This window comes from Streptomyces sp. NPDC004284 (assembly GCF_042874035.1).
Lineage (GTDB): Bacteria > Actinomycetota > Actinomycetes > Streptomycetales > Streptomycetaceae > Streptomyces.
Genome location: NZ_JBIAMJ010000017.1, coordinates 1 through 56,203 on the forward strand (window position 1 = coordinate 1; position 56,203 = coordinate 56,203).

Consider the following 56,203-nt stretch of genomic DNA (forward strand, 5'->3'; position numbering starts at 1 on the left):
GCCAGCAGGTACGACATGCCGACCGTCTCGACCGCGCACACGAACCCGAAGCCGTACATCAGCGCCGCCTGGTCCCGGGCGTACGGAAACACCCCCCCCCCCCCCCCCCCCCCCCCCCGCCCCCCCCCCCCCCCCCCCCCCGCGGGGGGCCGGGGGGCCCCCCCCGGGGCCCCCCCCCCCCCCCACGGGGGGCGGCCGCCCAAGACCTAGCCTCCGCAGCCGCATCGCCACAGGTCAGGGTGTTCGCGCGGTGAACGACCCCGCGCGCCCCCGCCCCCTGACGTGCCCCCGGCGCCCGTGCGGCGCGGCGCGCGGTACCTTCGGGCCCCGGGCTGAACGGTCCGGGAACGACAGCCCCGCAGAGGAGTCAGACGTGAGCGTCAGCGTCAGGACGACGACCGACGGAACCGATCCCTTCGGTACGGCGCGGCTGCGGCGGGGGGTGCTCGATGCGTGGGGCGCGAGTCCGGCGCGGTTCAGGGAGGACGCGAACGCCGAGGAGGACCTGGCGCTCGGGGGCTACCGGGACCGCCTGGTGGTGGAGCTGGCGCAGAACGCCGCCGACGCGGCGCACCGCGCGGGTGTCACCGGCCGTCTCCGTCTGACGCTGCACCCGGCGGATCACGAGGGCCCGGCGGTCCTCGCCGCGGCGAACACCGGGGCTCCGCTGGACGCCGCGGGCGCGGAGTCGCTGTCGACCCTTCGGGCGTCCGCGAAGCGCGAGCAGGCGCACGGTGCCGTCGGTCGTTTCGGTGTCGGGTTCGCCGCCGTCCTCGCGGTGAGCGACGAGCCGGCCGTCCTCGGGCGGCACGGAGGCGTCCGCTGGTCCCTGGCCGAGGCGCGCGAGCTGGCGGCGGAGGCCGCGCGGTACAGCCCGGGCCTCGGGGACGAACTGCGCCGCCGGGACGGCCACGTACCCCTGCTGCGGCTTCCGCTGCCCGCCGAGGGCACCGCGCCCGACGGGTACGACACGGTCGTCGTCCTCCCGCTGCGGGACACGGCGGCCGAGGACCTGGCGGAGCGGCTGCTCGCGTCCGTGGACGACGCTCTGCTGCTCACTCTTCCGGGTCTTTCCGAGGTCGTCGTGGAGACGGCCGGGGGCGTGCGGACCCTGCGCCGCTCCGAGGAGGACGGGTACGTCCGCATCGACGATTCCGCGACCGGCGGCAACCGCTGGCGGACCGTCAGTCACGGTGGCCCCCTCGACGCGGGGCTCCTGAAGGACCGTCCGGTCGAGGAGCGGCTCCGCCCGCACTGGTCGGTGACCTGGGCCGTACCGGTGGATGCGGAGGGGGCTCCGAAGTACCCGCGGACCACTCCCGTCGTGCACGCGCCGACCCCCACCGACGAGCCCCTCGGCATCCCCGCCCTCCTCATCGCGTCGCTTCCGCTGGACACGGCCCGCCGGCACCCGGCGCCGGGGCCGCTGACCGATTTCCTGGTGCAGCGGGCGGCCGACGCGTACGCCGAACTCCTCGCCGACTGGCAGCCGGTGACGACCGCGACCCTCGACCTGGTCCCCGGCCCGCTCGGCAAGGGGCACATCGACGGGGCGCTGCGCGCGGCGATCCTGGACCGGCTGCCGAGGGTGGCGTTCCTGGCGCCGGCCGCGCCGTCCGAGGAGCTGCCGGCGCTGCGCCCGATCGAGGCGGAGGTCGTGGAGGGCGCGGGGGCGGAGACCGTCGACGTCCTCGCCGAGGTCTTCCCGACGCTGCTTCCCGCCGGGTTCGAGCGGCGCCCCGAGCTCCGTACGCTCGGCGTCGGCCGGGTCCCGCTGACCGAGGCGATCGACCGGCTGGCCGGGGTGGACCGGGCGGCGACGTGGTGGTGGCGGCTGTACGACTCGCTCGCGGGCGTCGACCCGGACCGTCTGACGGGCCTTCCGGTGCCGCTCGCGGAGACCGAGGAGGGGGCCAGGGTGCGTACGACGATCGGCCCCCGCCAGGTCCTCCTGCCGCAGGACCGCACGCCGGCCGAGCTGACCCGGCTGGGCCTGAAGGTGGCGCACCCGGAGGCGGCCCACCCGCTCCTGGAGAAGCTGGGCGCCCTGCCGGCGACGCCCCGCGCGGTCCTGACGACCCCGCAGGTGCGGGCGGCGGTCGCGGCGTCCCTCGACGCGGGGGAGGTCTGGGACGAGGAGGCCGACGCCCTCGACGCGGACGAACTGGCCGAGACCGTCCTCGCGCTCGTCCGGGACGCGGAGCTCGACCCCGGCGAGGAGCCGTGGCTCGGCGCGCTCGCCCTCCCCGACGAGGACGGGGAGCTGTCCCCGGCGGGCGAGCTGGTCCTGCCGGGCTCGGCGTTCGCGTCCGTGATGCGCGAGGACGAGCTCGCCTTCGTCGACGCGGAACTGGCCGCCCGCTGGGGAGAGCAGCCGCTCGCCGCGTGCGGGGTCCTGGCGAACTTCACGCTGGTCCGGGCGACCGACCTGGTCCTCGACCCGGACGAGGTCGAGCCCCGCGAGGGCGACTATCCGGAGCCGGACGACGCCGGGCTCCTCGACGCGGTCGACGTGTGGTGCGAGGACGTCCTCGACCGGCTGCCCCCGACGCACGTGCCGCCGGTGGCGACGGAGATCGTGGCCGTACGGGACCTGGACCTGGTCGACGACGACGCCTGGCCTCAGGCCCTCGCGCTCCTGGCGCAGCCGCCGCTGCGGGACGCCCTGACGCAGTCCGTACGGGTCCTCCTCCCGGACGGCAGGACGGAGACCGTCCGCCCGTACACGGCCTGGTGGCTGCGCGACCACCCGGTCCTGGACGGCCGCCGCCCGGCGGGCCTGCGCGCGGAGGGCTCGGACCCGCTGCTCGCGGGCCTGTACGACTCCGCCGACGCGACCGGCTTCGAGGACGAGCAGGTCCTCCGCGCCCTGGGCGTCCGCACCTCGGTCGCGGCCCTCCTCGACGAACCGGGCGGTGCGGCGGAGCTCCTGGCCCGGCTGGCGGACCCGGCGCGGGAGGTGACGGCACCCCAGCTGCACGCCCTGTACACGGCCCTGGCGGACCTGGACCCCGAGCAGGTGACGCTCCCCGACGACCTGCGGGCGGTCGTGGACGGCGCCCTGGTCGTGGTCGAGGCCCCGGAGGCCCTGGTGGCGGACGCCCCCGACCTCCTCCCGCTGGCCGGCGGCCTGCCGCTCCTCCCGGTCTCCCCGTCCCGCGCGGACGACCTGGCCGAGCTCTTCCAGATCCGCCGGCTGAGCGAGGCGGTCGAGGCGGAGGTGACGACGGTCGGCGAGGAGCACGAGGTCCCGGCGTCGGTCCACGCCCTCCTCGGCCCGGCGACCCCCTCCTCGTACATCGAGCACGAGGAACTCCGCGCCGGCGGCACCGAGCTCGACTGGCGGCACACCCCGGACGGCGTCGTCCACGCCGCCACCCTGGAGGGCGTCGCCGCCGGCCTCGCCTGGGCGGCCGGCCAGTGGCCCCGCCGCTTCGAGGTCGCCGCCCTCCTGGAGGACCCGACGAGGACGGCGGAACTGGCGCGGGACCGCTGGTTCGACTAGACGCCCAGGTCGCGGGAACGGCCCGGAAGGCCTCGACGATGAAAGCTCGACGATGAAAGCCCGGCGATGAAAGTCCGTACGCTCGCGTCCGGCACCACCGAGATGCAGCTGGTCGGCGAGGCCTGGCGGCCGGAGTACGAGGAGTACTTCCGGCCGGGCGGCTGCGACGGGCTGTTCGTCAGCCGCCCCGGCCCCGGGGCGCCGGCGGACCTGTCCTTCGTGCCGATGGTCCCGGGCCTCCGCTCGCTGCGCCTCGGCCTCGGAGTCTCCGACCTCGGGCCGGTGGCCGGCTGCCGCGACCTCGCCGTCCTCCAGATCGGCAGCGGGCAGAAGGGGCGGGTGGATCTGTCCGGGCTGTCGGCGCTGAGGGTCCTGGAGATGCCCGTCGGCGTCGGTCCGGCGGGCGTCGCGGGTCTGCCCGGCCTCGAAGCGCTGACGTTGTCGGGCTGGCGGAGCGGCTCGCTGGGGCTGCTGGGCGCGCACCCGCGGCTGGGGTTCGTGCGGATCGAGTGCACGCGCGGCGGCAGGCTCTCGCTGGCGGGCGTGGAGGGGATGCCGGAGCTGACGGCCCTGTGGATCTACGACGGCCGGTTGTCGGACACGGAGAACCTGGCCGCGTGCGAGCGGGTGGAGGAGATCCGTCTCGTCGGCGCGAAGACCTCGTCGGTGGGGTTCGGCGCCCGGCTGCCGCGGCTGAGGCGGCTGGTGCTGGAGAACTGCGGGAGGCTCGACTCGCTCCGGCCCCTGTCCGCGCACCCGTCCCTGCGCGAGGTCACGCTCGCGGGCACGACGACCGTCGGGGACGGCGACCTGCGCCCGCTGGTCGACAACGTCCGACTGACCCACATCGCGCTGGAACGCGGCGCCCCGCACTACAGCCACGCCCTGCCGGAGGTGCGGCGAAGCCCGGGGTGAGCGGCGCCGCTACGCCGGGAACCGCCTGTCCACCCACCGCCACGCCAGCTCCAGCAGGCCCGCGCCCGCCGCCGCGATCGCGACGGCCGTCCACGGCATCGTCACGCCGACGAGTTTCAGGGCGAAGAAGTCCTGGAGCCAGGGGACGGCGAGGACGAGGAGGAAGGCGGCGGCCATGGAGGCGACGAGGGTGATGCGCCACCAGGTGTAGGGGCGGGCGATGATCGCGAGGACCCACATGGAGACGAGGAAGAGGGTGAGGGTGGCCGCGCTGGTCTCGGCGCCGAGGGCGTCCTCGCCCGTGTAGTGGTGGCGGGCCAGGAGGTACGTGGTGAAGGTGGCGGCCCCCGCGATGACGCCGCCGGGGATCGCGTACCGCATCACCCGGCGAACGAAGTTCGGTTTCGCGCGTTCCTTGTTGGGGGCGAGGGCGAGGAAGAAGGCCGGGACGCCGATGGTGAGGGTGGAGAGCAGCGTGAGGTGGCGGGGGAGGAAGGGGTACTCCACCTGGGAGACGACCACCAGGATCGCCAGGAGGACCGAGTAGACCGTCTTGGTGAGGAAGAGGGTGGCGACGCGGGTGATGTTGCCGATGACCCGGCGGCCTTCCGCCACCACCGAGGGGAGGGTGGCGAAGCTGTTGTTCAGGAGGACGATCTGCGCCACCGCCCTGGTCGCCTCCGAGCCCGAGCCCATCGAGACGCCGATGTCCGCGTCCTTCAGGGCGAGGACGTCGTTGACGCCGTCGCCCGTCATGGCGACGGTGTGGCCGTGGGACTGGAGGGCCGCCACCATGTCCCGTTTCTGCTGGGGGGTGACCCGGCCGAAGACCGCGTTCTCGTCGAGGACCTCGGCCATGGCCTCCCGGTCGGTGGGCAGGTGCCGGGCGTCCACGGTGTCCTCCGCGCCCGGCATGCCCAGTTTCCCGGCCACCGCTCCGACCGAGACCGCGTTGTCGCCGGAGATGACCTTGGTGGCGACGTTCTGGTCGGCGAAGTAGGCGAGGGTGTCGGCGGCGTCGGGGCGCAGGCGCTGTTCCAGGACGACGAGGGCCGTGGGGCGGGTGTCGGCCGTGACGTCGGGGGAGTCGAGGTCGTGGGTCGTGCGGGCGAGGAGGAGGACCCGCAGGCCCTGTTCGTTGAGGTGGTCGATCTCGGGGAGCGTCGGGTCGTCCGGCTCGAGCAGGACGTCCGGGGCGCCCAGGAGCCAGGTGGAGTTCTCGCCGTTCCCCTCGCTGAACGACGCGCCGCTGTACTTGCGGGCCGAGGAGAAGGGCAGCGATTCGGTGCAGCGCCACTCCACCGTGTCCGGGTAGGCGTCGATGATGGCCTGGAGGGAGGCGTTCGGGCGCGGGTCGGACTCGCCCAGGGCGCCGAGGACCTTCCGGACGTACGTCTCGTCGCTGCCGTTCAGGGGGTGGAGGTCCGTGACGTCCATGCCGCCCTCGGTGAGGGTGCCCGTCTTGTCGAGGCAGACCACGTCGACCCGGGCCAGGCCCTCGATCGCCGGCAGCTCCTGCACGAGGCACTGCTTGCGGCCGAGCCGGATCACGCCGACGGCGAAGGCGACCGAGGTGAGGAGGACGAGGCCCTCGGGGATCATCGGGACGATGCCGCCGACCGTGCGGGCGATCGCTTCCTTGAAGTCGTTGTTCTTGACGACGAGCTGGCTGATGACGAGGCCGATCGCGGTCGGGACCATCATCCACGTCACGTACTTGAGGATCGTGGAGATGCCCGTGCGCAGCTCCGAGTGGACCAGGGTGAAGCGGGACGCCTCCTCGGCGAGCTGGGCGGCGTACGCCTCGCGTCCGACCTTGGTGGCGGTGAAGGCGCCGCCGCCGGCGACGACGAACGAGCCGGACATCATGCGGTCGCCCGGTTTCTTCACCACCGGGTCCGCCTCACCGGTGAGGAGCGACTCGTCGATCTCCAGGCTGTCGGCCTCCGCGACCTCGCCGTCCACGACGACCTTGTCGCCCGGGCCGAGCTCGATCAGGTCGCCGAGGACGATCTCGCCGGTGGAGATCTCGGCGGCCGCTCCGTCGCGCCGGACGGTGGGTTTCGCCTCGCCGATGACCGCGAGTCCGTCGAGGGTCTTCTTGGCGCGGAGTTCCTGGATGATGCCGATGCCGGTGTTGGCGACGATCACGAAGCCGAAGAGGCTGTCCTGGATCGGCGCGACGATCAGCATGATCACCCACAGCACGCCGATGATCGCGTTGAAGCGGGTGAAGACGTTCGCGCGGACGATCTCCGCGGTCGAGCGGGAGCTCCGTACGGGGACGTCGTTGACCTCGCCGCGCGCGATGCGTTCGGCGACCTCGGCGGAGGTCAGTCCGGCGGGGCGGTGCACGACGGGCGGCCCGGTCGTCGCCGTCCCGGCTCCGGGCCTGCCGCCGTCCGTGTCGATCTTCGACCGCTGAGTCATGTTCTCGACGGTACGACCGGTTCCGGCCGTTCACCTGCCGAGGAGGGGGAGACCGGACCGGGGGAGGAGGGGGATCGTTCCCCGGTGCTACGCGCCGGGGTGGGCCTCGGGGGTCTCCGCCGCCTGCGCCGCCGCGTGGCGCTTGATCGCCGCGTCCCGCTTCCGCACGTACCAGATGCCGATGAGGCCGAGCCCCGCTCCGGCCAGGCAGGTCCAGATCCACGAGGTGATGCCGCGGTCGGCGAACCAGCCGTAGAACGGGACCTGGACGAGGAAGAGGACGAACCAGAGGATCGTTCCGCCGGTGATGGTGGCGACGACCGGCCCTTCGAGGGGCTCGGGTGCCTCGTGCTTCGGTGTCCACTTCGCCATGGGGCCCAGTCTAGGTGGCCCCTTTTCGTATCTACGCGCGGAGATGGACGCTCGCTCGTTCATGTGTTCATACTGAAACGGTTTGCCTCTGGCGGGTTCCACTCGTATGAACCGCCAAAAAAGGACTTCTCTGACCTTCCGAAGAGGAACCCCCATGAGTACGACGGCCACCGCCAAGGCCACGCCCCCGGAGACCCCCCAGGACCAGGACCAGGGCCCCGTCTCCGGACTCGACCGCTACTTCAAGATCTCCGAGCGCGGCTCCACCGTGGCCCGCGAGATCCGCGGCGGCTTCGCCACCTTCTTCGCGATGGCCTACATCATCGTGCTGAACCCGATCATCCTCGGCAGCGCCAAGGACATGTACGGGCACCAGCTCGACAGCGGCCAGCTCGTCACCGCCACCGTCCTCACGGCGGCGTTCACGACCCTCCTCATGGGTGTCATCGGCAACGTCCCGATCGCCCTCGCCGCCGGCCTCGGCGTCAACACGGTCGTCGCGCTCCAGCTCGCGCCGAAGATGTCCTGGCCGGACGCCATGGGCATGGTCGTCCTCGCCGGCATCGTCGTGATGCTGCTCGTCGCGACCGGTCTGCGCGAGCGCGTCATGAACGCCGTCCCGGTCGGCCTGCGCAAGGGCATCGCGATCGGCATCGGCCTCTTCATCATGCTGATCGGCCTCGTCGACTCGGGCTTCGTCTCCCGCATCCCCGACGCCGCGCACACCACCGTCCCGCTCCAGCTCGGCGGCGACGGCCACCTCACCGGCTGGCCGGTCCTCGTCTTCATCCTGGGCACGCTGCTCACCCTCGCGCTGATCATCCGCAAGGTGCCGGGCGCGATCCTGATCTCGATCGTCGTCATGACGCTCGTGGCCATGGTGATCAACGCCGTCGCGAAGGTTCCGTCGTGGGGCCTCACCACCCCCGAGTGGCCGGGCAACCCCGTCGCCTCGCCCGACTTCGGCCTCGTCGGCAAGGTCAGCCTCTTCGGCGGCTTCGACAAGGTCGGCGTCCTCACCGGCGTCCTCTTCGTCTTCACCGTCCTGCTGTCCTGCTTCTTCGACGCCATGGGCACGATCCTCGGCGTCGGCGACGAGGCCAAGCTGATCGACAAGGACGGCAACTTCCCCGGCATCAACAAGGTCCTCCTCGTCGACGGCCTGGCCGTCGCCTCCGGCGGTGCGACCTCCTCCTCGGCCACCACCTGCTTCGTGGAGTCCACGGCGGGCGTCGGCGAGGGAGCCCGTACGGGTCTCGCCTCGGTCGTGACCGGTGCGCTGTTCTCGGTGGCGCTGTTCCTCACGCCGCTCGCGACCATGGTGCCGTCGCAGGCGGCGACCCCCGCGCTGCTCGCGGTGGGCTTCCTGATCCTGGCCGGGTCGATCAAGGACATCGACTGGAGCGACTTCACCATCGCGGTGCCGGCGTTCCTGGCCATGGTGATGATGCCGTTCACGTACTCGATCACGAACGGCATCGGCATCGGCTTCATCGCCTTCAGCGCGCTGCGGCTCGCGGCCGGCCGGGGCCGTGAGGTCCCGGTGGCCATGTACGTCGTGTCGGCGGTCTTCGTCTTCTACTACGCGATGCCGGCGCTCGGCCTCACGTGATCGCGGGGCGCGTCGGCCGCCCCGTAGAACTTCTCCGTCTCGTCGACGGCGGTCTTGAACCGCTCGTCGAAGTCCTCTCGAATGAGCGTCCGGGCCACGTAGTCCTGGACGCTCATTCCTCTTTTCGCGGCGTGACTCCTGAGCCGGTCGAGCAGCTCACCGTCGATGCGCAGGCTGAGCACTGTCGATCCCATGCCGTCAGGGTCGGGGCAGCCGGGGCCCCTTTGCGTCACTTTCTGGATCCGACTCACTCGTTTGGGTGATACATGGATGCCGAAGCGTGATCTGCGGGGCCTCGCGCCGCCGTTTCGGTAGGGGTGTGCGGGGGGTGTGGGGGGTGCGCGTGGGGTGGGGTGGGTGTGATGCGTGCTACCCCCGTCCCCTCCCGTTGGTATTTAGGCAGAGTAATGAGTTAGGCTAACGAACATGCCAGACCTGTCCCACGGCACCGCCGACGACGCCGCCGCCGTGAACGCGCTCCGCTCCGCCGTCATGCGACTGGGCCGACGCCTCAAGCACCAGCGCGTCGACGAGTCGCTGAGCCCCACCGAGATGTCGGTGCTCGGCACCCTGTCGCTCTGCGGCTCCGCCACCCCCGGTGAGCTGGCCCGCAAGGAGCACGTCCAGCCGCCCTCGATGACCCGCATCGTCGCGCTGCTCGAAGCCAAGGGACTGGTCCGGCTGGAGCCGCACCCCGACGACCGACGGCAGAAGGTCGTCAGCCAGACCGAGCAGGCCGAAGCCATGCTCGAAGAGTCCCGCCGCAAGCGGAACGCCTGGCTGGCCGCCCTCGCCGAAGGCCTGGACGAGGACGAATGGGCGAAGCTGCGCGCGGCCGCCCCGGTCCTGGAGAAGCTCGCGCACCTGTAACCGAGGCGCCAAGGAGGCGACGCACTTTGAGTACGGGACACGGAGCAGACTCCGCACCCGTCCATCAACCCACCCCCCAGACCCGCGGGCGGGGAGGAAGCCTCTTCGGAGAGACCTTCTCCTCGCTCGGGATCCGGAACTACCGGCTGTTCTTCACCGGAGCGATCGTCTCCAACACCGGTACGTGGATGGCCCGGATCACCCAGGACTGGCTGGTCCTGAGCCTCACCGGCTCCGCCGCCGCCGTCGGCATCACGACGGCCCTGCAGTTCCTGCCGATGCTGCTCTTCGGGCTGTACGGCGGCGTCATCGCCGACCGCTACCCGAAGCGGCGCCTGCTGCTCGTCAGCCAGGCCGCCCTCGGGCTGTGCGGGCTCGCGCTCGCCGCCCTCACGCTTTCCGGATCCGTCCAGGTCTGGCACGTGTACGTGATCGCGTTCCTGCTGGGCATGGTGACCGTCGTCGACAACCCCGCCCGGCAGACCTTCGTCTCCGAGATGGTCGGCCCCAAGCAGCTCCGCAACGCCGTCTCCCTGAACTCCGCGAACTTCCAGACCGCGCGGCTCGTCGGGCCCGCCGTCGCCGGTGTCCTCATCGCCGGGGTCGGCAGCGGGTGGGCCTTCCTGCTCAACGGCCTCTCCTTCCTCGCACCCCTCGTGAGCCTGCTGCTCATGCGGACGAGCGAGCTCCACAAGGTGGAGCGCGTCTCCCGCGGCAAGGGGCAGCTGCGGGAGGGGCTGCGGTACGTGGCCGGGCGGCCCGACCTGATCTGGCCGATCGTGCTCGTCGGCTTCATCGGGACCTTCGGGTTCAACTTCCCGATCTGGCTCACCGCCTTCTCCGGCGAGGTCTTCCACGTCGGTGCCGGCTCGTACGGCCTCCTCAACACCCTCATGGCGGCCGGCTCCCTCGTGGGCGCCCTCGCCGCGGCCCGCCGCGGCTCCACCCGGCTGCGGATGCTGGTGATCGCCGCGGGCGTCTTCGGCGTCCTGGAGATCGCGGCGGCCCTGTCGCCGGCGTTCTGGCTGTTCGCGCTGCTGCTCGTGCCCATCGGCATGATCGGCCTCACGGTCAACATCACCGCGAACTCGGCCGTCCAGATGGCCACCGACCCCGCCATGCGGGGGCGGGTGATGAGCCTCTACATGATGGTCTTCGCCGGCGGTACGCCGATCGGGGCCCCGCTCCTCGGCTGGGTCACCGACACGTACGGCGCGCGCGTCGGCTTCGCCACGGGTGGCGTGATCTCGCTGGCGGCGGCGGTCGCCGTGGGTCTGGTCCTCGCCCGGGTCGGTGGGCTCAAGGTCGCGATGGGCTGGCATCGGGGGCATCCGCAGGTGCGGTTCGTGGCGCGCGAGCGGCTGGCGACGGCCGCGTAGCCCTTGGCGGGCGGCTGCGGGGGTCGGGGTTCGGTGGTCCGGGTTCGGTGGTCCGCCGGGGCCGGGGCCTCCGCGGGGGAGGGGGTGTCCGGACTGCGTCTCACCGCGCTGCGCGCGAGCTCAAGACGCTTGAACGTCCGGACACCCCCTCCCCCGCTCCGGCCCCGGCCCCTCCCGCCGTCGTTCTCAGACCCGCCGTTCCAGTACCTGGCCCGGCCAGTCGTTCACCTTGAACGTGGTGGTGCGGGTGAAGCCCTGGCCCTCGTAGTACGCGATGAGGCGGCCCTCGCTGCCCGCGAAGCAGTCCACGCGGAGGAGGGATATCTCCTGGCGCCGGGTCTCTTCGGCGGCGTGGGCCAGGAGGGCCGCGCCCACCCCGTGGCCGTGGAAGCGGGCGTCCGTCGCCAGGAGGCGGACGTACACCTCCGGCTCGTCGGCGGGGGCGATGTACTGGCCGGGGTGCGGCGTCAGCGTCATCGTGCCCGCCGGTACGCCGTCGATCTCGACGATCCACGGGTCGCCCTCGGACATCGTCCGCTCGACCTGTTCCACCGCCTTGGGTCGTTCGGAGAAGCTCTCCGTGCCCCACTGGGCGGTGATTCCCTTGCCGTTCAGCCACACCACGGCGCTGTCGAGTATCGCGAGTATCGCGGGGAGGTCCTCTGTCGTGCCCTTGCGGATCTTCATGCCGGAGACGTTAGTCGGTGCCAGACTTCTGACATGAGGCTTTTCGCCGCCGTGGTGCCGTCTTCGGAGTGTCTCGACGAGCTCGGTCACGTCGTCGACCGGCTGCACCGGATGTCCGGGGCCGAGCGGTTGCGGTGGACGTCGAGGGACGGCTGGCATCTGACCCTGGCTTTCATGGGGGAGGTCGGGGAGGAGCTGCTGCCCGAGCTGCGGGTGCGGATGGAGAGGGCCGCGCATCGGACGCCGCCGTTCTCGTTGCGGCTGCATGCCGGCGGGCATTTCGGGCGGCGGGCGTTGTGGGTCGGGGTCGCGGGGGATCTGGAGCTGCTGCGGCTCCTCGCCGAGCGGTCCGACGCCGCCGCGCGGCGGGCCGGGGTGCCGATGGACGAGCACCGTCGGTATCAGGCGCATCTGACCGTCGGGCGGGTGCGGGGGGAGGGGGCGCCGCTCGGGGCCTTCGTGGAGGAGCTCGGTGGGTTCGAGGGGGCGAGGTGGGAGGTCGGGGAGCTGGTGCTCGTACGGTCGAACCTGCCGGGGGGCGGGGTGCCGGGTGCGCGGCCCCGGTACGAGACGGTGGGCGTCTGGCCCCTTGAGGGGCGGGAGGGGCGGTCGGGTTAACCTCGTCTGGTGGACCCGAAGACCCGAAACCGAATCATGGCCGGCGCGCTCGTACTGATGTTCGCCATTATCGCGGTGGCGTCGCTGGTCGGTCAGTGACCCACACCGTGGGAAGTCCCTTGCTTCGAGTGCGCTCGAAGCAGTTGGCTTGGCGCCCATGGAGTACACGCAGCTCGGACGCACCGGACTCAAGGTCAGCCGACTCGTCCTCGGGACGATGAACTTCGGACCGCAGACGGACGAAGCCACCAGTCACACCATCATGGACACCGCCCTCGACGCGGGGCTCAACTTCTTCGACACGGCCAATGTGTACGGCTGGGGCGAGAACAAGGGGCGGACGGAGGAGATCGTCGGCTCCTGGTTCGCCAAGGGCGACGGCCGCCGCGACCGCACGGTCCTCGCCACCAAGGTGTACGGGAACATGGGCCCCGACGGCGAGGCCTGGCCCAACCACGACAAGCTGTCCGCCCTGAACATCCGGCGGGCCGTGGAGGCCAGCCTGAAGCGGCTCGGTACGGATTACATCGATCTGTACCAGTTCCACCACGTCGACCGCGCCACTCCCTTCGAGGAGATCTGGCAGGCCGTCGACGTGCTCATCCAGCAGGGCAAGGTGCTGTACGCGGGCTCGTCCAACTTCCCCGGGTACAAGATCGCCCAGGCCAACGAGGTCGCCGCCCGGCGCGGCTCGGTCGGGCTCGTCAGCGAGCAGTGCCTCTACAACCTGTTCGAGCGGCGCGCCGAGATGGAGGTGATCCCGGCCGCCCAGGAGTACGGCCTCGGCGTCATCCCCTGGTCGCCGCTCCACGGCGGTCTGCTCGGCGGCGTCCTGAAGAAGGAGGCCGAGGGCAAGCGGCGCACTGAGGGGCGCGCGGCCGCCACGCTCGCCGACCCGGCGGCGCGGGCGAAGCTCCAGGCCTACGAGGACCTGCTCGACAAGCACGGCCTCCAGCCGGGCGAGACCGCTCTGGCGTGGCTGCTCACCCGGCCCGGTGTCACCGGTCCGATCGTCGGGCCCCGCACCCCGGAGCAGCTGGCGGGCGCGCTGCGCGCCCTGGAGCTGGAGCTGAGCGAGGAGGTCCTCGCCGGGCTCGACGAGGTCTTCCCCGGGCCGGGGCCGTCTCCGGAGGCCTTCGCCTGGTGAGTGCCCCCTAGGGCGCTCCCAGCCAGCTCGTGGCGTCCAGGCGGAACGCCGTCTCCTCGGGGACGACGTTCCGCAGGGCCGCCTCCATGGCGCGGACGCGGTCCGCGCCGAGGGTCGTCATCCATTCCGCCCGCAGGTCGTCGAAGATCGCGGCGGAGCGGGCGAGGGCGTCGTAGCCGCGCGGGGTGAGCCGGACGAGTTTGCGCCGGGCGTCGGCGGGGTCGTCGGTGCGTTCGGCGTAGCCGAGGGTCAGCAGTCGGTCGACGGTCTTGCCGGCGGCCTGCTTGGAGACGCCGAGGCGCCGCCCGATGTCGCTGGCGGTGGCGCCCTGGGCGCCGACGGCCTGCATGGCGAAGCCGTGGGCCGGGCGCACGTCGGGGTGGCCCTCGGCGGCGAGGCGGGCGTGAAGCCGGTCGATGAGGGTGCGGAAGCCGCCGAAGAGGAGCAGGGGCAGTTCGTATCCGGGGGTGTCGCCCCGGGATGCTCCCTTGCCCATATCGACAACCTGGTTTACGTTTTCTCCAGCGACATGGTCAACCATGTTGTCCATTCTAGTCTGGGGGAACCGCCTTGTCCGCAACCGTCGACATGTCCGCCCGTACCGCCGCCGCCGTCGCCCTCCTCAAGGAGTCCCCGGAGACCCTCGACGGCTTCCTCAAGCTCAGTGCGATCTTCGAGTCCACCACCCTCGACCCGCACTCCCGCGAGACCGTCGTCCTGACCGTCGCCGAACGCAACCAGTGCCACCTCTGCGTCGACATGCACGAGGCCAAGATGGCCGCCCTCGGCCCGGCCCCCGACGCCGCACGCCTCGCCGCCGTCCGGACGTTCACCCTCCGGGTCCTCGCCTCCTCCGGCGCCGTGAGCGACGAGGACCTCGCCGCCTTCGAGAAGGCCGGCTACACCCGGCGCAACGCCCTGGAGGTCGTCCTCGGCATCGGCACGTACACCGTTTCCACCTTCGCCAACCGGCTCACCCGCGCCGCCTGATCCGCCTATCCGGCGTACGGGCCGCCCACGCCCCACGCCTGGTGCATCGCGTCGGCGAAGGCGGCGGCCAGCTTGTGCTCCCCGGTGGGGCCCGGGTGCGTGCCGTCGTACGTGTCCTCCCGCAGGTCGTACGACTCCGGGATCGTCGCGAGCAGCAGCGGCGAGGCCGCCGTGTCCAGGTCGGCGACCGCCTTCGCGAGGAGCTCGTTGAAGCGGGCGCACTCGGCGGCGAAGGCGGCGTCGTAGCCGGCGCGGATGTTCGGGATGACCGGCAGGAGGACCGCCCGGACGCGCGGGTTCGCGGCCCGCGCGCCCGCGATGAACGCCCGGACGTTCTCCTCCGTCTGATCGCAGTTCGTGTAGAAGCCCAGGTCGATCAGGCCGAGGGAGACGAGGAGCACGTCCGCCCCGGTCGCCGCGACCGTCTCCCCGATCACCGGCGCCATGTGCAGCCAGCCCTCGCCCCAGCCCGCCAGATGCCGCCGGGCGCCGGCCGGGAACGCCGGATCGGGGTACGCCTCCGAAGCCGGGGCGTCGACGTCGGGGTCGTACAGCCCGGAACGCGGGCCGACGATCTCGTACCCGCCGGGGAGCGTCGCCTCCAGGTGCTCCCACATGCGGTAACGCCAGGTCCAGTCGCCGGCGCGTCCGATGGTCATGCTGTCGCCGACGAACAGAAAACGCATGGTCACATCTTCCCGGACCCGGGCCCGGACCTCGACGTGATCCGGGACACGGGTGTGGGAGGCCTAGGCCAGGAAGCCGCCGACCGTCGAAGCGAACCACTTCGCGTCGTCGTGCCACGGGAAGTGGCCGCCGCCCTTCAGGACCTCCAGCCGGGCCGCCGGGAACAGCTCCGCGTACGCCGTGGCCGTCGGGACCGGTGTGTTCGCGTCGCCCTCGCCGGCGACGACCAGGACCGGGCGGTCGTACTCCGCGAACACCGCGCGCGTGGCGGCCGGTTCGAAGGCGCCCTCGCTCGCGTAGACGCCGGCGGCCTCCCCGTTCCGCTGCCGGTGGCTGTCGGCGTGCCGCTGCCGTGCCGCCTCGTCCCAGGTCCCGTGGAAGAACGGTGCGACGGCCTGGAAGGTGTCGGCGGAACCCCGACCCGCCGTCAGCTCCTCGAGCGCCGCGTACGCCGGGCCGAACCAGGGCTCCTCCTCGCGCCACGCCTGCCGCGCCGCCGCGAGCCGCTCCTCCCCGGTCGTGTCGAGCCCGGGGGCCGCCGCGCCCGGCGTGACGAGCACCAGCCGGGCCACCCGCTCCGGGTGCCGGGTCACGTACAGCGCGGCCAGGTTCGCGCCCGCCGAGTGCCCGAGCAGGTCGACCGTGTCGAGCCCGAGGTGCGCGCGCAGCGCCTCGACGTCGTCGACGAGCCGGTCGCAGCGGTACGAGGCCGGGTCCTCCGGTACGGCGGAGGCACCGGTGCCCCGCAGGTCGAGGCGGATCAGTGCGCGGTGGGCGTCGAGACCGCCGAGGTCACCCAGATAGGCGGAGTCCTGCATGGGGCCGCCGGGCAGACAGATCAGCGGGTCGCCGGAACCGGACACGTGGTACGCGAGCAGGGTTCCGTCGGGAGCGGGGAAGGTAGGCATGAGCGCGAACATGACAGTGGTTGAGGTGCTGGTCAAGCGGGTTTCCCGGGGTTTCCCGCACGCCGTGGCAGGCTTGATCCCATGCGATCTGCTCTGTGCGCCCTCGGCGCGGCCGCCGCCCTCGTGCTGCTTCCGGCCGCCCACGCCCGTGCCGAAGGGCAGGAACCCGACCGGGACTTCACGATCGAGGACCCCCGGATCACCGAGTCCAGCGGCCTCGCGGCGAGCCGGACCCACCCCGGGATCTACTGGACGCACAACGACCAGGACGCCCCCCTGATCTACGGCGTGGACTCCCGTACGGGGAAGACGGTCGCCACCCTGACCATGACCGGCGTCGGCACCCCCCGCGACATGGAGGCGATCGCCGTCGGCCCGGACGGGGACATCTACGTCGGCGACATCGGCGACAACCTCGACGGTTCCTGGGACCACGTGTGGATCTACCGCTTCCCCGAGCCGAAGGAGCTGAAGGACCAGACCGTCCGGGCGAAGCAGTACGTCGTGAAGTACGCCGACGGGGCCCGCAACGCCGAGGCGCTGATGGTCCACCCGAAGACCGGGCGGGTGTACATCGCGAGCAAGAACCAGGACGGCGGCGGGCTGTACGCGGGCCCCGAGCACCTCTCCTCGTCCGGCACGAACGTCTTCCGGCGCGTCGACGACGTGCCGTGGGTGACCGACGGCGCCTTCTCGCCGGACGGCGACCGGCTCGTCCTGCGCGGCTACTTCACGGCCAAGGAGTACGCCTGGAAGGACGGCCGCCTCGGCGACGGCGGCACGGCGGTCAACGCCCCCTTCCAGGGGCAGGCGGAGTCGGTGACGTACACGACCGACGGCTCGGCCTTCATGTTCGGCTCGGAAGGCAGGAACAGCCGGGTGGTGCGGGTGGACCGGACCTCCGGGGGGCCGTCGCGGAAGCCGGCGGAGACGCCGGGCGGCGCGCCGAAGTCCCCGTCGCAGGCCGCCCCCGCCGACGACGGGAAGGGCGGTGTCACCACCGGCTTCCTCGTCCTCGCCGGCGCCACCGTCCTCGTGGTCGGCGTGAAGCGCCTGCTCCGGAAGGGATAGCCGAAGGGCCCGGCGCGGACGGTGTCCGATGCCGGGCCCTTCGTGCGACCGTGAAGGTCAGAGCTGTCCGATGACGTAGTCGATGCAGGCCGTCAGGGCCCGCACGTCCGCCGGGTCGATCGCCGGGAACATCGCGATGCGCAGCTGGTTGCGGCCCAGCTTGCGGTACGGCTCGGTGTCGACGATGCCGTTGGCGCGCAGGACCTTGGCGACGGCGGCCGCGTCGACGTCGTCCGAGAAGTCGATCGTGCCGATGACCTGCGAGCGCTTCGCCGCGTCCGTCACGAACGGAGAGGCGTACTTGGACTCCTCGGCCCACGTGTACAGCGCGTCCGAGGACTCCTTCGTCCGGGCCACGGCCCAGTCCAGACCGCCCTGGCCGTTGATCCACTTCAGCTGCTCGTTGAGCAGGAAGAGGGTCGAGAGCGCCGGGGTGTTGTACGTCTGGTTCTTGAGGGAGTTGTCGATCGCCGTCGGGAGGGAGAAGAACTCCGGGACGTGACGGCCGGACGCGTGGATCTTCTGCGCCCGCTCCAGGGCGGCCGGGGAGAACGCCGCCAGCCACAGGCCGCCCTCGGCGGCGAAGGACTTCTGCGGGGCGAAGTAGTAGACGTCCGACTCGGCGATGTCGACCGGGAGGCCGCCCGCGCCGGAGGTCGCGTCGACCAGGACGAGCGCGCCCTCGTCGGCGCCCGCGACCCGCTTGATCGGGGCGGCGACACCGGTGGAGGTCTCGTTGTGGGTGTACGCGTAGACGTCGACGCCCGCCTCGGCCACCGGCTCCGGGTGGGTGCCCGGGTCGGAGGAGATCACGGTCGGCTCGGCGAGCCAGGGAGCCAGCTTGGCGGCCTTCGCGAACTTGGAGGAGAACTCGCCGAAGGTGAGGTGCTGCGACTTGTTCTCGATGAGACCGTGGGTCGCGACGTCCCAGAAGGCGGTGGAGCCGCCGTTGCCCAGGATCACCTCGTAGCCCTCGGGCAGCGAGAAGAGGTCGGAGATGCCGGCACGTACCTCGCCGACCAGGTTCTTGACCGGAGCCTGGCGGTGGGACGTGCCGAGGAGGGAGGTGCCGGTGGCGGCCAGGGCGTCCAGCGCCTCCGTACGCACCTTGGAGGGGCCCGCGCCGAAACGGCCGTCGGCGGGCTTGATGTCAGCGGGAATCTGGATCTCAGCCACGAGGCGGAGAGTATCGGGTCGGGGAGGGGCCGGTCGCCGGATGTCCGCCCGATGAGACGAGGACTGGGACATCCTGAGCTTGTGGAAACACACGAGGAACACGCGTCCGAGCTCGCCTCCGCCCTGCGCGCGGCCGTCGCCGGAGAGGTCGATTTCTCCGCCACCGCCAGGGCGCTCGCGACGATGGACGCCTCCAACTACCGCCGTGTGCCTGCCGGTACGGTCGCGCCGCGCGACGCCGCCGACGTCGCGGCCGTCCTGGAGGTGTGCCGGGCGCACGGCGCCACCCCGGTCGTCGCGCGGGGCGCCGGGACCTCCATCGGAGGCCAGGCGACCGGCACCGGCGTCGTGCTCGACCTCACACGGCACATGGGCGGGATCGTCTCCCTGGACCCCGAGGCGCGGACGGCGGTCGTCCGGCCGGGCCTCGTCCTCGACCGGCTGCGGGAGGCGGCCCGCCCCTACGGGCTGACCTTCGGCCCCGACCCGTCCACGCACAGCCGCTGCACCCTCGGCGGCATGATCGGCAACAACGCGTGCGGGGCGCACTCGGTCGCCTGGGGGACCACGGCGGACAACGTGCGCTCGCTGGAAGTGGTGACGTACCGGGGCGAAAGGTTGACGCTGGGGCGGGACGGACAGGGCGCGCCCGCCGGACTCCTCGACCTCGCCGACCGGAATCTCGCCCTCCTCCGGACCGGCTACCCGGAAGGGCTCCCGCGCCGGATCTCGGGGTACGCCCTCGACGCGCTGCTGCCCGAGCGGGGCCGGGACGTCGTCCGCTCCTTCTGCGGCAGCGAGGGCACCCTGGGGGTGGTGACCGAGGCGACCGTGTCCCTCGTCCCCCTGCCCGCCGAGCCGGTCCTCGTCGTCCTGGGGTACGCGGACGAGAGCGCGGCGGCGGACGCGGCGGCGGGGCTGCTCCCGTACGGACCCCTGACGGTGGAAGGGATGGCGGCCGATCTCGTACGGGGCGCTTCCGGGCTCCCGAAGGGGGCGGCGTGGCTGTTCTGCGAGGTGGACGGGGAGGCGGCCGCCGCCGAACTGGTCCGGGCGGCCGACGCGCTGGACGCGGCCGTGGTGCGGGAGCCGGCCGGGCAGCGGGCGCTGTGGCGGATCCGGGAGGACGCGGCGGGGACGGCGACCCGGATGCCGGGGGGCGGGGACGCCTGGCCGGGATGGGAGGACTGCGCGGTGCCGCCGGCACGCCTGGGCGCGTATCTGAGGGAATTCCGCGCGCTGCTCGCCGACTTCGGGCTCCGGGGAGTCCCGTACGGGCACTTCGGCGACGGCTGCGTGCACGTGCGGATCGACTTCGACCTGTGGACGGGGAAGGGCGTGCGGGACTTCCGCCGCTTCTCCGAGGCCGTCGCCGACCTCGTGGTCGCCCACGGCGGCTCGCTCTCCGGGGAGCACGGCGACGGGCAGGCGCGGGCCGAACTGCTGCCGAGGATGTACGGGGAGGAGCTCGTCGGCCTCTTCGGCGCGGTCAAGGACGTGTGGGACCCGGACGGGGGCCTGAACCCGGGGATGCTGGTGCGGCCGAGGCGACTGGACGAGGGGCTCCGCTTCGAGGGCCTGCCGGTGGTGGGGGTGGGGCGGGCCGCCGCCCGGTGCGTCGGGGTGGCGAAGTGCCGGGTCGAGGGGCCGAGCACGGGCCCGGGCGTGATGTGTCCCTCGTACCGGGCGACGGGGGAGGAGAAGCACTCCACCCGGGGCCGGGCGCGGCTGCTGCACGAGATGGCGCTCGGCGAGGTGATCACCGACGGCTGGCGCTCGGAGGAGGTGCGGGAGGCCCTCGACCTGTGCCTCTCCTGCAAGGGCTGCCGGAGCGACTGCCCGGTGGGCGTCGACATGGCGGCGTACAAGGCGGAGTTCCTGGACCGGCACTACGCGCGCCGGCCCTTCGCCCGCCCCCGCTCGCACTGGACGATGGGCCGCCTCCCCGGCTGGCTGGCGCACTTCGGGCGGGGCCTCAACACGGTGATGGGGCTGCCGTTCGCGGCGCGGCTCGCGGGAGTGACGCCGGAGCGGACGATGCCGAGGGTCGCGGACGTGTCCTTCGTGTCGTGGTTCGCCGACCGCGCCTCGACCCGTCCCCCGTCGCTCACCCTCTGGCCGGACACCTTCACGAACCACCTCGCCCCGGAGGTGGGCGAGGCCGCGGTCCGGGTCATGGAGGACGCGGGGCTGGGCGTGGACCTTCCCCCGGGCCGGGTCTGCTGCGGACTCACCTACGTGTCGACGGGGCAACTGGGCGCGGCCCGGAAGGTGATGCGGCGGACGCTGGACGTGATGGGGGAGGGGGAAGGGGCGGGGCCGGTGGTCGTCCTGGAACCCTCCTGTGCCGCGACCCTCCGCACCGACCTGCCGGAGCTGCTGCCGGACGACCCGCGCGCCGCGCGCCTCGCGGCATCGGTCCTCACCTTCGCGGAGGCCCTGGAGGCCCTGGCCCCCGACTGGACCCCGCCCCGCCTCGACCGTCCGGTCACCGGCCAGACCCACTGCCACCAGCACGCGGTCCTGGGCGACGCGGCGGACCGCCGACTGAGGGAACGTGCGGGTCTGACGGGGGAATTGGCGGGCGGCTGCTGCGGCCTGGCGGGCAACTTCGGCTTCGAGCCGGGCCACTACGAGGTGTCGGTCGCGTGCGCGGAGGACCAACTCCTTCCGGCCCTGCGCGCGGCGGGGGACGCGACGGTCCTGGCGGACGGCTTCTCGTGCAGGACGCAGATCGGGGACCTGACGGACGCGCGGGCCCGTCACCTGGCGGAACTGCTCGCGGAGGGGGTGGAGGAGGGGCTGTAGGGAGGCGGTGGGGCGTTCGTCTCAGGCGGTGTTCTCGGTGCTCTTGGTGACGAAGTCCGCGAGGGCGTCCCGCATCTGCTGGAGGCCGGGTTCTTCGAGGGGACAGTGGCCGGCGTCGTCGAGCATGACGGTGTCGACGGGGACCTTCGTGATCCGGGAGAGGACGGGCACGCTGAGGTGGTGCGGGGTCCAGCGGTCCTCGGCGGGCCGGGACAGCGGCACGGGGCAGGCGTCGAAGTCCGGCGGCTCGACGGCCGGGGCGTAGTTCGCGTAACCGTCGAGGAACGGACGCTGACCCGGTTGGCCGCCGAAGTGCGGTCCTTCGTCAGGACCTTCATGGCGGCCGGGTCGTTCGCGAGCGCGGACATCTTGGACGCGAGGCTCATCGGGTACTTCGCGGAGGCCGCCGGCGTCTTCGCGAGCAGCCCCGTGAGGGGGACGCCCGCCCGGGCGGTCAGCCTGTCGTGGGAGGTCTCGTCGCGGACCCGCTGGTCGCGCTGGTCGAGGAAGGTCATCCCGACGATGCCGCGCAGGGTGCCACGGGGGGCCTTCGCGTCGGGGTTGCGGTAGCGGTCGCGGTAGTGCGTGGGGGCGCGGCGGAGGCGAAGGGGTGGTCCGGCGGCGCTTGGCGGCCGTCCTGTGGCCGGGATTCGGGCCCCGCTGTTCGCCGTGAGCGGGTGGTGCTCTCAGTCGAGAGCGAGGTACTCCGCCGGCGGATCGGCCGACTCGGGCCGTTCGATCGGGTGTCGGTCGCCGTGAAGGCACTCCTCGTACCCGGCTTCGCTCCACGACATGTCACCAGACCTTACGGCTGTTCCGGCGGGGTGTCGGGTGGAGGTTCCTGCGGGCGACTCGGTCTTGTGGCCCCGTGCGGGGGCGAGGGCGGGCGGAGACTCCGTGCGGAGTCTCCGCCCCGGGGTGAGGGTCAGGCGGATTCGGTCGGGAGGCCGGCCTCGGTCCAGTCCTCGATGCCTTCGCGGTACTTGCGGACGTTGGTGTAGCCGAGCCGGGTGAGGCGGTCGGCGACCTGGCCGCTGTTGGCGCAGGCGGGGTTGGAGCAGTAGGTGACGATCGGGGCGTCGAGGTCGGGGAGCAGGGTGGGGGCCTGGGTGTCGACGTCGGCCGGGGCGAGGGCCAGGGCGCCGGGAAGGTGCTGCCGGGCGTAGTACTCGCCGCCGAGGGCGTCGACGACGGTGACGGTCTCGGCCTTGATGGCCGCTTCCAGGTCGTCGCGGGTGATGAGCGCGGTCATGCCACTACCTCCAAGGGAATCGGACTACAGTCCGGGTATGACTCACGACGGTACCGGACCGCAGTCCGGTTATGCAATGCCTCTGGAGCTGTTGCGGACGCCGCCGCCCAAGGAGCGCGCGGACGCGGCCCGGAATCGGGTCGCGGTGCTGGAGGCGGCGGCCAGGCTGTTCGCCGAGCAGGGGGTCGAGGCGGTGTCGATGGATCAGGTCGCCGCGGCCGCCGGCGTCGGCAAGGGGACGCTGTTCCGCCGGTTCGGCGACAAGTCGGGGCTGGCCGCCGCGCTGCTCGACGCACGTGAACGCGTCCTGCAGGAGGCGATCCTGCACGGGCCGCCCCCGCTCGGCCCCGGGGCCCCGGACGGGGAGCGCCTGTCCGCGTTCCTCGACGCCTACTTCGACTACCTGCTGGAGCATGTGGCGCTGGTCCGCATGTCCGAGACCGCCACCCCCGGGGCCCGGTACAGGATCGGGGCGTACCGGTTCTGGCATCGCCACGTGGCGATCCTGCTCGCCGCCGCACCCGACCCCGACCACGCCGCCCACGCGCTGCTCGCGGCCCTGGCCGCCGATCACGTCGCCGCGCTCCTGCCGGAGCTCGGCGAACAGCGGATGCGCGCCGGTCTGCTCCACCTGGCCCGGTCGCTGGCGTGACCCGGGGCGGGTTCGTTCCGCTCAGGGGGGTGGGCAGGCCCTGCCCCGGCCTCGCGATCTTCGGCGATGCCGCCGCGCGGGGGTGGATCCGGCCTGCTTAGGGTGCGGGGATGAGCGCATCTCCCGCTGTCCCCGTCTCCTGTTCCTGCTGTGGCGAGCCCCTCGCCGACGAGCGGCGCGTCGATGTCCGCTTCGGGCTGCCCGACGTCGCCTTCGAGCTGCCCGAGGAGGCGCGGCGGTCGCCGGGGCCGAGTGCGCTGCTGGCCCTCGAAGGGGCCGGGTTCTTCGTGCGGTGTCTGCTGCCGGTGCGGCTGAGCGGGGACACCGAGCTGGTGCTCGGGGCGTGGGTGGAGGTCGACGAGGAGTCGTTCCGGCATGCCGCCGCCGTCTGGGACGACGAGGCGGCCTATCCCGGGCTCGTCGTGCGCGGCCGGCTCGCGAACGCCGTACGGCCGTGGGGCGAGGAGGTGCTCGGGGCGGAGTTCACGGGGCGGATCTCCGACCCCGAGGAGCTGCCGTACCTCGTGGAGGGGCACGGGCCGGCGGCCGTGCGGCTGCTCGGCGAGACCTGGGACCGCGACCACGTGCTGGCCCGCTTCCCGCACCCGCTGCCGGTCGCCGTGCGGACCGATCTCGACGAGGGGTGGTCGGTGGAGCGTACGGCGGGGTTCTCGGCGCGGTTCGAGAACGGGGCCGACCAGTTCGCGGGGCCGGACCGCAGCGTCGCCGTGGGGCTCTTCCAGGACACCGAGCGGGGCCGTGACGCGGAGGGCTTCCTCGCCGCGCTCCTCGAAAGGGCCCCGGAGGTGCCGGAGGGGCAGCACCACACCGAGCGTCTGCCGGACGGCGGGGTGCGGTACGCCTTCTGGTTCACGCCCCGGGACACGGGGCGGACGCGGCACGAGCTGACGGCGTACGCGGTGGAGCCGGACGGTTCGGCGGCCGGGCTGTTCTGCTCGTACGAGCAGCCGGAGCAGCACGCCTGGGCCCTGCACGTCTGGCGTTCCCTGCGGCGGGAGGCCGCGGTCAGTCCTCGCTGACGATCTCGCGGGCCATCGTCACCAGCGCTCCCGTCGCCGGGTGGGGGAAGGCGTCGCGCCAGGCCAGGACCACCGGGAGCGGGGGCGCGTCGGGGAGGGGGCGGTAGAGGACGCCCGGGTGGGGGTGGAGGGCGGCGGTGGAGGCGGAGGAGACGCCGATGCCGCGGCCGGCGGCGATGGCGGTGAGCCAGTCGTCGGTGTTGGCGACGGTGAGGGTGGCGGCGGGGCGGGCGGCGGCGGGCCAGAGCGCGAGGGTGGTCGTGCCGGAGACGGTGTTGAGGACGACCGTCTCGGTGGCGAGGTCGTCGAGGGTGAGGCCGGGCCGGTTCGCGAGCGGGCTGTCGGCGGGGAGGGCGGCGACCCGTTTCTCGGTCGTGAGTTCCGCCGTGACCAGGCCGGGGGCTTCGACGGCCCCGCGCAGCAGGGCCGCGTCGACCTCGCCGCGGGCGAGGCCGGCGGTGCGGTCGTCGATGCGGAGGAGTTCGAGCGGGGTCTCGGGGTGGGTGCGCTGCCAGCGCCGGAGCAGGGGGGTGGTGTACGGGCCGAAGGCCGACCAGGCGTGACCGAGGCGCAGGGGGCGGTGGCGCAGCCGGGCCGGGTCGACGGCGGCGTCGAAGGCGGCGAGCGCGGCGGCCGCCCGGTCCTGGAAGGCGCGGCCTTCGGCGGTGAGGGCGAGGTGGTGGGTGGAGCGGTCGACGAGGCGGGCGCCGAGGTGCCGCTCCAGGGCGGCGAGGGTGCGGGAGACGGCGGGCTGGGTGAGGTGGAGCCGGGCGGCCGCCCTGGTGAGGCTGGATTCCTCGGCGATGGCGAGGAAGCAGCGGAGGTGGCGCAGCTCGATGCTCATGCGTCCGGAGCATAACCGCAGCGCAATCGGCATTTCCGGTGCCGCGCGGGGGCTCGTAGCGTGGTTCGTGACGGGGGAGGGGAATTCCGGCCATGAGCCGGACGGGGGGTGCACTATTCTGGACTGAGGGTCCACTTCAGTGGACTTGCATGGGTGAGTGAGGAGCCGTCGGTGGACAGTCAGGTCAAGGAGGCGGCCCCGGCCGTGGCGCCCGCCGCCGGGCCTCGGGCGGCTGACGCGATACGGCCGGAAGCGGCCGGGGCCGGGGCGAAGGCGGCCGGATCCGTGGTCCGGTCCGTGTCCGGGCACCGGTTCGCGCCCGTCGCGCTCGTCGTCGCCGGTGGGCTGTCCGTGCAGTTCGGCTCCGCCGTCGCCGTTCTCCTGATGCCCCGCGCGGGCGCGCTCGGGGTCGTCACCCTGCGGCTCGTGCTCGCCGCCGCCGTGCTGCTGATCGTCTGCCGGCCGAAGGTCCGTGGTTACGGCCGTGCCGACTGGGCGACGATCGTCGCGTTCGGCACCGCCATGGCGGGCATGAACATGCTCTTCTACCAGGCCGCGGACCGGATCCCGCTGGGCGCCGCCGTGACCCTGGAGGTCCTCGGCCCGCTGATCCTCTCGGTCGTCGCCTCCCGCCGCCTCGTCAACCTCCTGTGGGCCGGGCTCGCCCTCGGCGGCGTCGTCCTCCTCGGGGGCGGCGGCTTCGACCGCCTCGACCCGCTCGGCGCGGGCTTCGCGCTCGCCGCGGGCGCCATGTGGGCCGCGTACATCGTCTTCAGCGCGCGCACGGGCCGCCGCTTCCCGCAGGCCGACGGGCTCGCGCTCGCGATGGCCTTCGGCGCCGTCCTCAGCCTGCCGTTCGGCATCGTGGAAGCGGGCGACAAGCTCCTCGTCCCGTCGACGATCGGCCTGGGCCTCGCCGTCGCGCTGATGTCCTCCGTCCTCCCGTACACCCTGGAACTCCTCGCCCTGCGCCGCCTCCCCGCGCCCACCTTCGCGATCCTGATGAGCCTCGAACCGGCCATCGCCGCGGCGGCCGGCTTCCTCGTCCTCCACCAGGCCCTGTCCCCGACCGACGCCCTCGCCATCGCCCTGGTCATCGGGGCGAGCATGGGCGCGGTGCGGACCCAGGCCCGCCGCCGCGACGGGCAGGACGCCCGCTAGCGGAACCAGCTCCGGGCCGGGCGGTCCTGGCGGCGGGCCTTGCGGAGGTAGCGGCTCTCCAGGCGGTGCACCTCGTCCACGAGGTGACTCATCGGGCCGGGCTCGGCCGCGAGCCGGTTCTTCAGCCGGGTCAGGGTGTCGGCCGCGCGCGTGAACTCCCCGGACTCGCCGAGGCTGCGGCCGTGCGCGAGGACGTCGAGGGCGGGCCAGTCGCGGACGTCGCCGCCCGTGAGGGCCGCGAGTTCGTCGTAGTACCGCGCCGCTGCCGGGTAGTCCGCGAGCAGGTACGCGTCGTCCGCCACGGTCGCCTGGACGCGGAGGCGTTCGGGGTCGCCGGCGGGCAGGCCGACCGCGAGGTCGGGCAGGATCCGCTCCAGGAGGGCCCGGCGGCGCTTCACGTCCGCCTCCCGGTCCCGGGACAGGCCCCGGCACAGGCTCGTGACGAGGGCGATCCGGGCGCGCAGGGTGACCGGGTCGTACGGACCGAGAGCGAGCGTGGCGACCCCGATGAGCTCGCGCAGCTCGTCCCGCGCCGCCTCCCGGCCCTCGCGCCCGGCGTGATCGGCGCCCGCCCCGTACGAGAGGAGCAGCGCTCGCGCCTCGATCGTCCGCCGGTCCCGCTCGCCGAAGACCCGGACGAGCTTGGGCACGACCCGGGACAGGCCGGGGTCCCCGGGGTCGCGCCGCCACAGCCGCCGGGCGCGGACGAGGACGGCCTCGGTGGTCAGCGGATCGTCCGGGCCCAGCTCGCGCTGTGCCTCGAGGACCAGTGCGTCGAGGAGCTCCTGGAACTCGCCCGCGTCGGCGTCGTCCGGCAGGGCGAGGATCTGGTCGAGCCGGCGGCGCAGTGCGCCGCGCACCGGCTCGGCGCTCCCGTCGAGGACGGTGGGCGTGTACGGAGGGAGGGGCGGCGGCTCGACGGCGCGGTCACGGGGCTCGGGCTGCGGCTCGGGTCGTGGCGCGTGGACCGCCGGGAGGCCGTGGGGCGCCGGGAAGCCGTGGGCCGGGCGGGCTTCGCGCGCTTCGCGGGCGATGACGGCGAGGCGCTGTGCCACGGCGGCCGCGTGCGGGGGCCGGCGGTCCGGGTCCTTGGCGAGCAGGTCGAGGACGAGCCGGTCGGCGGTCGCGGTGAGGGCGGGGGCGAACGCGCTCGGGGTGGGCGGCGGGGCGGTCATGTGCTGGACGGAGAGTTCCGCCCACTCGCGGCCGAGGAACGGCAGCCGTCCGGTCCACAGTTCCATCAGGAGGCAGCCGAGCGCGTACAGGTCCGAGCGCCCGTCCACCGCGCCGCTCCGGCAGCGCTCGGGGGCCATGTAGGCGAAGCTGCCGATGAGGGTGCCGGTGCCGGTGAGGTTGGTCTGCGAGAGCTGGTGCTTCGCGATGCCGAAGTCGAGGACCTTGACGGGGCCCGTCTCCCCGATGATCACGTTCGGCGGTTTGATGTCGCGGTGCACGATGCCCGCCGCGTGGGCGGCTTCGAGGGCCGCGCAGATCTGCTCGGCCCAGGCGAGGGAGGCCTGGAAGTCGGGGAGGCCCCGGCCCAGGACCGTGGCCAGGCTCTCTCCTCGCACCAACTCCATGACCAGGTAGATCACCTCACGCCCGCCGAGGGTGATGTGGGCGAAGTCGTGGACGGTCACGATGTTGGGGTGGGTGAGGGAGCCCGCGAGCTCGGCCTCCCGTACGAAACGGCGGGCCTCGTCCGCCGTTCCGGGAAGCCCGGTCTTCACGGCGACCTCGCGGTTCATGCGCAGATCGCGGGCGCGCCACACGGTGCCGAAGCCGCCGGCCCCCAGCTCCGCGTCCAGCCTGTACCGCCCGTCGAGCACGTCCCCCACCTGTGGCACGCCCGCTCCCCCCTGGTCGCTCCGGTCACGGCCATTCTTCCCGTCGGGAGGCCCGGGGGAGGGGGTTTCGGGAGGAGCGGGGTGCGGAAGGAGCAGGGTCCGGGCGGGAGGGCGGGGCGCCTGTGATCCGCGCATGATCGCCGAACTCCGGTGCGTCGTCCTCGACCGTTCCGTGCCTCGTGAACTCTCGGCGTTCTACCGGGCCGTGCTCGGTGGCGACGTCGACCGGCCCGATCCCCGCTGGTCCCTCGGCGAGGCCTGGTCCACGCTGCGCACGCCCGGTGGGCTCGTCCTCTGCTTCCAGGGCGTCGCCGACCACCGCCCGCCGACGTGGCCGGGCCCGGGCGCCCCCAGCAGTTCCCCCCTCGACTTCGGTGTCGCGGACCTGGACGCGGCCCAGGAGCAGGTCCTCGCGCGGGGCGCGAAGCTGCTCGACGACGGGGCGGTGCGCGGAGCCGGCGGGTGTACGCGGACCCGGCGGGGCATCCGTTCTGCCTGGTCAGGCACTGACCCGATTCCGTCGATCTTTGGCCGTCGGCCTGTTGAGGGGGTCGGGTGCCGGTGTCGATCATGGAGTCGTTCTCAGTTGTTCTCAGTCGTTCTCAGTCGTACGAGGAGGGGGAGCCGACCATGGCCCTGGAGATGCGTGACCGGTGCGAGCGCTGTGAGACGGCTGCCCTGGCGGAGGACGGGCCCGCGCGGATCTGTTCGTACGAGTGCAGCTTCTGCGTGCCCTGTGCCGACGCGATGGAGGGCGTCTGTCCCAACTGCGGCGGCGAACTCGTCCCGCGTCCGCGTCGGGCCGTCGGGTAGCCGCGGGTAGTTGAAGCCGCATCTTCGCAGGTCGGCCCGGAGGTCGGGCCGGCCGTCCATCAGCTTCACTGATGATAGTTGATACCTTCGCGAAGGTTTTTATTTCATGGGTCCATGACCGCATCCACCAGCTCCACTCCGGAGTCGGCTGCACTGCCGACTCGTTCCGGGGCCTACCCGGACGGCAGGACCCCCCTCGCCGACGCCGTGCTGGCAGTCGCCCGACGTGACATCGCCACGTTCCACGCGCTGCCGCTCTCGCACGGCCGGTCTATCCGCGACTCCCACATGCGGGAGACCTACGAGGCGCTGTTCGGCGTCGCGCAGCTCGCGGCCGACGTGTCGTACAGCGGCACGATGCTCGACTCCTTCTTCCGGCCGAGGGGCCCGCTCCGGGAGGCGCAGCGCCTCGCGGCACGGAGCTTCGGGGCCGATGCCACCTTCTTCCTCTCCGCGGGGACGAGCACCGCGAACCGGGTCGCACTGACCGCGCTGACCCAGCCCGGCTCCCGGGTGCTCGCGGACCGCTCCTGCCACCAGTCGGTGCACTTCGCGCTCAACTCGCTCGGCGTCCAGGTCGCGTACGCACCGATGCAGCGCTGCTGCGACGGCTGCCCCCGGACGTACGCCGACCTGCCCCGGCTCCTGGAGATGTTCCGCGCGGCGGCCTCCGAGGGCCGGCCCTTCGACACCGTCGTCCTCTCCGCCGTCTCGTACGACGGCGTCCGGTACGACCTGCCGACCGTCCTCGCCGAACTCGCCGCCGTCCACCCCGGGGTCTCCGTCCTGGTCGACGAGGCCTGGGGCGCCGCCCACCGCTTCCACCCCCGGCTGCGCCCGCTCACCGCCCTGCACGCCGTCGAGACGCTGCGCGCCGCCGACCCCCGACTCGCCCTGAACGTGGCCGTCACCCACTCCGCGCACAAGTCGATGTCCGCGCTCCGCCAGGGCTCCTACCTGCACCTCATCGGCGACGGCGAGGCCCAGGAGGGCACCGCGCAGGCCCTCTTCCAGCACCACACCACCTCGCCCAGCTGGCCCGTGCTCGCCAGCCTGGACCTGGCGCGGCTCCAGGCCGAGACCGAGGGCGAGGCGCTCCTCGGCCGCTCCCTGAAGCTCGCCAGCACCCTGCGCGTCGAGCTCGCCACCGACCCGAGGCTCTCCGCGTACCGCCCGCTCGGGCCCGACGGCCACCTCACCGACGCCTCGCAGCTCGTCAGCGACGACCCCACCCGGGTCCTCGTCGACATCAGCGCCCTCGGCATCACGGCGGCCGACTTCCGCCGGATGCTCTTCGACGAGTACGCGCTGTACGTGGCGAGGGAGAGCGGCGACGCCGTCCTCTTCCACATCCACATCGGCGTGGACGAGGCCACCCTGCTGCGCCTGCTCGACGCCCTGCGCACCATCCAGCGCACCTACCGGACGGCCTCCGCGGCCCTGGCCACGGGCACCTCCGAGCACTTCATCATCGCCTACCCGCCCGGCATCCCCATCACGGTGCCCGGCGAGAAGCTCTGCGAGCGGACGCTCAGCCAGATCGACGAGCTGCGCTCCAGCGGATGCGAGATCTACACGCTGCGGAACCCGACCGTCTCCGCCCGCGAGCTCGCCGTCCAGGCCGCCGTCACCGGCTCCGTACCGGCCACCGCCGACCACCTGACCGTCGAGAAGCGCACCACCCAGCAGCTCGCCGGCGCGGCCGCCGCCGTCTCCGCCACCGGCACCACCGCGGCCACCGTCACGGCCGCCGCCACCGCAGTCGCCACCAGCTGATCCGCCCAACGATCCCGAGGGGGAACTCATGATCAAGCTCGCGGACATTCGCAAGCACGCCGCCCGCTGGCCCCAGCGCGTCGCCGTCGTCGACGGTGAGACCCGCATGACCTGGGCGAGCTTCGCCGACAAGGTCAGCCGGGTGGCCTGCGCCATCCAGGACCTGCTTCCCGAGACCCGGCCCGCCCGCGCGGTCTTCCTCGCCGAGAACAGCTGGGAGCTGGTGGTCTCCATGGCCGCCGTCAGCTCCCTCGGCGTCCCCTGCGTCGGACTCGACTACAGCGCCGGACCCGTCGCCACCGCCGCCGCGCTCGACCAGCTGCAGCCGACCGTCGTCATCACCTCGAAGGCCCAGCGGGCCCTCGTCGAGGAGTGCGGCTGGCCGGGCGGCAGGGACATACTCGACATATTCATCGACAGCGAGCCCGAGGGCCTGCCCGACGGCAAGACCGTCTCGGTCAGCTTCACCGACCTCCTCGTGTCGGCGCCGGGCGACCCGCAGCCGGTGGAGCAGCCCTTCGAGGCCTTCTCCTTCACCTCCGGCACCAGCGGCGTCCCCAAGATGGTGATCCGCCGCACCTCCTTCGAGGCCCGCCGCTTCGCCGACCTCGTCGACCAGTACGCCTTCGACGAAGAGGACGTCCACCTCGTCACCGTGCCGCTCTACCACGCCTCCGGGCCGGGCTGGGCGCGCATCTTCCTCACCCTGGGCGGCACCGTCGTCCTCGGCCCGTACGACGACGCCGAGGAGCTCATCCGCATCATCCAGGACGAGGGCGTCTCCACCACGCTCATGGTGCCGCCCGTCCTGGCCCGGGTCGTCGCCCACCCGAAGTCGGAGCACCTGCACAAGACCTCCCGCCTGCACTTCGTCCTCTCCGGCGGCCGGCACCTCAACCGATGGGTCATCAACAACGCCTGGGACCGGCTCGGTCCGGTGCTGCACCTCTACTACGGGACGACCGAGACCGGCGTGAACGTCATGATCGGCCCCGAGGAGCTGCACGTGGCGCCCTGCCGCTCCGGCCGCCCCATGCCGGGCAACACCGTCGTCGTCCTCGACGCCGACAACAAGCCGCTGCCGAAGGGCAGTCGGGGCCGGGTCGCCATCGCCAGCTACCAGCTGATGGACAGTTACGCGACGAGCGAGCCCGACTTCATGACGCTCGACTACGGCGGCCGTACGCAGCGCTTCCTGCTCACCGGTGACAGCGGGCTCGTCGACGAGGCGGGCCGGCTCGAACTCACCGGCCGCAACGACGGCGTCGCGAAGGCCGAGGCGGGCAAGCCGCTCGACGTCAACATCTTCGGCCTGGAAGCCGACCTGATGGACCTGCCCTGCGTCCGGGAGACCGCCGTGCTGCGGACGCGCCTGCCCGAGGCCGGAGAGGTGCTCGTCGTGCCCTTCACCCCGGTCGCGCCGGAGCGGCAGGAGAGCGGCTACCGGGCGGTCAGCGCCGCCTGCGCCCGCCGGGTGCCCTGCCTCCCGGCGTACGTCGTCCCCGTCGACGCCATCCCGTACAGCCCGACCGGCAAGGTCCGGGCCGCCCAGCTCCTGGAGTCGGTCCTGCCGCTGCTCGACATCAAGCCCGCGGAGTCCCGCGATCCGCAGCCGGCCGGAGTCTGACCCCCCACGTCACACCCGGGGCCGGGTTCCTCACCCCTCCGCGGGACCCGGCCCCGCCCCTCCCTCCCCCACCTCCCACTCTTGGCCGCCTCAGGCCCGACAGGAAGACTCATGAACAGTCAGAACACGTACACGCGGGGCGTTCTCCTCTGCCTCCTGGCCACGGTGTCCTGGGGCGCGATGTTCCCCCTCATGGACTCCACCCTGAAGCACATCGACCCCTTCACCTTCACGGTGATGCGCTACACCATCGCCGGTGCGATGTTCCTGGTCTTCCTCCGGATCCGGGAGGGCAGGGCGGGGCTGCGGCTCAAGGGCGAACGCATCGGTCTGGCCTGGCTGTTCGGCACCGCCGGCTTCGCGGGCTTCCAGTTCCTGGTCTTCTTCGGCCAGGACCTGATCGGCGAGCGCGGCGCGCTGAACGCCTCGATCATGATGGCGACCATGCCCATGATGGGCTTCCTGGTGAACTGGGTCCTGAAGAAGGTCGTTCCGCCGAAGTTCTCGCTCGTCTTCATCGCGATGTCCTTCGTCGGCACCATCCTCGTCGTCTCCGACGGTGACATCGGCTCGCTGATCGCCTCCCCGAAGACGGCCGGCGCCGACGCGCTGCTGCTCTTCGCCGCGCTGTGCTGGGTCGTCTACACCTCGGGCGCGAGCTACTTCCCGACCTGGTCCCCGATCAAGTACACGGCCATCACCACGGTCCTCGGCCTCGCCTCCGCCACCGTGATCACGGCGATCATCCTGGCCGCCGGCGGCGTCCCGGTCCCGACGGCGGGCGCCGTGGGTTCGATCCTGCCGCAGCTGGCCTACATGAGCGTCATCGCCGGCTTCGTCGGCGTCCTCGGCTGGAACTTCGGCAACCGCTACCTCGGCCCGCTCAACGGCGTCCTCTTCATGGACGTCGTGCCGATCACGGCCTTCGTGATCTCCGCCCTGACCGGTGTCGTCCCGGCCGGCATGCAGATCGTCGGCGCCTCGCTCACGGCGGCGGCGCTGGTCTTCAACAACCTGTACCTGCGCAAGGTCGCCGCCAAGGCCGCCGCGGCCACGCCGACCCCGGTCGTGGCCTCCGGTTCGGGCGCCGGCACGGCTTCCGCTACGAGCTCCGCTTCCGCTCAGGCGCCCGTCGCCTCGGGCAGCAGGTCCTGACGGTTCCGACCCGCTGAACGCGTACGGCGTGGCCTCCCACCACCGTGGGGGGCCACGCCGTTCTCCGGTCTCTCACGGCGGGCACGCGCGGCTGATCAGCCGCGGATCCCGTCGAGGAGGACGCTCCGCAGCTCCTCGTGCCGCTCGGTGAGGTCCTTGCGCCGGCTGAGGACGTCCGAGATGTGCTGCATGCCGAAGAAGGCGGAGACCAGGACGCGGGCCGCCGCACGGGGTTCCACTCCCTCCCGCAGTTCGCCCGCGTCGCGGGCTTCCGTGATGAGCCGGGTGAGGTAGTCCTCCCAGCCCACGTACGGCTCGGGGAGCTCGGCGTCGATGAGGGCCCGCTCGATCTGGAGCCGCGCGCCGGCCTGGACGACGATGTCCCGCGCGAAGGCCTGGGTGACCGTGTCGAGGACGGCGGTGAGCGCGTCGAACGGCTTCGCGTGGGTGCCCTCGGCGCCCTTGAGGATCTCGGGCCAGCGCGCGTAGTGCTCCTGCACGACGGCGACGGCCAGGGCCTCCTTGTTCGTGTAGTGGAAGTACACCGCTCCCTTGGTCATCTCCGCCCGTTCGGCCACGTCCTGCAAGGTCACGGTCGCGTAGCCGCGCTCGGCGAAGAGCTCCGCCGCCGACTGGAGGATGTGGCTCTTCGTGCGCCGGGCGCGCTCCTGCTTCGGCTCACTTCGGGATGTCGCCATTGCCTGTCCGCCTCTCTCGTTCCTACGCCTTGCAATATACATTCTCGAAGGTATATTTCTTGCTGTCGAGGGGCCACGGAGGTCCCTCTTCGCCACGATGCTTCACCTTGAGGGGGATAAGGATGTCCATCGGTGTGCTGCAGACCGTGTTATCCGTCGACCAGCTCGCGCCCGTCGAGCCCCTGGAGTCCCTGATCCGGGACGCCAAGGCAGGCCTGAGCTTCGACCGCACGATCTCCCGCCGGTTCGTGCACCGCGCCTCGGTGACGGAGGTCTTCCTCACCGACGCCGCCGTGGCCGGGTCCGACCGCTTCCTGGTCGGCGCCCAACTGCCCCGGAACCACGCGCTGTACCGCCCGGAGAGGACCGGGCAGTGCGACTTCATGCTCCTCGTCGAAACCGTACGGCAGGCCGGAATCTTCCTGAGCCACCGCTTCTTCGACGTGCCGCTCGGCCACCACTTCATCTTCAAGGCGCTGTCGCTGCACATCAGCGACCCGGCCGCCCTCCGGGTCGGCTGCGGCCCGCTCGCGGCGGTCCTGGACGTCAAGGTCGTGACGCCCGCCGGGGGGCGGAACCCGCGTCGCTTCGACGCCCGCTTCGACATGGTGATCGAGGTCGGGGGCCGGGAGTGCGCCCGCGCCTCCGCCGGGGTCATCGTCATCGACGACGTCCGGTACGGGCGGCTCCGGCAGCGCGGCCGGATCGCCGGGACCACCCGTCCGGCCGGCCCGGAGACCTCTCTCCACGGGGCGTCCTCGGGCGCCGACGACGACCGGGGCGTCCTGCGCCCCGTCCCCGCGGCGGAGGCGCGGGCCCTGCCCGCCGACTGCGGGGAATGGCGACTGCACGTCGACCCCACGCACCCCGGCTACTTCGAGCACCCCTCGGACCACGTGCCCGGGATGCTGCTCCTGGAGGCCTTCCGGCAGGCCGCCCGACAGACGGCGGGAGGCGCGGCGCTGACCTCGCTGGACGCCGACTTCGCCGTCTTCGGCGAGCTGGCCGAGGCCGTGGCCGTCGAGGCCACGCCGACGGGGGACGGCCGGGTGCGCCTCTCCGCCACCCAGGGCACCCGCGTCCTCGCCACGGCCGTGGCCCGCTGCGGGTGACGCTGCGGACACGACGTCCAGCCGCACGTTCAGGGGAAGAACGGACAAGCGTAGAAAGGCAGAAGGATGGAACTCCAGCACTTACGGGCCTTCCGCGAAGTGGCCCGGGAACTCAGCTTCACCCGCGCGGCCCACAACCTGCACTACTCCCAGCCCGCGGTGACCGCGCAGATCAAGGGCCTGGAAGAGGACATGGGAGCCCCGCTCTTCCAGCGGCGCGGCAACCGCTCCGTGGAACTCACCCCGGCCGGCGCGCGCCTGCGCCCGCTGGCGGAGCAGATCCTCGACCTGGTCGAGACGGCGCAGTACGAGATCGCCGGCCCCGCCCCCGCCCCGGCGAAGGGCCGTAGTGCGACGGACCGCCGGATGGCCCTGCCGGCCGGCACCAACGGCCGCTTCGCCGAAGCCCGCCTCACCGGCAACCGTCTGACCGACGGCCGCCTCGCCGACAGCCGTCTCGCCGACAGCCGTCTGACCGACAGCCGTCTCGCCGACAGCCGTCTCGCCGACAGCCGTCTGACCGACAGCCGTCTGACCGACAGCCGTCTCGCCGACAGCCGTCTCGCCGAAAGAGGGGGCAGAGCATGAGCATCGCTCCCGCCCGGGCCGCGTTCTTCGACGTCGACGAGACCCTGATCACCTGCAAGAGCATGGCCTGCCTCCTCGCCCGGTACTGGGGGCACGGAGAAGTGGCCGCCCGCAGGCTCGCCGCGGCGCGCGCCTCGCTCCAGCGCCAGATCCGCGAGGGCGTGCCCCGCGAGCAGGTGAACCGGTCCTTCTTCCGCTTCCTGGCCGGCAGCCACCTCGACGACCTGGAGGCCTGCGGGCGGGAGTGGTACGAGAAGGCCCGCTCCGGCGGACTGCTCCACACCCCCGTGTACGAGGCGCTCCGCCGCCACCGGGACGCCGGCGACCTGATCGTCCTCGTCTCCGGAGCCTTCTCCGCCTGCCTGGACCCGCTGGCGCGGGAGGTCGGCGCCGATCTCGTGGTGTGCACCCTGCCCGAGGTGACCTCTCAGGGCGTGCTCACCGGCGAGCTGTCCGGCCCGCCGATGATCGGCGAGGCCAAGGCCGAGGCCGTCCGCCGGATCATGACGGCCTTCGGCATCGCCCCCGAGGAGTGTCACGCGTACGCCGACGACGAGAGCGATCTGCCGCTGCTGCGCTCCGTCGGTCATCCGGTCTTCGTGGGCGACGCGCCGATCTCCGCCCCGGCGTCGGAGCGGGCCACCTGGTCCTGGCTGCCGGGCCCCGCGCCGGCGACCCCGGCCCCCGCCGCCCCGGCGGCCGCGCAGAGCCTGGCGTCACAGGCGGCTTGAGGCTCCGGATCCGGGCGCGGACCTTTCCGCCGCCGCGGCCCGTCAGGGAAGCCCCGCCCGTTCGAGAGCCCCGCCGCCATGGCGGCTCGGAGGGCCCGGACGTCTCCGTAACCCTGCGCCCCCTCGTCATCCCGGTGCGTCCCGTGACGCCGTCCCCTTCACGTGACGCCTTGCGCAAACCCCCACGTGCGCAAGCCCCGCCCGTGCGAGTCCCCGCCTCGCGCGAACCCTGGACGTGCAAGTCCCCACGTTGCACGAGCCCTTACCCGTGCGAGTCCTCACCTCGCGCGAGCCCCCACACGCACAGACCCCCACCCGCGCAAGCCCCACCTTGCGCGCGCCCCACCCGCGCGAGCCCCCACGTTGCGCGAGCTCCACAGGTGTGAGGTCCGCATGCGCCCTCCCGCATGCGGACCCCATCCTGACTCCTCCTGCTCAAGCGCCACTTGAGCCCGACAACGCGGGCACAAGGACGTCCCACACCTCGCTCACCAGCTCTGCGGGACCGGCCACGTCCGACGCCGTCACCACGGCAGGGGCACCGACCAGGAGGGCCACGGCCAGCCGGGCCAGCACGTCGGCCGGGTGGGCGGTGCGTACGGAACCCTCGTCCTGGCTCTTGCGGACGAGGAGCGCCACGACCTCGCAGAGCCTGCCGAGGTGGACGGGGACGGTTCCCTCGGCGCGGGCGGCGTCCATGACCAGGCGCAGTCCGGCGGCGAAGGGCAGGTCCCCGTTCACCCGGCGGGCGAGGTCGAGGAGCAGTCTCCGCAGGGCGGGCAGAGCCGCACCGCCCTCCTCCGCCGCGCCGGCGGCGGTGGCGAGGGCGTCGGCCCAGACCGCCTCGAAGGAGCGGGTCAGTTCACCGGCGAGATCGGCTTTCGAGGAGAAGTGTCCGTAGAGGGCTCCCTTGGTCAGTCCGGTGCGGGCCGTGATGTCGGCCAGGTTCGTCCCCGCGAATCCGTGCAGGGCGAACTCGGCGGCCGCCGCGCCGATGACCAGGTCATAGGTCATGCGGGCCCTGTCCTGTTGCCTCACCGAGCCTTCGCCTCCTTTCCTCTGTGGCAGCCGTCGATGTCCTTCATGACGGCCTCTCAGAAAATACCTTCCGGACTGAATTTTTTTCTACTCGCATCACTACCACCACTGAACCTCCACGTATGGGAGTACGAGTCATGACCGTCGTCGACGCCCCCGCCGCCTCCCTCGCCCCCGCCTCCCTCGGGGCCGGTCACCTCCAGGCCGCCGCCGCACGCCACGCCGAGGAGGCCGAGCGGACCGGCCGGCTCCACCCCGAGGTCGTCGGGGCGATGAGCGACGCCGGCCTCGCCCGCCACTTCGTGCCCCGCCGCTGGGGCGGTACGGCCGGGAGCTTCGCCGAACTGCTCGACACGGTCGCCGGAGTCGGCTCGGCCTGCGCCTCCGCCGGCTGGTGCTCGGTGCTCTTCGCCGCCCACGGCCGCCTCGCCGCGCACCTGCCGGCCGAGGGGCAGCGCGACCTGTGGGGCGACTCGCCCGACGTGCGGATCGCGGCGGCGATCGTGCCCCCGGCGGGCTGGCTCGCCCCGGCGCCCGGCGGCTGGACCCTGTCGGGGGAGTGGGCCTTCGCCAGCGGGGTCGAGGACGCCGACTGGGTCCTCCTCGCCTCCCTCGACCACTCGGGGGACGGGGCCCCGGGGTACCGGGTCCTGGCGGTCCCGCGCGAGCAGGTCCGGGTCCGCGAGACCTGGGACGCGGTCGGGCTCCGCGCCACCGGCAGCCACAGCGTCGTCGCCGAGGCGGTCTTCGTGCCCGAGCACCGCACCTTCCTCCGCGAGGCCCTGGTGACCGGCGTCACCGGCGCCGACGCGGCCCCCTGCCACCGGGTGCCGTACCAGCTGGTCGCCGCCCTCCTCTTCGCCGCCCCCGCGCTCGGCGTGGCCCGCGCCGCCCTGGACGCCTGGACCCTCCTCGTCGGCCTGCGCCGCCTCCCCGACGGCCGGCCGCTCGCCGACGACCCGACGGTCCAGCAGACCCTGGCCCGCTGCTCCGCCGAGATCGACGCGGCCCGCCTGCTCCTGGAGGCGGCCGCGGGCCGGGCCGACGGGCCGACTCCCGCTCCCGCGGCCGCCGCCCTCAACCAGCGCGACGCGTCCGTCGCCGTCGACCTCCTCGTCGGCGTGGTCGAGCGCCTGATGCGCACCGGCGGCGCCCGCGCCCTCATCACGGGCGGCGGCCTGGAGCGCGCCTGGCGCGACATCCACGCCATCGCCGCCCACGCCGCCCTCCAGCCCGCCCCGGCGGCCGCGGCCTACGCGGCGACGGTCTTCCCGGCGACCGCGTGAGCTTCGGAGGGGGAGGGTCTATACGCGCCATGTATAGACCGTGCGTATAGTCGGCGCCATGGCACCGTCCGCACCCACCCCCCTCGCCCCCCGTCTCCTCAAGGCGCTGATCGTCTCCTCCCTCGGAGTCGCCGCCTCGCACCTGATCCTGTCCGACACGCTCTACCTGTCGTTCGCCGGTCAGGCGGCCGCGACGCTCGGGGCCGGGCCCGGGTACTCCGCCGACCAGGCGTTCACCACGGCGCTCATCAACACCTTCCTCGTCATGCCGCTGGTCCTGTGGATCGGGATGCGGATCGCGGGGGAGCGCCGGGTGGGGCCGATGGTGCTGGTGGGGGTGGTCGCCTGGATCACGGCCGTCGGGAACGGCATCGACCTGATCGACGACGCCCCCGACACGCTCCTCCCGATGCGCTCCCTCGTTCTCGTCGTCGGCGTCACGGCCCTGGCGTCTCTCCTGCGGAGGAAGCCGAGGGACTAGGCCGCCTGGAGCGCGTCCACGACCACCATGCGGCGGACCCGGCGGGCCGGCAGGACCGAGGCCGCGACGCCCGTGAGGACGGTGGCCGCGAGGATGCCGAGGATCGTCAGGGCCGTGCCGCCCGAGGAGGCGAGGGCCTCAAGCGGCGAGACGTGGCCCGCCAGGACGGCACGGGCGGCCAGGGTTCCGTACAGCAGGCCGAGGAGCGTTCCGGCGACCGCCCCGGTGAGGGCGAGCAGCACCGACTCCAGGGTCAGCATCCGGCGCAGCTGCTCGCCCGCGAGGCCGATCGCGCGGAGCATCCCGAACTCGCGGGTGCGTTCCTCCACCGTCAGCATCAGGGTGGCGGCGACGCCGAGCGCGGCGATCGCGATGGAGAAGCCGAGGAGGACGGTGACGACCAGCATCATCCGGTCGAGCATGGAGCGGATGAGGTCGGCGTCGGACCCGGTGTCCGCGATGCGGATCTCGGGGTGCGCGGCCAGCGCCCGGTCCACCGCCGCGCGGGCCGCGTCGTGGCCGGTGTCGCCCGCCGGGTTGATCAGGACGGTGGAGACGGCGGCGCCGGGCGCGATCCGGTCGAGGGTGGTCCCGGTGACGTACACCGAGGCGTCCGGGTAGAGGGAGAAGGGGAGGGCCGACGCGCCGGTCACGCCGGTGAGCCGGGTGCCCGCGAGGGTCAGGGACGGCCGCTGGGCGAAGGTGATCGCCTCCCCGTCCTTGAGCGTCCGGGCCGCGCCGACGCCCTCCGCGTCCGGGTTGAGCCCGGCCGGGTCGGCGGCGGCGACGACCGTCTTCCGGCCGTCGACGGTGAGGGTCGCGGTACGGACGGGGGTGACGGTCAGTTCGCGTTCGGCGCGCAGCCGGGCGATCGCGTCGGCGGGGACCCGGGCGGCGTCCGTGTCGAGGGCGAAGACGGCCGGCATGCGGTTGGCGAGCATGCTGTCCAGGCCGCCCTCGGTCGCGCCGATCGTGGTCACGGCGGAGACGGCGACGGTCACGCCGACGAGCATCGCGGAGGAAGCGGCGGCGGTACGGCGGGAGTTGGCCCGCAGCTGCTGCACGGAGAGCCTGTCGACCGTCCCGAGCGGGCGGCGCAGCGCGAGCCCGAGCAGTCCGACGAGCGGCGGCAACAGGTACTGGGCGTACCGGAGTACGGCGAAGAACGTGAGGATCGCGCCGACCGTCACGGCCAGCAGCGAGACCGCCGAGCCGCCGAACGCCCCGAGGACGAGCAGCCCCGCGCCGGCGACGAGCATCAGCACCGACACCGCCTCGCGGACGGCCCGGCTGCCCGGCTCCGGCAGCTTCGCCGAGCCGCTCGCGGCGAGCGCGGCGACCGGCGGCACCGCCGCCGCGGCCCGCGCCGGCCTGCGGACGGCCCACAGGGTGAGCAGGACGCCGAAGACCCCGGCGAGACCGAAGGTCCAGGGGCCCGGCATGAGGGAGACCTCGACCGGCCCGAGGTCGGCGAGCCCGTTGACGGCCGCCGTGCCGAGCCCGCAGGCCGCCGCGCCCGCCGCGAGTCCGGTGGCGGAGGCGAGCACGCCGAGCATGAGGCCCTGGCGGCGGATGATCCGGAGGAGCTGGTCGCGGTCGGTGCCGACGCAGCGCAGCAGGGCGAGCTGGCGGGCGCGTTGGGCGAGGACGACGGAGAAGGTGTTCGTGACGACCATGCGGGCCACGGCCATCGCGATGAGGACGAAGGACAGCGCGGCGGTCATGACGACCGCGTACATGGCCTTGCCGCCCTGGAGGGCGTTGTCCACGGCACCGGCGTGCGTGTACGCGGACACCCCCGCGCCCAGCGACTTCTTGGCCGCCTTCGCCACCGCGAGCGCGTCCGCGCCGGGCGCGACGGAGAGGTCGAGGTGGGTGGCCCGTACCCCCGTGGCGTACGTCCTGACCTGCGCGTACGGCACGCCGATCGCGGGCTGCGAGCCGAGCGCCTGCGAGGCGGAGGTGTCGAGCAGCCCGGTGAGCCGGACGTCCGCCGTGCCGCCGTCCGCCTTCGTCACCCGTACGGTTCCGCCGGGCGCCGCGCCGACGCGCTCCGCGCTCTCCCGGTCGAGGGCGACCTCGCCGGGCCCCTCGGGCCAGCGTCCGGCGTCGAGCCGCTGCCAGCGCAGGTCCGGGTCGGCGGCGATCGAGGTGACGAGGGCCCGGTCGTCGAGGGGGCGGCCGGACGGGGCGATCACGTTCGCGTGCCCGGCCAGCCGCTCCGCCACCGCCGTCACTTCCGGCACCCGCGCCGCCCGCGCCGCCGCCCCGGCCGGCAGCGTCCCCTCGGCACCGCCCGGCACGACCTGGACGGCGGCCTCACCCACATCGGCGGCCGCGGACTGCTCGTACGACTGCACGAGCGCGCCCGCCCCGCCGACGGAGAGCACGAGGAAGGCCACCCCGACGGCGACGGCCGAACCGGTCAGCACGAGCCGGCGCAACTGGGCCCGGAAGTCCTTGACGGTGAAGGAGAACAGTGACGACGACATGCCCTCCACGCTAGGAGCGGGAACGGGCCGGACACGGCCCCACGAGGACGGATTCGACGTCATACCGAAGGCAGTACGCACGGGCTCCCGGCGTACCTCTCGGGTATGACGGGGCGATACCCGAAGCCGCGGGCCAGCGGCGCGCGTGCCGCCGGCCCGCGGGCAGGTCCCGGTGCCGTCAGTCGAACATGGAGCCGATCCAGCTGACGATCGGCGAGACGGCCTCGTGCGCCACCTCCGAGACCTGGGCGACGAGGTGGGCTCCCTTCGAGATCCCCTTCGCGGCGAGGCTGATCGTCTTGGACACGCCGAGCGTGGCGGCGCTCAGCGCCGCGATTCCCGCCTGCTTCCAGAACTCACCGCTGTCGAAGCCGTAAGCGATCCCGTAGAAGAACGCACTGGCCGCGTCGAGCATGGCGCCGCCGACACCGAGCCCGAAACCGACGGCCATGATGAGCGCACCGGCGGGCGGGAAGACCATGCCGACGCCGAGGCCGACGAGCCCGAGGCCGACTCCCGCGAACCCGACGACCATGCCGGCCGTGTGCAGGTGCTCGGCCCACCACTCGGCGCTCCCCGTCGCGGGCTGGTCGCCCCCGACGGTGTCGTAGGCCGGCGTGTCGCACTGGTTGGTGCCGGCCGCCTTGGCGGCCTCGGCCTCCGCGGCCGCCTGCCTGGCCGCCGCCGCGGCCTCGGCCTGCCGCTTCTGGCCCTCGATCTGCCAGGCCTGGCTGGCGGCGGCCGCGGCGGTGTCGCTGTCCTGGCCGGCCCGCAGTGCCGAGGCCCGGGCGGAGGCGGCCGAGCTCTGCGCGGCGTTGGCCGAGGCGACCGCGCTCCGCGCCGACTGGACGGCACGGGTGGCCGAGTAGTTCGCCGACCGTGCGGCGAGGCGGGCGTTGCGGGATGCCTCGGCGGCCCGGCCGGCGGAGGCCTGCGCGTCCTTGGCCGACTGCTCGGCACTGGTCGCCAGGGTGCTCGCCTGCTGGGCGTAGGCGGCGGACCGCTGGGCCGACGCCGTCGCCCTGTCCGCCCACTGGAGCGCCTCGGCGGCCGCGTCGCGCGCGGTGGCCGCGGCCTCCTGGGCGCGGGCGGCGTCCTCCTGCGCCGTGTGGGCGATCTTCGCGGCCGCGGCGATCGCGCCCTGCATGGCGGCGATGTGGGTGGCCGAGTCGAAGTCGAGCTGCGCGCTCTTGTGCTGCACCGCGGCGACGAAGTTGCGGCGCATCCACGCGGGAGCCTCCATCGCCGCCTGGGCGTGGGCCCTGACGTAGGGTCCTCCGGTCCTGAGGAGGGTCGCGGTGGCCACCGCGTCGTCCTCCTCCTGCGCCTTCTGGAAGCCGGCGGTGAGGAACTCGTACGCCGCCTCGGCGGTCCCGGCGTCCAGGGCCGCGTTCGCCGCCTTCCGCACCGCGGGGCCGGGGTTCTCGTCGAGTACGCGGGCGACCGCGACGCGGTTGTCCACGGCGGCGGCCTGGACGGCACCCGTGCCGAGGAACCGGCCGGCCGCGTCCGGGTCGGCGCCGTCGAGGGCGGCGGCCGCGGCGCGGGCGACGGCGGGGGTGGTGATCCGGGAGAGGAAGAGGACGGACTCCCGGTCGTCCTGCCGCTGGGCGATCTGCCGGTCGACGTCGATCCAGGTGTGGATCTCGGCCTCGGTCCCGGCCAGGGCGTACCGGGCGGCCTGCTGGGTCCAGCCGCTCCTGGACTCCATCAGGGCGAGGGCCGCCCTGCGGCCGAGGTCGGTGGCGCCCGCCGTGTCCCCCGCCCTGAGGGCCGATTCGGCCTGGGCGACGAGCTGCCTCGTGGCCTCGGAGGTCTGCTCGGCCTGGGTCCGCTTGCGGTCGTACGCGGCCCGTTCCTCCGCTTCGGCCTGCACGAGCAGGCGCATCTCCGCGACCGCCCGCTGGGTGTCCTCGTCCAGGCGCTGCCACTCCGCCTCGCGGGCCGCCTTCTCCACCTCGACGGCCCTGGCGACCGCGTCGGTGGCGGTGTTCGCGGCGTGGGTGGCCTCGTTGGCGAACTCGGTGGACTTGTTCGCGTACTCCACTGCCTGGCCGGCGTACTGGACCGCCCATTCCGCGGCCGCGGCGGCCTTCTCCGCGTGCCCGGCGGCGCTGTTCGCGGCGTCCCGGGCGGTGCGGGCGGCCGCCGTGGAGGTGTTCGCCAGGGCCTGCGCGGTCCCGGCGGCGTTGGTGGCGAGGGTGGCGTTGGCGCCGGCGATCTGGGCCTGGCGCTTGGCCTCGGCGGCGTCGGCCTGCGCCGCGCCGGCCGAGTTCGCGGCCTGCGCGGAGGCGCTCGCGGCGGCGGAGGCGTTGCGGGCCGCGGACGCGGCGGCGTCACCGGCGCTCGCGGCCTGCGCGGAGGCGTTGGAGGCGTAGTCGGCGGCCTGCGCCGCGCTCCGGGCCTTCGCCGCGGCGTTGCGGGCGGCGACGGCGGCGTCCTTGGCGGCGGACGCCTGGGAGGCGTCCTTGGACGCGGCGATCGCGGCCCGGTACGCCACCGCCGCGGCCGAGCCCGCGCTGGCCGCCGCCTGGCTCGCGGCCGCGGCGGCGTAGGAGGCGCGGCGGGATGCCTGGACGGCCGCGTGGGAGGCGTTGATCGCGACGCGCGAGGCGTCGGCCGCGCCCTTCGCGGCATCGCCGGCCTTGCGGGCCGCGCGGCCGGCGGCGGCGACGTCGTCCTGGGCCGCCTGTGCCTCGGCCGCGGCCTTCTCCGCCGCCTTCCTGGCGTCGGCCGCCGCCGCCACGGCGCGGGCGGCCGACTCCTCCGCCTGCTGCGTCTTCGCCTCGGCGATCTTTCCCTCGCGCTGGACGACGGCGACGAGTTCCTCGATCCTCACGCGCTCCTGGTCGCGCGCGCGGGCGATGTGCTGCCCGGTCTCCAGGAACCACGTGACGTCGTCGGCGGTGCCCGACAGGGCCCGGTCGGCGTACTTCTGCACCTCCGGGCCCGCCTGCACCATCAGCTTGGAGGTCTCGACGCGCATGTCCTCGAGGCGGGCCGTGAACTGGCCGTCCACCAGGAAGGTTTCGAGCGCCGGCCGGCCGCCGTCGCTCAGTGCGGCGTTGCCGGCCCGGTTCACGGCCTTGCCGCCCACGCTCATCACGGTGGCCGTGGCCACCCGCAGGTCCTCCGTGACGGAGGCCTGGAAGCCGCCGCCGAGGAACGCGGCGATGGCCGAGTCCCCGTCGTTCAGAGCGGCTTCGGTGTCACGGCGGGTGCCCCGGCCGGCCCCCACCAGGCCGCGCACGAGCGCGACGCGGTTGTCCTGTGCCGTTTCGCCGGCCAGCTGTGTCCCGAGGAACCTCTGCACGTCGGCGTCGGTTCCGGTGAGCGCGGCCGCCGCGGCGGCGCGGACGGCCCTGCCGCCGAGCAGCCAGGCCCTGACGACCTTCGCCCGCTCGGTGTCCGGAAGCAGGAACGGATCGCCGTCGGCCGGCGGGGCGTCGGCGGCCCAGGCGGCCAGCGGGTTGAGCACGAGGCTGGAGGTGGCGGCGACGGCCGTGGTGGCCGCGATGGCCTCCAGCACACGACGCCGACTCCAGTGAGTGGTGTCCAAGACGGTCCTTAGGGGTCAGCGCCCGGCCGGCCGCGCGAAGACACGACGGCGCCCGGCCGGACGGAGAGTCGGGGGGAGGAAAGGCCGCCCTCGGCACCGGCCGAGGGCGGCCTTTCCGGTGTGTCAGGACGTTCAGATCTTCCAGACCTGGTCGGCGTGCTGTGCGTCGCAGCCGATCTGGAGGAGGGGCGCCCCCCATTCCGGGGTGTTCCAGGGGACGTACATGCACTTGTCGGTGGCCGCGTTGCGGAGGGAGTAGCCGCCGCCGGGCGCCGGCTGGAGCTTCCACACCTGGTCGGCGAACTCCGGGTGGCAGTCGTACTGCCTGACGGGGACGCCGTCCTGCGGCGTGGCCGACGAGACCATGAGGCAGCGGTCGGTGTTGCGGTTGCGGATCTGGTAGCCGCCCTGGGCCGGCTCCAGCTTCCAGAGCTGGTCGGAGTACTGCGGGTCGCAGTCCACCTGCTGCGCCGGCGCCAGGTTCTCGGGGGTGCGCCAGCTGACGTACGCGCAGCGGTCGCTCAGCGCGTTGCGGATCGAGGCGGTCGTGAAGCGGACTTCCCGCAGCCAGTCGGCGAGGTCGTCGGTGCGGGTGGAGAGGGCGCCCGTACGGGTCTCGGTCGCGGGGGCTCCGAGGCAGCCGCCCTGCCAGGACCGGGAGTTGACCGCGACGATCTGACCGGATGCGTTCAGGAGCGGGGAGCCGGTGTCGCCCTTGCAGATCGCGTCGCCGCCCTTGCCGGTGACGGCGAGGGCGGTGGACGTGGCGGAGTCGAGGGTGAAGGTGCCGGTGTGGAGCTTGTTCGGCACCCACTCGGTCTTGGTGCGGCCGAAGCCGGCGGCGGTCAGCTCGGCACCGGTCGCCGGTGCCTCGGTGGCGAGAGGGGCGGGCGCGATCCCGGTGACCGGGGTGGCGAGTCGTACGAGCGCGGCGTCCCGGTCCGCGCGCGGTGCGACCTCGGTGACCTCGACCGCCTTGCCGTCGCCGAGCGTCGCGGTGGTCCTGAGGAACGGCTTGCCGGCCGGGACCGCGGTCCCCGGGGTGGCGGCGAAGCAGCTCGCGGCGGTCAGCACCCAGAAGCGGTCGACGAGGGCGCCCGTGCAGGCACGGAAGTCGGCCTCGTCGCCGAGGGTGAGCCGGACGGCGTACGGGTGCGTGCCGGCGGCGGCCTCGGGCCCCGACACCGCGACGGCGGGGGTGGCGGAGATCAGGGCCGTCGACAGCAGGGCGGTGGTGGCCAGCAGGCCGGAGATCCGCGCGGCGCGCGGGCGGAGTGCAGACACGTGGGTTCCTTCGATGGCAGGGCGCGGGCGCGGGGTCATGGCCTGGCGAGCGCCGTCGCGCGGGTCGGCTCGTCGACCGACGGGTTCAAGGAGTGGTGCGGGGGCGGCCGTACGGGCGTCCGGCGGTGCGGGGTCGTCGTACGGCGCCCGGCGGTGCGGGGTCGTCGTACGGCGCCCGGCGGTGCGGGGTCGTCGTACGGCGCCCGGCGGTGCGGGGTCGTCGTACGGGTGTCCGGCGGTGCGGGGGCGTCGTACGGCGCCCGGCGGTGCGGGGTCGTCGTACGGGTGTCCGGCGGTGCGGGGGCGTCGTACGGCGTCCGGCGGTGCGGGGTCGTCGTACGGCGCCCGGCGGTGTCATCCGGACGTGCGGATCTCCATGAGCATGAAGTCGCGGCCCAGTTCGTCGGCGCTCTCGCCGACCGGCGTCCAGGCGTTCTTGTTCACGTCGAAGGTCTTCTCTTCGGTCCCCGTGGTCATGTCGACCCGCGTCGTGTAGCCGTTGCCCTTGACCGCGAAGACCGCGGGTATCTCCATGGTCAGCCAGCCGGTGGTGCCGGTGACGCGGAAGCAGATCTTGTCGTTCGCGCGGGACCAGACCTCCAGCAGATCGGTCGCGCTCGCGCAGTCGGCGAGCGTGATGTGCCCGTCTCCGCGCTTCAGCTTGATGCCCCGGTCGGCGAGGATCCTGTCGGCGTTCGGGTAGCCGAAGTCCTCGATCGCGTAGCCGGGACCCTCGTCGGCGACCGCCGCCATCGCGGACGAGGGCACCTGGGCGGGCGAGGGGGAGATGCCGCCGACCGCGAGCCATGCCAGGGCGCCCGCGCCCAGGGTCGCGCCGACATTGCGGAGCAATTTCTTGTACGTCTTCAAGGCTGTCCTCGTCGTCGCTTCGGACCGATGCGCCGACTCTTCCAATTCCGGGCGGCCACGGCATTGGCGAGCGGTGCACGGTTTCTTGACGGACGGTCGACGCCGGGGCTGCCGACGCACAGCCGCACAGGAAGGTTGAATTCCGGATTGCGATGACGGGGCGAGCGGGAGGAATCGTCCGGATCACCGCTCCCCGACGGCCTGCCGGCGGCCATCGCACACGGAGATCCTTGCAGCGGATCATCCCGCCCGTGTAGACCCTGAGCATGCTTCCCGAGAGGACATTCCGCAGTTCCGCATTACCGCCTGCCGACCGCTTCGAGTCCTGGCGGACCGTCATGTCGGAGACGCACGCGCCCATGGACCTGTGGACCGAGAACGCCGACGATTTCCGGGTCAGCCAACGAAACATCTCGCTGGGCGAGGTGACCGTCTATCCCCTGGAATGCAATCCCCTCACCTTCCGCCGCACGCCGAAGCTGATAAGGAAGTCGGACCCCGAGGCGTATCACCTGTCGCTCGTCAAGCGCGGGACCGGGGTGGTCGCCATGGGTGGGGAATCGCGCGTGCACGGCGCCTTCGACTACCACACCAGTGATACCTCGCGCCCGTTCGAAATCAGTTCCGTACGGGAGCCGTTCGAGCTCATCGGCGTCGAGATACCCAAGGCCCTCCTGCCGATGCCCCCGCGTATCGCCGGTCAGGTCATCGGCGGGCGCATCTCGTCCCGGGACGGCATGGGGGGCCTGCTCGCCACGTTCCTGGACCAGGTGACGAGCTCCAGCCACACCTATCAGCCGTCGGACGGCCCGCGCCTGAGCGGCGTCCTCGCCGACCTCGTCGCCTCGCTCTTCGCCGGCGTCCTCGACGCCGACCGCTCCCTGCCCCCGGAGACGCACCGACGCGCCCTGACGCTCCGCATCAAGGCCTTCATCCGGAGCAATGCCGACGACCCGCAGCTGGACGTCCCCGCGATCGCCGCCGCGCACCACATCTCCGTCAGCTACCTCCACCGTCTGTTCCAGCGGGAAGGCGGCGGAGTGACGGCCGCGGGCTTCCTGCAGCGGCAACGCCTCTCGCGAGCCCGCCGGGACCTGGCCGACCCCCTGTGCCAGGGGCTGCCCGTGCAGGTCATCGGCGCCCGGCGCGGCTTCAGCCACGCGTCCGCGTTCAGCAGGGCGTTCCGCGAGGCGTACGGCATGCCGCCCGCGGCGTTCCGCAGGCAGTGCCTCGGCCTCCGGTGAGCGGGGATCTCGGCGCGCGACCGCTCCGGAACCGAACCAAGCAAGCACGCTTGATTGTTTCTGGTCGCGCTGGCATGCTCCTCCGCGAAGGCCCGTGACCGCCCGTCCCCCGAGGGGAGCGCACCGTGTCCGACCCCGTCGACGTCCTCGACGACCTGCGCGAGGAGAGCGAGGAACTCGACTCTCTCGTCGGAGAGTTGAGCGAGGAGCAGTGGAGGGCCGAGACTCCCGCCCCCGGCTGGACCATCGCCCACCAGATCGCCCACCTCGCCTGGACCGACCGGGCCGCCCTCCTCGCCGCCACCGACGCCGAGGCCTTCGCCGCCGAGGCCGAGAAGGCCCTCACGGCCCCGGACCGCTTCGTCGACGAGGGCGCGGAGGAGGGCGCGGCGCTGCCGCCCGCCGAGCTCCTCGCCCGCTGGCGGACCGGCCGCGAGCAGCTCCAGGAGGCCCTGCGCGCGGTCCCGTCCGGCGCCAGGTTCCCCTGGTACGGGCCGCCGATGAGTGCCCCCGCCATGGCCACCGCCCGGCTGATGGAGACCTGGGCGCACGGCCAGGACGTCGCCGACGCCCTCGGGGCCGTCCGCACGCCGACCGCCCGCCTCCGGCACGTCGCCTGGATCGGCCACCGCGCCCGCGACTACGCCTTCCTCGTACGGGGCGTCCCGGCGCCCGCCGAGCCGTTCCGCGTCGAACTCGTCTCCCCCGACGGCCGGTTGTGGACGTACGGCCCCGAGGGCGCCGCCCAGAAGGTCACCGGGCCGGCCCTCGACTTCTGCCTCCTCGTCACCCAGCGCGTCCACCGCGACGACACCGCCCTGGTCGCCGACGGCGAGGACGCCGAGCGCTGGCTCGGGATCGCCCAGGCCTTCGCGGGCCCGGCGGGCGGCGGCCGCACTCCCGGGGAGGCCTCGTGAAGAGCGTCCTCCGCGTCGGCAACGCCTCCGGCTTCTACGGCGACCGCTTCGACGCCGTCCGCGAGATGCTCACCGGCGGCGAACTCGACGTCCTCACCGGCGACTACCTCGCCGAACTGACCATGCTCATCCTCGGCCGCGACCAGCTCAAGGACCCCACGGCCGGGTACGCGAAGACCTTCCTGCGCCAGATGGAGGAGGGCCTCGGCCTCGCCCACGAGCGCGGCGTCCGGATCGTCGCGAACGCGGGCGGCCTCAACCCCGCCGGCCTCGCCGACGCCCTCCGCGCCCTCGCCGCGAAGCTCGGCCTGCCGACCCGGATCGCCCACGTCGAGGGCGACCTGCTGCCGCCGCGGCAAGGCGCGCTGACCGCCAACGCCTACCTCGGCGGCGCCGGCATCGCCGCCTGCCTCGCCGCCGGCGCCGACGTCGTCGTCACCGGCCGGGTCACCGACGCCGCCCTCGTCACCGGGCCCGCGCAGTGGCACTTCGGCTGGGGCCCGGAGGCGTACGACGAACTGGCGGGCGCGGTCGTCGCCGGGCACGTCCTGGAGTGCGGCACCCAGGCCACCGGCGGCAACTACGCCTTCTTCCGGGGCCACGACGTGCGCCGCCCCGGCTTCCCGGTCGCCGAACTCCACGCCGACGGCTCCTCCGTCATCACCAAGCACCCGGGGACGGGCGGCCTCGTCGACACCGGCACGGTCACCGCCCAGCTCCTCTACGAGACGGCCGGCGCCCGCTACCCCGGCCCCGACGTGACCGCCCGCCTGGACTCCGTACGGCTCACCCAGGAGGGCCCCGACCGGGTCCGTGTCGAAGGCGTCCGGGGAGAGGCCCCGCCCCCCACCCTCAAGGCCGGCCTCAGCAGGCTCGGCGGCTTCCGCAACGAGGTCGTCTTCGTCCTCACCGGCCTCGACGTCGACGCCAAGGCGGCCCTCCTCCAGGAGCAGATCGCCGACGCGTTCGCCACGTCGAAGCCCTCCGAGGTCCGTTGGGAACTCGCCCGCACCGACCGCCCCGACGCGGCCACCGAGGAGACCGCGAGCGCCCTGCTCCGCCTCGTCGTCCGCGACCGGGACCCCGAGAAGGTCGGCCGCACCGTCACCGGGGCCGCCATCGAGCTGGCCCTCGCGAGCTACCCCGGCTTCCACGTCACCGCCCCGCCCGGCAAGGGCGCCCCCTACGGGGTCTTCGAGGCGGCGTACGTACCGGCCGGGGAGGTCCCGCACACGGCCGTCCTCCCCGACGGGACCCGCCGGGAACTCCCCGTGCCCCCGAAGACCCGCGAGCTGGAACCCGTACCCGACCCGGACCTCCCGCCGCCGCTCCCCGAGGGGCCCGTCCGGAGGGCGCCCCTCGGCCTGATCGCCGGGGCCCGCAGCGGCGACAAGGGCGGCGACGCGAACGTCGGCGTCTGGGTCCGCACGGAGGAGGAGTGGCGCTGGCTGGCCCACACCCTCACGGTGGAGAAGGTCGGGGAACTCCTCCCGGAGACGGCCGGCCTGACCGTCACCCGGCACCTCCTCCCCCACCTCCGCGCGGTCAACTTCACGATCGCCGGGATCCTCGGCGAAGGCGTCGCCTCCCAGGCCCGCTTCGACCCCCAGGCCAAGGCCCTCGGGGAATGGCTCCGCTCCCGCCACCTCGACATTCCGACGGCCCTGCTGCCCGACGTACCGGCCGCCGCCCTCCCGCCCGACGTACCGGAGGAAAACCAGTGACCGTCCTCGCCTCCGCCCTCGACACCGACGGACCCGACCACCAGGCCCATCGCGCCGCGATGGAGGAGAAGCTCGCCGCCCTCGAAGCCGAGCACGCCAAGGCCCTCGCCGGCGGCGGCGAGAAGTACACCGCCCGCCACCGGAAGCGCGGCAAGCTCCTCGCCCGCGAGCGCATCGAGCTGCTCGTCGACCCCGACAGCCCCTTCCTCGAACTGTCGCCGCTCGCCGCCTGGGGCAGCGACTACGCCGTAGGGGCCTCCCTGGTGACCGGCATCGGGGTCGTCGAGGGCGTGGAGTGCCTGATCACCGCCAACGACCCGACCGTGCGCGGCGGCGCCTCCAACCCGTGGACCCTGAAGAAGGCGCTGCGGGCCAACGAGATCGCCTTCGCCAACCGGCTGCCCGTCATCTCGCTCGTCGAGTCCGGCGGTGCCGACCTGCCCTCCCAGAAGGAGATCTTCATCCCGGGCGGGGCGCTCTTCCGCGACCTCACCCGCCTCTCCGCCGCCGGCATCCCGACCGTCGCGGTCGTCTTCGGCAACTCGACGGCCGGCGGCGCGTACGTCCCCGGCATGTCCGACCACACCGTCATGATCAAGGAGCAGTCGAAGGTCTTCCTCGGCGGACCGCCGCTCGTGAAGATGGCGACGGGCGAGGAGAGCGACGACGAGTCCCTCGGCGGCGCCGAGATGCACGCCCGGACCTCCGGCCTCGCCGACCACTACGCCGTCGACGAGGCCGACGCGATCCGCCAGGCCCGTCGGATCGTCGCCCGCCTCAACCACCGCAAGCACCACGCGGACCCCGGGCCGGTCGAACCCCCCAGGTACGACCCGGAGGAACTCCTCGGGATCGTCCCCGGCGACCTCAAGACCCCCTTCGACCCGCGCGAGGTGATCGCCCGGCTCGTCGACGGCTCGGACTTCGACGAGTTCAAGCCGCTGTACGGGACCTCGCTGACCACGGGCTGGGCCCGTCTCCACGGCTACCCGGTCGGCATCCTCGCCAACGCGCAGGGCGTCCTCTTCTCCGCCGAGTCGCAGAAGGCCGCCCAGTTCATCCAGCTCGCCAACCAGCGCGACATCCCGCTCGTCTTCCTCCACAACACCACCGGCTACATGGTCGGCAAGGAGTACGAGCAGGGCGGCATCATCAAGCACGGCGCGATGATGATCAACGCGGTGTCGAACTCCCGCGTGCCTCACCTGAGCGTCCTCATGGGGGCCTCGTACGGCGCCGGGCACTACGGCATGTGCGGCCGTGCCTACGACCCGCGCTTCCTCTTCGCCTGGCCGAGCGCGAAGTCCGCCGTCATGGGCCCGCAGCAGCTCGCCGGGGTCCTCTCCATCGTGGCCCGCGCGAGCGCCGCCGCGAAGGGGCAGCCGTACGACGACGAGGCCGACGCCGGTCTGCGCGCCCTGGTGGAGGCCCAGATCGAGTCCGAGTCCCTGCCGATGTTCCTCTCCGGCCGGCTCTACGACGACGGGGTCATCGACCCCCGCGACACCCGCACGGTCCTCGGACTGTGCCTCTCCGCGATCCACACGGCACCGGTCGAGGGCGCGCGCGGCGGCTTCGGCGTCTTCCGAATGTGAGGCACTGATGATCAAGACCGTACTGGTCGCGAACCGGGGCGAGATCGCCTGCCGGGTCTTCCGCACCTGCCGTGACCTGGGCATCTCCACCGTCGCCGTGTACTCCGACGCGGACGCCGGCGCGCTGCACGTCCGGGAGGCCGACGCGGCGGTACGGCTGCCGGGGGCCGCGCCCTCGGAGACGTACCTGCGCGGCGACCTCGTCGTGGCGGCCGCGCTCGCGGCGGGCGCCGACGCCGTCCACCCCGGCTACGGCTTCCTCTCCGAGAACGCCGGCTTCGCGCGCGCCGTGACCGCCGCCGGCCTGCTCTGGATCGGCCCGCCGCCGGAGGCCATCGAGGCGATGGCGTCGAAGACCCGCGCGAAGGAACTCCTCGGGATCGAGCCCCTGCGGGAGGTGAAGGAGGCCGACCTGCCCGTCCTGGTGAAGGCGGCGGCGGGCGGCGGCGGCCGGGGCATGCGGATCGTGCGCGAACTGTCCTCCCTGGAAGGTGAGTTGCGGGCGGCTTCCGCCGAGGCGGCGAGCGCGTTCGGCGACGGCGAGGTCTTCGTCGAGCCGTACGTGGAGAACGGCCGCCACGTCGAGGTGCAGCTCCTCTGCGACACCCACGGCACCGTCTGGGCGCTCGGCACCCGCGACTGCTCCCTCCAGCGCCGGCACCAGAAGGTGATCGAGGAGGCCCCGGCGCCCGGCCTGCCCGCCGCGCTCCTCGACGAGCTGTACGAGCAGTCGACGGCCGCCGCGAAGGCCGTCGGCTACGTCGGCGCGGGCACGGTCGAGTTCCTCGTCGCGGACGGCCGGGCGCACTTCCTGGAGATGAACACCCGACTCCAGGTCGAGCACCCGGTGACGGAGGAGGTGTGCGGCGTCGACCTCGTCGCCCTCCAGCTCGCCGTCGCCGAGGGCCACGCCCTGCCCCCCGAGCCCCCGGCCCCGCGCGGCCACGCCGTCGAGGCCCGGCTCTACGCCGAGGACCCGGCGCGGGGCTGGGCCCCGCAGACCGGCGTCCTCCACCGCTTCGAGGTCCCGGGGGGCGTGCGCGTCGACACCGGATACGCCTCAGGGGACACGATCGGCGTCCACTACGACCCGATGCTCGCGAAGGTGATCGTCCACGCGGAGACCCGCGAGGCCGCCCTCCGCAAGCTCGCGCACGCCCTGGAGCGGGCGGTGGTCCACGGCCCGGTCACCAACAGGAACCTTCTGGTGGCCTCGCTCGGACACCCCGACTACAGCTCGGGGGAGGCTCTGGACACGGGCTTCTACGACCGCAACCTGCCCGAGCTGACGACCCCGGCGCAGGGCGAGGAGTACGCGGCGGTGGCGGCGGCGATCGCCCGTGCCGCGGCCGGCACCGGCCGTTTCGGCGGCGGCTGGCGCAACCTCCGCTCGCAGGACGAGACGCGGACGTACGGGGACCACGAGATCCGCTACCGGCCGACACGAGGCGGAGGCTACGAGGTCACGTCCCCGGAGGGCGTACGGGTGGTGGCCGCGAGGCCCGACTCGGTGAGCCTCGAAGTGGCGGGAGTGGTACGGCACTTCGAGATCGCGACGTACGACGGAACGGTCCACGCGGGCGTCCACCGCCTCGCCGTCCGCCCCCGCTTCACCGACCCGCGCGAGCAGTCGGCCCCCGGCTCCCTGCTCGCCCCGATGCCCGGCACCGTCGTCCGGGTCGCGGACGGCCTCGCCGTCGGCGACCGGGTCACCGCCGGGCAGCCGCTCCTCTGGCTGGAGGCCATGAAGATGGAGCACCGCGTCATCGCCCCCGCCTCCGGCACGCTCACCGCGCTCCACGCCGCCCCCGGCCGCCAGGTCGAGGTCGGCGCCCTGCTAGCCGTCGTACGGACCGAAGCACAGGAGGAAGTCCCCGCATGAGCACCCTCATCGAGTCCCCCGAGCACACCGCCCTCCGCGCCGCCGTCTCCGCGCTGGGCCACCGCCACGGCCCCGGCTTCGAACGGGCCGAACTCTGGGCGGAGGCGGGCAAGCTCGGCTACCTGGGCGTGAACCTCCCCGAGGAGTACGGGGGCGGGGGCGGCGGCATGGCCGAGCTGTCGATCGTCCTGGAGGAGGCCGGCGCGGCCGGCGCGCCGCTCCTGATGATGGTCGTCTCGCCCGCGATCTGCGGCACGGTCATCGCCCGCTTCGGCACCGAGGAGCAGAAGCGGACCTGGCTCCCGGGCCTCGCGGACGGCTCGAAGACGATGGCGTTCGGCATCACGGAACCCGACGCGGGCTCGAACTCGCACCGCATCACGACCACGGCCACCCGCACCGAGGAGGGCTGGGTCCTCAACGGCCGCAAGGTCTTCGTCTCGGGCGTCGACATCGCCGACGCGACGCTCATCGTGGGCCGCACGTCCGACGCCCGCACGGGCAGCCTCAAGCCCTGCCTCTTCATCGTCCCGCGCGACGCCCCCGGCTTCGGCCGCCGCCACATCGAAATGGAACTGAACGCCGACGAGAAGCAGTTCGAACTGACCCTCGACGACGTCCACCTCCCCTACGAAGCCCTGGTGGGCGACGAGGACGCGGGCCTCCTCCAGCTCTTCGCGGGCCTCAACCCCGAGCGGATCATGACCGCCGCCTTCGCGATCGGCATGGGCCGCTTCGCCCTCGCGCGGGCGGTCACGTACGCGAAGGAGCGCCAGGTCTGGAAGGCCCCCATCGGCGCCCACCAGGCCATCGCGCACCCCCTCGCCCAGGCGCACATCGAACTGGAGCTGGCCCGCCTGATGATGGCGAAGGCCGCGGCCCTCTACGACGCGGGCGACGACATGGGCGCGGGCGAGGCCGCGAACATGGCGAAGTACGCGGCGGCCGAGGCGTGCGTGAGGGCCGTCGACACCTCGGTCCACACCCTCGGCGGCAACGGCCTCACCAAGGAGTTCGGCCTGGCCCGCCTGATCACGGCGGCCCGGGTGGCCCGGATCGCCCCCGTCAGCCGGGAGATGATCCTGAACTTCGTCTCCCACCAGACCCTCGGCCTGCCCAAGTCGTACTGATGCCCACCGCGTGGCACCCCGGTATGACACGCCACTTGGCTCCGGGGTGTGACGACGCCTGCGGAGAGGGGGCGTGAGAGTACGGGCATCCGCAGAACGACGCGAGGAGCCCGCAGATGCCCCCGATCCGCCGCACCGCCCTCACCGCCGCCCGCGCCTTCCTGGCCCTGCCGGTCGGCCTCGTGGCGGTGGCCCTGACCCTGACCGGCCGGCCCGCCCGCGCCGCCCGC

Annotated in this window: 47 protein-coding genes and 1 pseudogene (1 of these 48 cut by a window edge); 30 read left to right on the top strand and 18 right to left on the bottom strand. The window is 73.3% G+C overall.

Features of this window, described 5'->3' with window-relative positions:
* Nucleotides 1-373: 373 nt before the first annotated feature.
* The gene (locus ACFYUS_RS31575; protein ID WP_388859756.1) at nt 374-3,505 is read left to right on the top strand and encodes a sacsin N-terminal ATP-binding-like domain-containing protein; all 3,132 of its coding nucleotides are present in this window, start codon (nt 374-376) and stop codon (nt 3,503-3,505) included.
* A 66-nt stretch (nt 3,506-3,571) separates the two neighbouring features.
* The gene (locus ACFYUS_RS31580; protein WP_388859759.1) at nt 3,572-4,420 is read left to right on the top strand and encodes a hypothetical protein; all 849 of its coding nucleotides are present in this window, start codon (nt 3,572-3,574) and stop codon (nt 4,418-4,420) included.
* 9 nt (nt 4,421-4,429) lie between these two features.
* Here ACFYUS_RS31580 and ACFYUS_RS31585 read toward each other — a convergent pair whose 3' ends face one another.
* Together ACFYUS_RS31585 and ACFYUS_RS31590 are read right to left on the bottom strand one after the other, a co-directional pair.
* A complete protein-coding gene (locus tag ACFYUS_RS31585; RefSeq protein ID WP_388859762.1) occupies nt 4,430-6,850 on the bottom strand; it encodes an HAD-IC family P-type ATPase in 2,421 nt (806 codons plus the stop codon).
* Between the two features lie 87 nt (nt 6,851-6,937).
* On the bottom strand, nt 6,938-7,222 hold the full coding sequence (locus ACFYUS_RS31590; RefSeq protein WP_388859766.1) for a DUF2530 domain-containing protein: 285 nt from the start codon (nt 7,220-7,222) through the stop codon (nt 6,938-6,940).
* 154 nt (nt 7,223-7,376) lie between these two features.
* On the opposite strand from ACFYUS_RS31590, the gene ACFYUS_RS31595 reads away from it, so the two are divergent.
* On the top strand, nt 7,377-8,834 hold the full coding sequence (locus ACFYUS_RS31595; protein WP_388859769.1) for an NCS2 family permease: 1,458 nt from the start codon (nt 7,377-7,379) through the stop codon (nt 8,832-8,834).
* Here ACFYUS_RS31595 and ACFYUS_RS31600 read toward each other — a convergent pair.
* Nucleotides 8,804-9,028, bottom strand: coding sequence for a hypothetical protein (locus tag ACFYUS_RS31600; protein WP_388859772.1), 225 nt, complete (start codon nt 9,026-9,028; stop codon nt 8,804-8,806). The two genes, ACFYUS_RS31595 and ACFYUS_RS31600, sit on opposite strands and share 31 nt — an antisense overlap.
* 232 nt (nt 9,029-9,260) lie before the next feature.
* Here ACFYUS_RS31600 and ACFYUS_RS31605 point away from each other — a divergent pair, with 232 nt between their 5' ends.
* Together ACFYUS_RS31605 and ACFYUS_RS31610 are read left to right on the top strand one after the other, a co-directional pair.
* Nucleotides 9,261-9,704 (top strand): MarR family winged helix-turn-helix transcriptional regulator, encoded by a 444-nt coding sequence (locus tag ACFYUS_RS31605; RefSeq protein WP_388859775.1) that lies wholly within the window; start codon nt 9,261-9,263, stop codon nt 9,702-9,704.
* Nucleotides 9,705-9,730: 26 nt separating this feature from the next.
* On the top strand, nt 9,731-11,083 hold the full coding sequence (locus ACFYUS_RS31610; protein ID WP_388859778.1) for an MFS transporter: 1,353 nt from the start codon (nt 9,731-9,733) through the stop codon (nt 11,081-11,083).
* Between the two features lie 186 nt (nt 11,084-11,269).
* On the opposite strand, the gene ACFYUS_RS31615 is transcribed toward ACFYUS_RS31610, so the two are convergent.
* Nucleotides 11,270-11,770, bottom strand: coding sequence for a GNAT family N-acetyltransferase (locus ACFYUS_RS31615; RefSeq protein WP_388859781.1), 501 nt, complete (start codon nt 11,768-11,770; stop codon nt 11,270-11,272).
* 33 nt (nt 11,771-11,803) lie between these two features.
* Here ACFYUS_RS31615 and thpR point away from each other — a divergent pair, with 33 nt between their 5' ends.
* Both thpR and ACFYUS_RS31625 read left to right on the top strand, forming a co-directional pair.
* A complete protein-coding gene (gene thpR, locus ACFYUS_RS31620) occupies nt 11,804-12,388 on the top strand; it encodes an RNA 2',3'-cyclic phosphodiesterase (RefSeq protein ID WP_388859784.1) in 585 nt (194 codons plus the stop codon).
* A gap of 157 nt (nt 12,389-12,545) precedes the next feature.
* Complete coding sequence (locus tag ACFYUS_RS31625) at nt 12,546-13,535, top strand: aldo/keto reductase (RefSeq protein ID WP_388859787.1); 990 nt, start codon at nt 12,546-12,548, stop codon at nt 13,533-13,535.
* A gap of 7 nt (nt 13,536-13,542) precedes the next feature.
* Here the strand turns inward: ACFYUS_RS31625 and ACFYUS_RS31630 are convergent, their stop codons facing one another.
* Entirely contained in the window at nt 13,543-14,031 is a 489-nt protein-coding gene (locus ACFYUS_RS31630; protein ID WP_388859790.1) for a MarR family winged helix-turn-helix transcriptional regulator, read from the bottom strand.
* Nucleotides 14,032-14,105: 74 nt separating this feature from the next.
* Here ACFYUS_RS31630 and ACFYUS_RS31635 point away from each other — a divergent pair, with 74 nt between their 5' ends.
* On the top strand, nt 14,106-14,525 hold the full coding sequence (locus ACFYUS_RS31635; protein ID WP_388859793.1) for a carboxymuconolactone decarboxylase family protein: 420 nt from the start codon (nt 14,106-14,108) through the stop codon (nt 14,523-14,525).
* A 5-nt stretch (nt 14,526-14,530) separates the two neighbouring features.
* Here the strand turns inward: ACFYUS_RS31635 and ACFYUS_RS31640 are convergent, their stop codons facing one another.
* Together ACFYUS_RS31640 and ACFYUS_RS31645 are read right to left on the bottom strand one after the other, a co-directional pair.
* Complete coding sequence (locus ACFYUS_RS31640) at nt 14,531-15,211, bottom strand: GDSL-type esterase/lipase family protein (RefSeq protein WP_388859796.1); 681 nt, start codon at nt 15,209-15,211, stop codon at nt 14,531-14,533.
* A 63-nt stretch (nt 15,212-15,274) separates the two neighbouring features.
* Nucleotides 15,275-16,120: an alpha/beta fold hydrolase gene (locus ACFYUS_RS31645; protein ID WP_388859799.1), complete on the bottom strand. Its 846-nt coding sequence runs from the start codon at nt 16,118-16,120 to the stop codon at nt 15,275-15,277.
* Nucleotides 16,121-16,201: 81 nt separating this feature from the next.
* Here ACFYUS_RS31645 and ACFYUS_RS31650 point away from each other — a divergent pair, with 81 nt between their 5' ends.
* Nucleotides 16,202-17,191: a WD40 repeat domain-containing protein gene (locus ACFYUS_RS31650; RefSeq protein ID WP_388859802.1), complete on the top strand. Its 990-nt coding sequence runs from the start codon at nt 16,202-16,204 to the stop codon at nt 17,189-17,191.
* A 57-nt stretch (nt 17,192-17,248) separates the two neighbouring features.
* On the opposite strand, the gene serC is transcribed toward ACFYUS_RS31650, so the two are convergent.
* Nucleotides 17,249-18,367 carry a phosphoserine transaminase gene (gene serC, locus ACFYUS_RS31655; RefSeq protein WP_388859805.1) on the bottom strand — a complete coding sequence of 373 codons (1,119 nt, stop codon included), beginning with the start codon at nt 18,365-18,367 and terminating at the stop codon, nt 17,249-17,251.
* Between the two features lie 51 nt (nt 18,368-18,418).
* On the opposite strand from serC, the gene ACFYUS_RS31660 reads away from it, so the two are divergent.
* Nucleotides 18,419-21,175: an FAD-binding and (Fe-S)-binding domain-containing protein gene (locus tag ACFYUS_RS31660; RefSeq protein ID WP_388859808.1), complete on the top strand. Its 2,757-nt coding sequence runs from the start codon at nt 18,419-18,421 to the stop codon at nt 21,173-21,175.
* 21 nt (nt 21,176-21,196) lie between these two features.
* On the opposite strand, the gene ACFYUS_RS31665 is transcribed toward ACFYUS_RS31660, so the two are convergent.
* A complete protein-coding gene (locus ACFYUS_RS31665; RefSeq protein ID WP_388859811.1) occupies nt 21,197-21,397 on the bottom strand; it encodes a hypothetical protein in 201 nt (66 codons plus the stop codon).
* A gap of 703 nt (nt 21,398-22,100) precedes the next feature.
* Nucleotides 22,101-22,427, bottom strand: coding sequence for a rhodanese-like domain-containing protein (locus ACFYUS_RS31670; protein ID WP_388859814.1), 327 nt, complete (start codon nt 22,425-22,427; stop codon nt 22,101-22,103).
* Nucleotides 22,428-22,503: 76 nt separating this feature from the next.
* Between ACFYUS_RS31670 and ACFYUS_RS31675 the strand changes: the two genes are divergently transcribed.
* Both ACFYUS_RS31675 and ACFYUS_RS31680 read left to right on the top strand, forming a co-directional pair.
* A complete protein-coding gene (locus ACFYUS_RS31675; protein ID WP_388859817.1) occupies nt 22,504-23,079 on the top strand; it encodes a TetR/AcrR family transcriptional regulator in 576 nt (191 codons plus the stop codon).
* A 110-nt stretch (nt 23,080-23,189) separates the two neighbouring features.
* A complete protein-coding gene (locus ACFYUS_RS31680) occupies nt 23,190-24,119 on the top strand; it encodes a DUF2199 domain-containing protein (protein ID WP_388859820.1) in 930 nt (309 codons plus the stop codon).
* Here the strand turns inward: ACFYUS_RS31680 and ACFYUS_RS31685 are convergent.
* Entirely contained in the window at nt 24,106-24,963 is an 858-nt protein-coding gene (locus ACFYUS_RS31685) for a LysR family transcriptional regulator (protein WP_388859823.1), read from the bottom strand. The two genes, ACFYUS_RS31680 and ACFYUS_RS31685, sit on opposite strands and share 14 nt — an antisense overlap.
* A 171-nt stretch (nt 24,964-25,134) precedes the next feature.
* Here ACFYUS_RS31685 and ACFYUS_RS31690 point away from each other — a divergent pair, with 171 nt between their 5' ends.
* Nucleotides 25,135-26,124, top strand: a complete 990-nt coding sequence (locus ACFYUS_RS31690; RefSeq protein WP_388859826.1) for a DMT family transporter — start codon at nt 25,135-25,137, stop codon at nt 26,122-26,124.
* Here the strand turns inward: ACFYUS_RS31690 and ACFYUS_RS31695 are convergent.
* A complete protein-coding gene (locus ACFYUS_RS31695; RefSeq protein WP_388859829.1) occupies nt 26,121-27,971 on the bottom strand; it encodes a protein kinase in 1,851 nt (616 codons plus the stop codon). The two genes, ACFYUS_RS31690 and ACFYUS_RS31695, sit on opposite strands and share 4 nt — an antisense overlap.
* 133 nt (nt 27,972-28,104) lie before the next feature.
* Here ACFYUS_RS31695 and ACFYUS_RS31700 point away from each other — a divergent pair.
* The 5 genes and pseudogenes from ACFYUS_RS31700 to ACFYUS_RS31720 all read left to right on the top strand — a co-directional run bounded on the left by ACFYUS_RS31700 (nt 28,105) and on the right by ACFYUS_RS31720 (nt 33,342).
* Nucleotides 28,105-28,481, top strand: a pseudogene (locus tag ACFYUS_RS31700) (VOC family protein).
* A 120-nt stretch (nt 28,482-28,601) separates the two neighbouring features.
* Nucleotides 28,602-28,784 carry a DUF1272 domain-containing protein gene (locus ACFYUS_RS31705; protein WP_388859832.1) on the top strand — a complete coding sequence of 61 codons (183 nt, stop codon included), beginning with the start codon at nt 28,602-28,604 and terminating at the stop codon, nt 28,782-28,784.
* A gap of 114 nt (nt 28,785-28,898) precedes the next feature.
* Nucleotides 28,899-30,560, top strand: coding sequence for an arginine decarboxylase (locus tag ACFYUS_RS31710; protein WP_388859835.1), 1,662 nt, complete (start codon nt 28,899-28,901; stop codon nt 30,558-30,560).
* A gap of 28 nt (nt 30,561-30,588) precedes the next feature.
* Nucleotides 30,589-32,187: a class I adenylate-forming enzyme family protein gene (locus tag ACFYUS_RS31715; protein ID WP_388859838.1), complete on the top strand. Its 1,599-nt coding sequence runs from the start codon at nt 30,589-30,591 to the stop codon at nt 32,185-32,187.
* Nucleotides 32,188-32,298: 111 nt separating this feature from the next.
* Nucleotides 32,299-33,342, top strand: a complete 1,044-nt coding sequence (locus ACFYUS_RS31720) for a DMT family transporter (RefSeq protein WP_388859841.1) — start codon at nt 32,299-32,301, stop codon at nt 33,340-33,342.
* Nucleotides 33,343-33,437: 95 nt separating this feature from the next.
* On the opposite strand, the gene ACFYUS_RS31725 is transcribed toward ACFYUS_RS31720, so the two are convergent.
* Nucleotides 33,438-34,040 carry a ScbR family autoregulator-binding transcription factor gene (locus tag ACFYUS_RS31725; RefSeq protein WP_388859845.1) on the bottom strand — a complete coding sequence of 201 codons (603 nt, stop codon included), beginning with the start codon at nt 34,038-34,040 and terminating at the stop codon, nt 33,438-33,440.
* 122 nt (nt 34,041-34,162) lie between these two features.
* On the opposite strand from ACFYUS_RS31725, the gene ACFYUS_RS31730 reads away from it, so the two are divergent.
* From ACFYUS_RS31730 to ACFYUS_RS31740, 3 genes are all read left to right on the top strand, one after another.
* Complete coding sequence (locus ACFYUS_RS31730) at nt 34,163-35,152, top strand: ScbA/BarX family gamma-butyrolactone biosynthesis protein (protein ID WP_388859848.1); 990 nt, start codon at nt 34,163-34,165, stop codon at nt 35,150-35,152.
* Between the two features lie 66 nt (nt 35,153-35,218).
* Nucleotides 35,219-35,740 carry a LysR family transcriptional regulator gene (locus ACFYUS_RS31735; RefSeq protein WP_388859851.1) on the top strand — a complete coding sequence of 174 codons (522 nt, stop codon included), beginning with the start codon at nt 35,219-35,221 and terminating at the stop codon, nt 35,738-35,740.
* Nucleotides 35,737-36,471 carry an HAD family hydrolase gene (locus ACFYUS_RS31740; RefSeq protein ID WP_388859857.1) on the top strand — a complete coding sequence of 245 codons (735 nt, stop codon included), beginning with the start codon at nt 35,737-35,739 and terminating at the stop codon, nt 36,469-36,471. Before ACFYUS_RS31735 ends, ACFYUS_RS31740 begins: the two co-directional genes overlap by 4 nt.
* Nucleotides 36,472-36,906: 435 nt before the next feature.
* On the opposite strand, the gene ACFYUS_RS31745 is transcribed toward ACFYUS_RS31740, so the two are convergent.
* On the bottom strand, nt 36,907-37,485 hold the full coding sequence (locus ACFYUS_RS31745; RefSeq protein WP_388859860.1) for a TetR family transcriptional regulator: 579 nt from the start codon (nt 37,483-37,485) through the stop codon (nt 36,907-36,909).
* A gap of 161 nt (nt 37,486-37,646) precedes the next feature.
* Here ACFYUS_RS31745 and ACFYUS_RS31750 point away from each other — a divergent pair, with 161 nt between their 5' ends.
* The gene (locus ACFYUS_RS31750; RefSeq protein WP_388859863.1) at nt 37,647-38,795 is read left to right on the top strand and encodes an acyl-CoA dehydrogenase family protein; all 1,149 of its coding nucleotides are present in this window, start codon (nt 37,647-37,649) and stop codon (nt 38,793-38,795) included.
* Between the two features lie 58 nt (nt 38,796-38,853).
* Nucleotides 38,854-39,276, top strand: a complete 423-nt coding sequence (locus ACFYUS_RS31755) for a hypothetical protein (protein ID WP_388859866.1) — start codon at nt 38,854-38,856, stop codon at nt 39,274-39,276.
* Here the strand turns inward: ACFYUS_RS31755 and ACFYUS_RS31760 are convergent.
* From ACFYUS_RS31760 to ACFYUS_RS31775, 4 genes are all read right to left on the bottom strand, one after another.
* Entirely contained in the window at nt 39,273-41,768 is a 2,496-nt protein-coding gene (locus ACFYUS_RS31760; RefSeq protein WP_388859869.1) for an FtsX-like permease family protein, read from the bottom strand. The two genes, ACFYUS_RS31755 and ACFYUS_RS31760, sit on opposite strands and share 4 nt — an antisense overlap.
* Nucleotides 41,769-41,946: 178 nt before the next feature.
* Nucleotides 41,947-45,327, bottom strand: a complete 3,381-nt coding sequence (locus tag ACFYUS_RS31765) for a hypothetical protein (RefSeq protein ID WP_388859872.1) — start codon at nt 45,325-45,327, stop codon at nt 41,947-41,949.
* A 132-nt stretch (nt 45,328-45,459) separates the two neighbouring features.
* Nucleotides 45,460-46,611 (bottom strand): trypsin-like serine protease, encoded by a 1,152-nt coding sequence (locus ACFYUS_RS31770; RefSeq protein ID WP_388859875.1) that lies wholly within the window; start codon nt 46,609-46,611, stop codon nt 45,460-45,462.
* Nucleotides 46,612-46,965: 354 nt separating this feature from the next.
* The gene (locus ACFYUS_RS31775) at nt 46,966-47,481 is read right to left on the bottom strand and encodes a hypothetical protein (RefSeq protein WP_388859878.1); all 516 of its coding nucleotides are present in this window, start codon (nt 47,479-47,481) and stop codon (nt 46,966-46,968) included.
* 338 nt (nt 47,482-47,819) lie between these two features.
* Between ACFYUS_RS31775 and ACFYUS_RS31780 the strand changes: the two genes are divergently transcribed.
* From ACFYUS_RS31780 to ACFYUS_RS31810, 7 genes are all read left to right on the top strand, one after another.
* Nucleotides 47,820-48,725 (top strand): AraC family transcriptional regulator, encoded by a 906-nt coding sequence (locus tag ACFYUS_RS31780; RefSeq protein ID WP_388859881.1) that lies wholly within the window; start codon nt 47,820-47,822, stop codon nt 48,723-48,725.
* Between the two features lie 125 nt (nt 48,726-48,850).
* Nucleotides 48,851-49,642 (top strand): TIGR03084 family metal-binding protein, encoded by a 792-nt coding sequence (locus tag ACFYUS_RS31785; RefSeq protein WP_388859884.1) that lies wholly within the window; start codon nt 48,851-48,853, stop codon nt 49,640-49,642.
* On the top strand, nt 49,639-51,366 hold the full coding sequence (locus ACFYUS_RS31790) for an acyclic terpene utilization AtuA family protein (protein WP_388859886.1): 1,728 nt from the start codon (nt 49,639-49,641) through the stop codon (nt 51,364-51,366). Before ACFYUS_RS31785 ends, ACFYUS_RS31790 begins: the two co-directional genes overlap by 4 nt.
* Nucleotides 51,363-52,961, top strand: a complete 1,599-nt coding sequence (locus ACFYUS_RS31795; RefSeq protein ID WP_388859889.1) for an acyl-CoA carboxylase subunit beta — start codon at nt 51,363-51,365, stop codon at nt 52,959-52,961. Before ACFYUS_RS31790 ends, ACFYUS_RS31795 begins: the two co-directional genes overlap by 4 nt.
* A gap of 7 nt (nt 52,962-52,968) precedes the next feature.
* On the top strand, nt 52,969-54,843 hold the full coding sequence (locus tag ACFYUS_RS31800) for an acetyl/propionyl/methylcrotonyl-CoA carboxylase subunit alpha (RefSeq protein WP_388859892.1): 1,875 nt from the start codon (nt 52,969-52,971) through the stop codon (nt 54,841-54,843).
* Nucleotides 54,840-55,973, top strand: a complete 1,134-nt coding sequence (locus ACFYUS_RS31805) for an acyl-CoA dehydrogenase family protein (protein WP_388859895.1) — start codon at nt 54,840-54,842, stop codon at nt 55,971-55,973. Before ACFYUS_RS31800 ends, ACFYUS_RS31805 begins: the two co-directional genes overlap by 4 nt.
* A 116-nt stretch (nt 55,974-56,089) precedes the next feature.
* Nucleotides 56,090-56,203, top strand: the beginning of a protein-coding gene (locus ACFYUS_RS31810) for a hypothetical protein (protein ID WP_388859898.1). It continues 375 nt past the right edge of the window; the window shows 114 of its 489 coding nt (coding positions 1-114); it begins with the start codon at nt 56,090-56,092; its stop codon lies beyond the right edge, outside the window.

Bases quoted from the DNA above. Each gene is read 5' to 3' on its own strand.
- ACFYUS_RS31580 (WP_388859759.1), top strand. From the start codon at position 3,572: ATGAAAGTCCGTACGCTCGCGTCCGGCACCACCGAGATGCAGCTGGTC.
- ACFYUS_RS31585 (WP_388859762.1), bottom strand. From the start codon at position 6,850: ATGACTCAGCGGTCGAAGATCGACACGGACGGCGGCAGGCCCGGAGCC.
- ACFYUS_RS31590 (WP_388859766.1), bottom strand. From the start codon at position 7,222: ATGGCGAAGTGGACACCGAAGCACGAGGCACCCGAGCCCCTCGAAGGG.
- ACFYUS_RS31595 (WP_388859769.1), top strand. From the start codon at position 7,377: ATGAGTACGACGGCCACCGCCAAGGCCACGCCCCCGGAGACCCCCCAG.
- ACFYUS_RS31600 (WP_388859772.1), bottom strand. From the start codon at position 9,028: ATGGGATCGACAGTGCTCAGCCTGCGCATCGACGGTGAGCTGCTCGAC.
- ACFYUS_RS31605 (WP_388859775.1), top strand. From the start codon at position 9,261: ATGCCAGACCTGTCCCACGGCACCGCCGACGACGCCGCCGCCGTGAAC.
- ACFYUS_RS31615 (WP_388859781.1), bottom strand. From the start codon at position 11,770: ATGAAGATCCGCAAGGGCACGACAGAGGACCTCCCCGCGATACTCGCG.
- thpR (WP_388859784.1), top strand. From the start codon at position 11,804: ATGAGGCTTTTCGCCGCCGTGGTGCCGTCTTCGGAGTGTCTCGACGAG.
- ACFYUS_RS31625 (WP_388859787.1), top strand. From the start codon at position 12,546: ATGGAGTACACGCAGCTCGGACGCACCGGACTCAAGGTCAGCCGACTC.
- ACFYUS_RS31630 (WP_388859790.1), bottom strand. From the start codon at position 14,031: ATGGGCAAGGGAGCATCCCGGGGCGACACCCCCGGATACGAACTGCCC.
- ACFYUS_RS31640 (WP_388859796.1), bottom strand. From the start codon at position 15,211: ATGCGTTTTCTGTTCGTCGGCGACAGCATGACCATCGGACGCGCCGGC.
- ACFYUS_RS31645 (WP_388859799.1), bottom strand. From the start codon at position 16,120: ATGCCTACCTTCCCCGCTCCCGACGGAACCCTGCTCGCGTACCACGTG.
- ACFYUS_RS31650 (WP_388859802.1), top strand. From the start codon at position 16,202: ATGCGATCTGCTCTGTGCGCCCTCGGCGCGGCCGCCGCCCTCGTGCTG.
- ACFYUS_RS31660 (WP_388859808.1), top strand. From the start codon at position 18,419: ATGAGACGAGGACTGGGACATCCTGAGCTTGTGGAAACACACGAGGAA.
- ACFYUS_RS31670 (WP_388859814.1), bottom strand. From the start codon at position 22,427: ATGACCGCGCTCATCACCCGCGACGACCTGGAAGCGGCCATCAAGGCC.
- ACFYUS_RS31675 (WP_388859817.1), top strand. From the start codon at position 22,504: ATGCCTCTGGAGCTGTTGCGGACGCCGCCGCCCAAGGAGCGCGCGGAC.
- ACFYUS_RS31680 (WP_388859820.1), top strand. From the start codon at position 23,190: ATGAGCGCATCTCCCGCTGTCCCCGTCTCCTGTTCCTGCTGTGGCGAG.
- ACFYUS_RS31685 (WP_388859823.1), bottom strand. From the start codon at position 24,963: ATGAGCATCGAGCTGCGCCACCTCCGCTGCTTCCTCGCCATCGCCGAG.
- ACFYUS_RS31705 (WP_388859832.1), top strand. From the start codon at position 28,602: ATGGCCCTGGAGATGCGTGACCGGTGCGAGCGCTGTGAGACGGCTGCC.
- ACFYUS_RS31710 (WP_388859835.1), top strand. From the start codon at position 28,899: ATGACCGCATCCACCAGCTCCACTCCGGAGTCGGCTGCACTGCCGACT.
- ACFYUS_RS31715 (WP_388859838.1), top strand. From the start codon at position 30,589: ATGATCAAGCTCGCGGACATTCGCAAGCACGCCGCCCGCTGGCCCCAG.
- ACFYUS_RS31720 (WP_388859841.1), top strand. From the start codon at position 32,299: ATGAACAGTCAGAACACGTACACGCGGGGCGTTCTCCTCTGCCTCCTG.
- ACFYUS_RS31725 (WP_388859845.1), bottom strand. From the start codon at position 34,040: ATGGCGACATCCCGAAGTGAGCCGAAGCAGGAGCGCGCCCGGCGCACG.
- ACFYUS_RS31730 (WP_388859848.1), top strand. From the start codon at position 34,163: ATGTCCATCGGTGTGCTGCAGACCGTGTTATCCGTCGACCAGCTCGCG.
- ACFYUS_RS31735 (WP_388859851.1), top strand. From the start codon at position 35,219: ATGGAACTCCAGCACTTACGGGCCTTCCGCGAAGTGGCCCGGGAACTC.
- ACFYUS_RS31740 (WP_388859857.1), top strand. From the start codon at position 35,737: ATGAGCATCGCTCCCGCCCGGGCCGCGTTCTTCGACGTCGACGAGACC.
- ACFYUS_RS31745 (WP_388859860.1), bottom strand. From the start codon at position 37,485: ATGACCTATGACCTGGTCATCGGCGCGGCGGCCGCCGAGTTCGCCCTG.
- ACFYUS_RS31750 (WP_388859863.1), top strand. From the start codon at position 37,647: ATGACCGTCGTCGACGCCCCCGCCGCCTCCCTCGCCCCCGCCTCCCTC.
- ACFYUS_RS31755 (WP_388859866.1), top strand. From the start codon at position 38,854: ATGGCACCGTCCGCACCCACCCCCCTCGCCCCCCGTCTCCTCAAGGCG.
- ACFYUS_RS31760 (WP_388859869.1), bottom strand. From the start codon at position 41,768: ATGTCGTCGTCACTGTTCTCCTTCACCGTCAAGGACTTCCGGGCCCAG.
- ACFYUS_RS31780 (WP_388859881.1), top strand. From the start codon at position 47,820: ATGTCGGAGACGCACGCGCCCATGGACCTGTGGACCGAGAACGCCGAC.
- ACFYUS_RS31800 (WP_388859892.1), top strand. From the start codon at position 52,969: ATGATCAAGACCGTACTGGTCGCGAACCGGGGCGAGATCGCCTGCCGG.
- ACFYUS_RS31805 (WP_388859895.1), top strand. From the start codon at position 54,840: ATGAGCACCCTCATCGAGTCCCCCGAGCACACCGCCCTCCGCGCCGCC.